This is a genomic window from Kitasatospora sp. NPDC003701 (assembly GCF_053587085.1).
This window is the reverse complement of the sequence record NZ_JBSFNM010000051.1, coordinates 1-57,671: the sequence shown is the minus strand read 5'-3', so window position 1 is coordinate 57,671 and position 57,671 is coordinate 1. Positions and strand designations below refer to the sequence as shown.

Below are 57,671 nucleotides of genomic sequence, written 5' to 3'. Positions count from 1 at the left end.
CCAGGGCCTTCTTGTCGTACCAGAGGACCTCGGGGTTGACGTCGTTCGGGACGCCGAAGGTGACGCCGTCCTTCTTGGCGCCGCCGTAGATGCCCTCGAAGAAGTCCCCGGGCCGGCTCTTGCTGGTCGGCCCGGCGAGCTGCTCGTCGAGCGGGGAGAGCACGCCGTCGGCGACGAGCTTGCCGATGTAGTCGTCGCCGACGTAGAAGACGTCGGGGGCGGTCTTCGAGGTGAGCTGGGTGAGCAGCTTGGGGTGGTAGTCCTCGTACGAGGCGACCGGTTCCAGCTTCAGCGTGATGTTCGGGTGCCTCTTGCCGAAGTCCTCGGTGAAGGCCTTGAAGACCTCCATGTCCTCGGCCGATCCCCAGGTGGACCAGCGCAGGGTGACCTTGCCGCCCTCGGCGCCGCCGGCCGCGCCCGCGCCGTTGGTGCCGCTGCACGCGGACGTGGACAGCGCGATCGCCGCGGCGACCAGGATTGCTCTGCTCTTCACAGCGGACATCGGGTGCCTCCGGGAGAGTTCGTGAGAGTGGGAGTGGGAGAGTGGGTGGGATCGGAGGTGGGGCGGGAGTCAGGCGAGGCCGCCGCCGTCGACGACCAGGGCGGAGCCGGTGACGTAGCTGCTCGCGTCGCCGGCCAGGAACAGCACGGCGTTGGCGATCTCCTCGGGCGAGCCCGCGCGGCCCATCGGCCGGTCGGCCGCGTCCTTCTCGAAGTCCGCCCAGTCGGCCTGGAGTTGGCGGGCCTCGTCGCGGAGCATCGGCGTCATGGTGTCGCCGGGGTTGACCGAGTTGACGCGGATGCCGGCGGCGGCGTGGTCGATCGCCAGCGCGCGGGTCATGTTGACGACCGCGGCCTTGGAGGCGCAGTAGGACAGTGCGTTGCCGCCGCCCTTCAGACCCCAGCCGGAGCCGGTGTTGATGATCGAGCCGCCCTCCGTCATCGCCGGGACGGCGAAGCGGCACATCAGGTAGACCGACCTGACGTTGACGGCCATCACGTGGTCCCAGTCGTCGGCGGAGATCTCCAGGGCGGTCTGGCGGCGGATGATCCCGGCGTTGTTGAACAGGACGTGCAGCCCGCCGAAGGTCTGTACGGCGGTGTTCACGATCCGCTCGCAGTCCGTCTCGGAGGACACGTCGGCGCGCAGGGCGGTGGCCCGGCCGCCGCCGGCCTCGATCTCGCGGACGAGGTCGGTGGCGTCCGCCAGGTCGGCGACGACCACGGCCGCGCCCTCGGCGGCGAACCGCCGCGCGGTGGCCCGGCCGATGCCCGAGGCACCGCCGGTGACGATGGCGACCTTGTTCTGCAGGGTGTTCATGGCAGGTCCTCGCTCGCTGACTGGATGCGGTACATCACGGAGGTGCGGTGCCCGGTGACGACCCGGGCGTGTCCGCTGAACGCGGCGTCGGCCGCGGCGTCCCCGCTGTCCACCAGCAGGGGCCGGCCGCCGAGCGCGGCGAGCTTCTGGGCGGTGGCGAGCACGACGATCCCGGCGAGCCGGTCCAGCACGCGCGGGCTGAACTGCTGGTTGCCCCGGCCGATCACGAAGCCCTGCCCGCCGATGACGGACAGCACGCCGTACGTCACCTGTGACATGGCAAGGGTGAGCAACGTGTGCTCGGTGACGTCGGAGGCGAGCAGGGCGCCGTCCCCGACGACGTCCACCCCCAGCGGCGTCAGCTCCAGGCCGAGCGCCCGCCCCACCGCGAGCGTGGTCGCCCCGGGCCCGAGCGCGTAGGCCGCGCCGGGCCGCATCGAGGCCACCACCGCGCGCGCGATCGACTCCGCCGACCCCGGCGGCTCCACCGCGGAGCCGGTCTTGCGGCCGCTGAGCCGCGTCCGGGCCGCGGGCACCCGCAGTGTCCCGTACAGCCGGACGCCGGCGCGGCCCGACCGGTGGGCCTCCTCGTCCAGGTCGACGACCTCCGCGTCCAGCGTCGTCCCGTCGAAGGCGGCGGCGGTGGCCGCCGAGGCGAAGGGGCTGACGGCGAAGCACCCGGAGTAGACCTTCACCCCGGCCGGGATCCCGAGCACCGGGCCCGTCGGGCCGGCGTCCAGGACGTCGCGCGCCGTCCCGTCGCCGCCCGCGAACAGCAGCAGGTCCACCCCGCCGAGCGCCCGCACGGCCGCCCGGGTGTCCGCCGCGTCGGTGCCGGCCGTCCCGGGGCGGGGGCGGTAGACGATCTCGTGGGGGACGCCGGCCGCGACGGCGCTGTCCTCGCCCATCGTGCCCGCGGCGGTGCGCAGCCGCAGGCCGGGGCGCCGGCCGTGGAGCGCCGTGAGGGCGGCGGCCGCGCGGGCGCCCGCCCGTGGCACCGAGCCCAGGGCGCGCGCCCTGGCCTGGACGTCCGGGCCGTCGCTGCCCTTGAGGCCGGCCGGGCCGCCGAGGCCCGCCACGGGGTTCACGACCAGGCCGACGATCACCGGCGGTGCTTCCGGCAGTAGGCGCGCCAGCTGGGCGACCACTGAGCGGGGTCGTCCAGCGAGGTCGGGTCGATCCGGTGGACGCTCTGGTGGTAGGGGGCGTTCCTGACGAACGCCGGGTCCTCGCGGGCCTCGGAGGCGACCCGGGCGAGGATCGCGGCGTACTCGTCCAGGTCCTCGCGGGAGTAGGACTCGGTCGGTTCCAGGGTGAAGGGCTCCGGGACGACGTAGGGGTGGTGGCTGGTCCAGTAGTGCACCCCGAAGTCGGCGGCGCGCACCCCGATCTCCTCCGAGTGCACGCCGGTCTCCTCGGCGAGCTCCTGCCAGGAGTAGCGGACCTGCTCCACCCGCCGCCGGTCCGCCCAGGGCACCGAGGCGCCCGGGATCTGCAGGACCTTGTGCATCAGGTAGTTGTTGTTGAGCACGGCCGTCTCCGCGACCTCCCGCAGCCCCTCGGCGCCGAGCGCCATCACCCAGGCGTAGGCGCGCACGACATTGGGCGTGACCCCGAGGAACGGCCGGATCTTCCCGACCGAACGGGCCGGCGCGGCCAGGGTGTACGACTCGCCGGCGCGGTCGACGACCGGGCCGGGTAGGAAGGGGACGAGCGCCTCGGAGACGCCGCACGCGCCCGCCGCCGGCCCGCCGCAGGCGTGCGGCGTCGAGAAGGTCTTGTGCAGGTTGAAGTGGCACAGGTCGAACCCGGCGTCCCGGGCCCGGGTGATGCCGAGGATGCCGTTCGCGTTGGCCTGGTCGTAGCAGGCCAACCCGCCGGCCCGGTGGACCAGTTCGACGAACTCGCGGATCCTCGGGTTGAAGATCCCGGTGTCCTCCGGGTTGGTGATCAGCAGCGCGGCGGTGCGCGGGCCGACGGCCGCGCGCAGCGCCTCGATGTCGGGGCAGCCCTCGGCGTCCGGCATCAGCGTGATGACCTCGTACCCGGCGACCTTCGCGCAGGCCGCGTTGGAGGGGTGCGAGAACATCGTGGTGATGACCTGGTCGCGCTGCTCGCCCTCGCCCCGGGAGACGTGGTAGGCGCGGATCATGGCGATGTTGGCGTAGATCGCCGCCGAGCCCGCGCCGGGCTGCAGCGAGACCCGGGCCATGCCGGAGATCTCCTTGAGGATCTGCTCCAGGCGCCAGTAGATCTCCAGCACGCCCTGCACGGAGTCCTCGGGCTGCAGCGGGTGCAGCTCGGCGATCCTCGGGTCGCGCACGAAGGTGTCGTTGACCTTCGGGCTGTACTTCATGGTGCAGGTGCCCTGCCCCACGTCGATGTTGAGGTCGGCGCCGAGGGTCTCCTGCGAGAGCCGCAGGTAGTGCCGGACCACCTGGTTCTGCGACAGCTCGGGCAGTGCGGGCGGGGTGGCGCGGCCGACGCCCTCGGGCAGGTCGACCCGCGGCGCGTCCGGGGCCGGGACGCCCACGCCGCGCCGGCCGGGCCGGGAGAGCTCGAAGACGATCTCCTCGTCCCAGCGTGCCTGGTGGTAGCGGCGCAGCGCGGGCCTGGGGGCGACCGGCAGCTGGGCGAACGATTCCTGCCGAGAACTCACTGGGGGCCTCCGGTGGCCGAGAGGGCGTCCTTGACGGCCGCCGCGAGGGTGTCGATGTCGGCGATCGAGTGCCGCTCGGTGACGCAGACCAGGACCACCCGGGGCCCGAGGCGCACGCCGCCGAAGATGTTCCTGAGCCGCAGGGCCGCGAGCAGGGCGTCCGCGTCCGGCACCTCGACGGCGAACTCGCGGAAGTGCAGGGCGTCCTGCTCCCGGACCAGGGCGCCGGCGGAGGCGAGGGCCCGCATGGCGTACCGGGTGCGGGCGAGGATCGTCTCGCCGATCTCGCGCATGCCGTGCGGGCCCATCAGCGCGAGGTAGACGCCGGCGGTGATGCCCCACAGGGCGGCCGCGGTGCCGACCCACTCCTTGCCCTCCTCGCGCAGCGCGAAGGACGTCCGGTCGTAGAAGACGTCGCCGAAGCCGTACTCGCCCGCGACGGCGGTCGGCGCGATGCCGAACAGCCGGGACGGGAACTCCGCGACCAGCCGCTCGTCGTCGTGGCTCGCGATGAACCCGGCCTGGCCGCCGCCGTACTGCTGGTGCATGCCGAGCGACTGGATGTCCCCGCAGACCAGGTCGGCGCCGTAGGACGCGGGTGGTGCGAGCACGCCGAGCGAGATCGGGTCCGTCGACACGACCAGCAGGGCGCCCGCGCCGTGCGCCAGGTCGGCGAGTTCGCGGCCGCGCGTCTCGATGACGCCGTGCACGTCGGGCGTCTCCAGGTAGAGCGCGGCGAAGGTGTCGTCCAGCGGGAGGTCCGCCGCCCCGCCCGGGGCGAGCACCACCTCGACGTCCGGGGTGAGGTAGTCGCGGATCTTGCCGAGCTTGTCGACGGCGATCGCGCTGCCGATGAGCACCCGGCCGCGGCCGGTGCGGCGCGCGGCCATCCGCAGGGCCGTGCCCGCGGCCTGGAAGCCGTCGTAGGTGGGCACGTTGACGACGTCCATCTCCAGGAGCTCGGCCATCATCGAGACGTACTCGAAGAGCGCCTGGAAACGGCCGTGGTCCTCGTACGGCTCGCCCGCGTAGGCGGTCAGGAACTCGCCGCGGCCGTTGACCTCGTCGCAGACCGCCGGGACGTGGTGCGGGTAGCAGCCGTGGCCGAGGAAGCTCAGCGCCTCGGTCGTGTCGGTGTTGCGGGCCAGCAGGCCGCGCAGGTGCCGGACGAGGCCCTGCTCGTCGGTGAAGGGGGCGGGCAGGTCGAGCGGACGGGCCGGCCGGAGGTCGGCGGGGATGTCCGCGTAGAACTCGGCGACGCTCGACGCACCGATCTCGGCGAGCATCGCCGCCCGGGCGCCGGGCCCCGCGTTGGGGATGTAGGGATGGGTCACGGGCACTCCTCAGAGCTTCAGGACCACGGCGTCGCGGGGTGCGATGACCACCGAGCCGTGCAGGTGGCGACCGGTCAGCAGGTCGGTCCCGGAGGCGGGCAGGGGGACGGTGGCCGCGGCGGCCCCGTGGTTGAGCAGGAACAGGTGGTCGCCGCGCCGGCAGGCCTCGACGCCCGCGGGCGGCTTCGCGCCGGTGACGCCGGTGACGCCGGCCGCGTCGAGCACCTCGTCGAGCACCGGCGACGGGTCGTCGAGCAGGCAGCCGAGGTAGGTGACGGCGCCGCGCCGGGTGACGGCCGGCCGGCCGTCCAGCGGGCCGCCGCGGTAGCGCGCCAGGACGTGCGCGTCGTCGAGCTCCAGCCACTCGCTCCAGGTCCGGGCGGTCAACGTCCTGCCGCCCAGGCCCGGCGCACCCCGGCCCGGCGCACCCGGGGTCGGCGCACCCTCGGCCGGCACGTCCTGGGCCAGGACGTCCTGGGTCAGGCCGTCGGGGATCGGCCAGAACTCCTCGACGCGCAGCCCGAGCAGCTCCCGCAGCGGCCCGGGCGGCCCGCCGGCGTGGACCTGGTCGGCGGCGTCCACGACCCCGCTGAACGGGCCGACGACCAGCCGGCCCGGGAACGCGGCCAGGTCGGCGGCCTGCTCCGCGGTGCACAGGTAGAGGTTCGGGGCGATGACCACCTTGTACCCGGAGAGGTCGCGGCCGGGCGGCGCCAGGTCGACGGCGATGCCGCGGGCGTGCAGCGGGGCGTACCAGGAGAGCAGCAGGGCGTGCAGCCGGAGCCGGTCGGACGGCAGCGACTCCGGCGCTTCGAGCCCCCACCAGCTCTCCCAGTCCAGCAGGAGGGCGACCTCGGCCCGCGTGCCGCTCCCCGCGACCCCGGCCAGCCGCCGCACGTCGGCGCCGAGGGCGAGCGTCTCCCGCCACTGCCGGGTGTCCGTCCCGCCGTGCGGGAGCATCGCCGAGTGGAACTTCTCCGGGCCGTACCTGGCCTGGCGCCACTGGAAGAACATGACGCCGTCCGAGCCGTGGGCCAGGGCCTGGAGGCTGTGCAGGCGCATCACGCCCGGCTCCTTGGGGACGTTGACCGCGCGCCAGCTCACCGCGCCCGGCGCCGACTCCAGCAGCAGCCAGGGCTGCTGCTTCAGGGAGCGCATCAGGTCGTAGCTGAGCGCGGCCTTCACCGCGGCCCGCGGATCGGCGGGGTCGGGGTAGGCGTCGTCGCTGACGACGTCCTCGGCGGCGGCCCACTTCCAGTAGTCCAGGTGGTGCAGGATGCTCATGAAGTTGGTGGTCACCGGGATGTCCGGGGTGACCTCCTTGAGCACCTCCCGCTCGGCCTCGAAGCAGGCGAGCAGCGCGTCGCTGGAGAACCGGCGCCAGTCCAGGACCTGGGCGGGGTTGACCGGGCCGGGGGCCTTGCGGGGCGGCGCGAGCTGCGTCCAGTCGGTGTAGTGCTGGCCCCAGCAGGACGTCCCCCAGGCGGCGTTGAGTCCGTCGAGGGTGCCGTACCGGGCCTGCAGCCAGCGGCGGAAGTCCCGGGCCGACTCCTCGCAGAAGCACTCGACCGTGTGGTCGCCGTACTCGTTGCCGACGTGCCACAGGACCAGTGCGGGGTGGTCCCGGTAGCGCTCGGCCATGGCGCGGGCCAGCCGGCGGGTGCCCTCCCGGAACACGGGGGAGGAGGGGCAGTAGCCCTGGCGCGAACCGAACTCCAGCCGGGTGCCGGCGGCGTCGACGGGCGGTAACCCGGGGTGGCGCCGGACGAGCCAGGGCGGCGGCGTGGCGGTCGCGGTCGCGAGGTCGACGGCGATCCCGTGCGCGTGGAGCAGGTCGAGGATCCGGTCGAGCCAGCCGAAGTCGAAGACGCCGGGCGCGGTCTCCAGCCGGGACCAGGAGAAGACCGCGACGGTCACCACGTTCACGCCCGCCTCGGCCATCAGCCGGACGTCCTGGTCCCACACCTCCTCGGGCCACTGCTCGGGGTTGTAGTCGCCCCCGAACAGCAGCCCCGGCACCCGCGTCAGGCCCATGTCCGCCCCTTCTCCCGGCAGTTGGCATTTTGTATTCAGAATGCATAGTGCAGTACTCTGCATGCGGTCAAGGGTTCTGTCGGAGATTCAGAGATGGGGGAGTGCGATGGCGATCGAGCGCCGTCCGCTGCGCGAGCAGATCCGCGACGAGCTGATGGAGCGGCTCACCCGCGGGGAGTTCGCCGCGGGCACCGACGTCAACGAGGCCGTCCTGGCGGCCGAACTCGGCGTCAGCCGCACCCCGCTGCGCGAGGCACTGATCACGCTGGCGGGCGAGGGCGTCCTGGAGAGCAGCCAGGGCCGCGGCTTCCGCTTCGCGCCGGTCAGCCGCAAGGAGTTCCGCGAACTGGTCGCGATCGTCGCGGCGCTGGAGTCCCTGGCGCTGGAGTCCTCCGACCCGGTGCACCTGCGGCGGATCGCCCCGGAACTGCTGCGGATGGCCCAGGGGTTCCCCGACGCGGTGGCCGAGCACGCGACGGTCGACCGGCGCGACGACGAGTGGCACGGCCTGCTGCTCAGCGGCTGCCCGAACGAGCGCCTGCTCGACCTGCTCGCCGGCGTCAAGGCCGGGATGCGGCGCTACGAGAACCTGGTCGTCGCCGAGGACGAACCGGTGGCCCGCGAGTCCGAGGAGCACTGCGAGATCGCCCGCAGGCTCCTGGAGGACGACCTCGCCGGTGCCATCGAGGCGCTCCGGGCCAACTGGGTGGGCGGCATGGAGCGCATGCTCGCCCACATCCCGGCGGACTGACCCGCCGGGCGCCGTCCGTGAAGCCGCTCCTGCCGCCGGGCGGGCGCCCGGGAGCGGCCCGGACGCCCCGGAGACCGTTTCGACGGCGCCCGCCGGCGAGCGGGTGCCCGGTCCGCGCCGCCGGGCACGGCGCTGAGCCACGGGAATGATCTTCGGCGGAGCGCCGGACAGTCGAAGCGCCGTGACACCGGGTCCTGCGCCGTGCGTGATACGACGGAGCGGAGCCCTGTGACCGACGCGTCCGGGACGGCTCGTGCCGAGGAGACGATGAGCATGCCGGCAACGCCCGGGGGACCGCCTGCCGCCGCACCCCCGGATCCGTTCGCGCTGGTCCGCACCCGCGGGTACGCGGTCCTGCTGGTCATGACGGCACTTCTGGGCATTCCGATCTCCGTCGCCGCGTTCGGCTTCCTCGCACTCGTCTCCGAACTGCAGTCGCTGACCTACACCGACCTCCCCCGGGGCCTCGGTTTCGCCGGGACGCCGTCGTGGTGGCCGATCCCGCTGCTCGCCCTGGCCGGCCTGCTGGTGGCACTGAGCATCCGGTACCTGCCGGGGGGCGGCGGGCACCGACCGGCCGAGGGCCTGGTGACCAAGGGAGCACCCTCGGCGCCGGAGCTGCCCGGTATCGCGCTCGCGGCGATCGCCTCGCTGGGAGCCGGTGTGGTGCTCGGGCCCGAGGCTCCGCTGATCGCGCTCGGCGGCGGCCTGGCGGTGTTCGCCGTCCGGGCGGTGAAGCGGGACATCCAGCCGAACGCGAGCGCCGTGCTGGGGGCCGCGGGGAGCTTCGCGGCCGTCAGCACGCTCCTCGGCTCGCCGCTGCTCGGAGCGTTCCTCCTGATGGAGGCGGCCGGCCTCGGCGGCGCCATGATGGGGATCATTCTGGCGCCGGGGCTGCTCGCCGCCGGCGTCGGTGCACTGATCTTCACCGGCCTGGGGTCGTGGACCGGCCTCGGCACGTACTCGCTGACCGTCCAGCAGGTGCCGCACGCCGACCGCCCCGACGCCGCCGGATTCGGCTGGGCCCTCGCCATCGGCGTCGCCGCCGCGCTCCTCGGTGCGGCGATCCACCGGTCGGCGCTGTTCCTCCAGGCCCGGGTCGAGCGGCGGCGGGTGACGGCCACGGTGCTGACCGGTGCGCTCGTGGGAGTGGCCGCGCTGGTGTACGCCGAGTGGACGGGCAACGAGGCGTCCGAGGTGCTGTACTCGGGCCAGTCCGCGCTCGGCCCGCTGCTCGCCGACGAGGCCGGGTACTCGGCCGGCGCCCTGGTGGTCCTGCTGGTCTGCAAGGCCGTGGCGTACAGCCTCTCCCTCAGCGCCTTCCGCGGCGGCCCGGTCTTTCCGTCGATGTTCGTGGGGGCGGCCGGCGGGATGGCCCTGGCCCACCTCGCCGGACTGGACACGGCGTCCGGCTTCGCGATGGGCGTCGGAGCGATGTGCGTGGCGATGCTCAAGCTGCCGATGACGGCGGTCCTGCTGGCCACCCTGCTGCTGGGAACGGAGGGCCTCACCGTGATGCCGCTCGTGATCGTCGCGGTCGTGGTCTCCTACTTCCTCTCGCTCCGGCTCACCCCCGCGCCCCTACCGGCAGCGGCCCCGGCCGAGGGGTCACCCTGAGCCGCCGCACGGTCGCCGGGCGTGGCGGGCCGTTCGACCCGTGCCCACCGCACCGAGCCGTGCTGGTGCCTAGGGTGGGGAGTGGGACCGCACGCCGGGAGGCCGCCTTCGGCCGGGTACGGCGTCGCAAACCCCCGCGGGCGCGCAGGCCGACAGGACACCGGAGGCTCGATGGACCGGGAGCAACACCCCCAGAAGCCGGACGACCCCGACGATCACCTGGACACCGAGCTGGACCGGGTGACCGGCCGCCTGCGCGACCTGGCCCACGCCCAGAGCCGCTTCCAGGACCTGCTCGACGCGGTCATGGCGGTCGGCAGTGAACTGGACCTGCCCACCGTCCTCGAGCGCCTCATCACCACCGCGATGGCCCTGGTCGACGCCCGCTACGGCGCGCTCGGCGTGCTGAGCGAGGACGGCGGGGAACTGGAGGAGTTCCTTCCCGCCGGGCTGAGCGAGCAGGAGAGGGCGGCCCTGGCCGGTGTCGCCCTCCCGCACGGGCGGGGCCTCCTCGGACACCTGATCCAGCACCCCGAACCGCTGCGCGCCGCCGACATCGGCGCGCACCCCGACTCGGTCGGCTTCCCGGCCGGCCACCCGGCCATGCGCACGCTGCTCGGGGTCGCCGTCACCTCCCGCGGACGGGTCTACGGGAACCTCTACCTCACGGAACGGCGCGACGGCGAGCCGTTCGACGAGCGCGACCAGGACATCGTCGTCGCGCTCGCCGGCGCGGCCGGCCTCGCCATCGAGAACGCCCGCCTCTACCAGCGGGTCCGCGCCAACGCCGAGACCTTCCAGCGGTTGCTGCTGCCCCGCCTGCCCGACCTGGCGCCGTTCTCCGTGGCCGCGGTCTACCGCCCCGCCGCGACCCCGGACCAGGTCGGCGGCGACTGGTACGACGCCCTGATGCTGCCCGACGGCGCCTGCGCCCTGGTCATCGGCGACGTCGTCGGCCACGACCTGAAGGCCGCCGCCACCATGTCCCAGACCCGCAACATGCTGCGCGCCCTGCTCTACGACCGCCGCACCCCGCCCAGCGCCGTCCTGACCCAGCTCGACCGCACCGTCCTGGCGATCACCGACAACCCGATCACCACGGCCTGCCTCGCCCGGGTGGAACCGGTCCGAGGCGGCTGGCTCCTGCGCTGGAGCACCGCCGGGCACCCGCCGCCGCTGCTGCTCGGGCCCGACGGCACCGCCGAGTACCTGGAGGCCGAACCCGGTCTCCCGCTCGGCGTCGACGCCGACGTGCCCCGCCCCGACCACACCCGTCTGCTCCCCGGCGGCGCCACCCTCCTCCTGTTCACCGACGGACTGGTCGAGCACCCCGACCGCTCCCTCGACGCCGGCCTCGCCGACCTCGCCCGGGTCGCCGCCGCCCACCTCCGGCTGCCCCTGGACGAGCTGTGCCGGACCCTGGCCGACGCCCGCCTGGGCGACGGCCGCGACGACCTGGCCGTGCTCGCGCTGCGCACCCCGGCCGGGTCCGCAGGACCGCACCGCCCGTGAACGAGCAGGCGCCTCGGGGTGTTGCAGGGCTGTTGCACGGGAAGTGGTGCAGGTCACGGCTGCCCCGGGGCGGTCTGTGATCGCATCGTTCGATGCATCACTTCGACAAGAACGGCCCACTGCTGACGACCCGGCGGCCCGCCGCCGTGGCGGCCGTGGCGGTCGCCGCCACCCTGCTCGCGGGCTGCGGGTCCCACCCCGCCGGCACCGCGTCGGCCTCCGGCGCCGCCGGGCCGTGCGGGCCCGAGCGGCCGTCGCCGTCCGCGACGGCGCAGCCGCCGTCCGGGCTCGACCGGGACGGGGTGCGGATCACCGCCGTCAACGCGGTCTGTGCGGAGTACGAGGTGACCAACCCGGGTGGCGAACCGTCCGACGTCACCGTGACGCTCGGTCGGCTCGACGCGTCCGGGGGCGCGCTGGACAACGTGACGCGCACCGTCACCGCGCTCGCCCCGGGAGCCACCGAGAAGGGGCGGGTCGAGTTGGGCAAGGACGGGCCGACGCGGCCGGGCGCCCGCCCGCAGGTGAAGATCGTCAAGGTCCGGAGCGTGCCCAGCGCCGAGGCCCCGAAGCCCGGTGGCCCGTGTCCGGCGTCCGGACTGCGCCTCTTCGCGGACGACGGGGACGCCGCGATGGGCCTGCGCGTGGTCGGCCTGCACCTGGCCAACTGCGGGGCGTCCGCGGTGACCGTCAACGGCTACCCGGAGCTGGAACTGCTCGACCTGGACCACCGGGCGATCGACGGGGTGGGCATCCTGCACGGCGGCGCCGCGATCGCCACCGGCACCGGTGCGGACGACCCGCCGCGGGAGCTCGTGCTGCAGCCGGGGGAGGGCGCCCGGTCCACCCTGGTCTGGCGCAACACCACCGAGGCCGGGGAACCGGTCAACGCCCCCTACGTGCGGGTGCGCGCCACCCCGGGCGCGGCTCCCGTGACGGTCACCCCGGAACTCGACCTGGGCACCACCGGACGCCTCGGCGTCGGCGCCTGGACGAGGGACGACCGGCAGCCGCCCGCGACCAGGCCGCCGACGGGGTGACGACGACCCGGGCGCGGACGTCACGCCGTCGCCCGGGGGTGAGCGCTCCTCGGTGGGATTGACGGTTCATCGAATGGCGCACGATCGCGAGGCGGCCGTTCGCGTGCGATGGGGCTGTCGCCGAGGATGGGAGGGCCGAAGGGCGTCCCGGGTGCCGGGGCGTCAGGGCCGGCGGCAGCCGTGACCGGGGAGACGTCCGCGGTGCGCGGCGATCGGACCCCGGCCCGGCACCGCCCACCCGACGAGTGAGGAGAGCTCCCGTGGTCGTTCTCGCCTGCCCGCCGACATGGCGGCGCGGTATCCGCTTCGCCGTCCTGGTCCCGGGGGTCGCGATAGGAGTGCTGGCCCCGCTCGCGGTGCCGGGCAGCGCCGCCGGCAGCGACGGAGCCCCGCCCCCGCCACCGGCGCAGGCGCTCGACGGGGCGACGCCGCTGGCCTCCACCGGGGAGGTCACGAGCCTGTGCGCCAAGGCCTCGGCGTGCAGTTTCCGGATGTACGACCGGGCCCCGCGCGAGTTCGTGAGCGGCGTCCTGTCGGTGGGGAACGCGGCGATCAACTGCACGGACAGCGACCTGGAGATCGACCGCACCGTCACCTTCGTGACCAGCAGCACCGACAACATCGGCGGTGAGATCTCCGGCAAGGCCGCGCTGGAGGGCGGGGTGGACACCACGGTGACCGTCTCGGGCTCGGCGACCGCGACGCCGGGCATGGTGAACAGCGTCACCAACTTCGGGCCGAACAAGGACAAGGGCCCGTACACCGAGGACCAGATCAAGAACACGGCCGAGGCGACCGGGACGGTGTCCGGCTCGAACGCGCTGCACCTGGGTGCCAAGGCCACCTTCGAGTCGGCCTTCCAGGCCTCCTTCTCGCGGCAGTGGCAGGCCGTGACCACCGAGACGACCAGGGTGGTGTTCACCGTCAGCTCCGGTGACGAGATCCAGTTCGGGATGGTGAACGCCATGTCGCGGGCGTCCGGTGAGCTGAAGGTGACCGGCACCGGAAAGCTGATCAAGAACATCACGGTGGACAGCCCGTCGAGCGTCAACGTCAGCTCGGTGGTCGCGCAGACCTTCGCCGTCCCGGACAAGTGCCTGTCGTTGCGGCCTCCGGGCCGTTCGGCGGGCGGCGGGTTGGTGGAGCTCGCCCCCGGGCGGGCCGAGAGCGCCCGGCGGCCGGCGGACGCGGTGTTCGTGCGGACCGCGCAGGGCACCTGGAGGCAGCGGTGAGGCGCGGGAAGGAGAACGACGTGTCCGGGTACCTCACGGCCCTGACGGCCGCGGTGACGGTGCTGGCGCTGGGCGCCGGGCCTGCCACGGCGCAGGGCGGTGCCGCTCCCGCGCCCGGCGCCGAGGCGGTGGAGCCCGTCCCGGGCGGTGCCGCCCCGGACGAGGACGCGCCCGCGCTCGCCCGCAGCTGCGGGCAGGAGCACGACTGCTCGTTCCGCGTCCTGCCGGCGCTCTCGCGCGAGTACACCACGGCCGTGCTCTCGGTGGGCAATGCGGCGATCAACTGCACCAACAAGCCGATCGACGTCTACCGGACGGTGGTGCTGGAGTCGAGTACGACGGACAACATCGGCGGTGAGATCTCCGGCAAGGTGGGCCTGGAGGGCGTGATCGACAACACCACGGACGTCTCCGCGAGCGCCACCGGCAGCAACAAGACCGAGGTCACCCACACCGACCACACCGCGCCCACCGACAAGGGCCCCAACGCGGACATCGCCAACGGCGCCACCCTCGCCGTCGGCGGCACCGTGACGGGTGCGGCGCAGTTGAAGCTGAGTGCGAAGGCCACCTTCGAGCTCGCCTTCAAGGCCACCTACTCGCACGAGTGGAAGCGGACCAGCACCGAGACCACGCAGGTGAAGTTCACCGTGAAGTCGGGCGACGAGCTGCAGTTCGGCGTGCTCAACGCCATGACGCGCACGGTGGGGGAGTTGACGGTGGGCGGCATCGGCAAGCTGATCAAGAACGTCATCGTCGACAGTCCCTCCAGCGTGAACGTCAGCACGGTGGTCGCGCAGACCTTCAGCGCCAGGAACCACTGCCTGTCGCTCCGCCCCGGCTTCACCCCGGCGCCGAACCCCACCCCGACCCCTCAGCCGGCCCCTCCGCCGGGGAACCGCGGGGTGGCCGGGGGCGACCTCGTCGAGGCGGCGCCGCGCACCGACGGAGCCCGGCCCGTCGGGCAGTACCGACTGGCCGCCGACGGGAGCTGGGCACCGCTGGCTTGACCCCGCCGCACACGACTCGGCCGCCTGCCCGGCATTCGGGCAGGCGGCCGAGTCGTGTGCGGCAGTCTCAGGGACTGAGCGGAACGGCCCTGGTGGGCACCCCCGCGGGCGGGGCTTCGACGGTGAGCAGGCGCTTGTCCGGCCCGGCCCCGTTGTCCGGGGTGCCGGCGGTGGGCCGGGCGGATCCGCAGCGCTTGAGCTCGACGTCGGTGAGCGGTCCGGTGCGCTGGTAGTAGCGGTCCGGCAGCGAGCTGGAGGGGACGTCGAAGGTGGCGTCGAGGCGGTACTTGTTGCGGGCGTTGGCGAAGCTGCCGACGACCCGCTCACGGGCGGGCTGGACCTCGATCCAGCTCATCTCGCCCGGCTGGATGGTGGGGTTGAGCTGCTTGGTGGTCGTCCTCGACCAGGTGAGCGGGCTGCTGGTGTTCATGGCCGCGGAGTTGCCGCCCGCCATGCTGAAGCCGGCGGCCACCTGGGAGGCCAGATTGGGGCGGCTCTGGGAGATGTCGGAGCGGCTGGGGACCAGCGGGGTGCCCTTGAGCGCGTAGTACTGGGTCAGGCTGTCGTACGGGGGCTCGGTGTTCTCCATCCTCCGGTCGTCGACCACGGCGTTGCGGGTGCAGTTGATGTACACCTCGCCCACGATCCGGGTCTGGCCGTAGTACGGGTACGAGTACCGGTTGTCCACGGTGAACACGCAGTTGGTCGCGGACCCTTCGCAGTCGTCCACGGCCACGCCCGGCTCCAGCGGGTCGTTGCCGCGGTAGGCCTTGGGGCCGGGCAGCTGCTCCTTGCGGATCTTCTGGTCGGCGGGGGCCGGGGTCTGCTTGGCCGTGACGTTGGTGATCAGCGGGCCGCAGGAGAGCGAGGTGCGCTGTTCGGCGGAGTCGAAGGAGACCATCGGGTTGTCCTCGGTGGCGTCGAACTCGAAGGTCCGGCCGGTGGTCCAGTTGGCGGTGCCGACGGTGTCGGTGCCCTTGGTGGTGACCACCGGGTCGGGCGCCGGCCCGGCGGTGATGAGGGAGACGTTGTAGGTCTGGCCGTCCTTGAGCTGCTCGGGCGTGCACCGGCGGTCCACGCCGGGGCTGTCGTCCCAGCTCAGGGTGAGGTGGGAGCCGGCCTTCACGCCCCAGAGCCGGGTGCGCATGGACAGCGCGGCGCCGTTCCAGTTGAGCGAGGCGGCCTGGTAGCCGAGCGGGTGCTGGGCGAGCGCCTTGCCGAAGACCACGCCGGTGGTGTCCGGGGACCAGTCGGTGTGACCGGCCGCCGTGCCGTTGTCGGGCGCCACGGGGCTGGCGAAGGTCCCGTTGGGGACGTGGGCGTCCACCGTGTCGGCGGCCACGGCCGCCGGTGGAGCGGCGACCAGCGCCAGCCCGGCGGTCGCCAGCGAGCACAGGACGCGGCGGGGGAGCGGGTGCGGGAGACGGCGCGTCATCAGCAGAACCACCAGTCGCTCGGCGGGACGACCGCGTCACCGGGTTGGACGTCGGCGGTCAGGGCGTTCGGCAGCGCGCAGAGGCCGGCGGCCGCCGTGTTGGGGTCCTGGTCGCGGGGGACCTTGCCGAAGTCCTCGACGGCCTGGGTCTCCTTGTCGATTCCGGCGTTCTCCTTCTCGCCCTTGCCCGCGACGCCCGCGAGGCAGTCCCGGTCGGTGGGCGGGCACTTGGAGATCTGGTTCTTGTTGTCGGCGACGTCCTTGCACTGCGGGTTGCTCGCCGCCTCGCCCGCGCAGGGATCGCTGGAGGCCGTGCCCTGGGGCGGCCCGAGGGGCGGGGCGGTCTGTTTGGCGGCGACGTTGGTGATCAGCGCGCCGCACGAGGGCTTGTCGGTGTCGGTGGAGGCGAAGGTGATCTGCGGGCTGTCCTCGGCGGCGGTGAAGGAGTAGGTGCGGCCGAGGAACCAGTTCGCCTTGCCGGTCGGGTTGTTGGTGGTGAATCTGCCCGGCGTGTTGGTGTCGCCGGCCACCGTCATGGTGTAGGCCCGTTTGGCATTGCCCGATGTCACGCAGACGTCGGGGTTGTCGTCCCAGCTGAGGGTGACCGTGGCACCCTTGCGCACGCCGCGCAGTCGGGTGCCGATCGAGATCCCCCCGCCGTTCCAGCCGAGCGTGGCCGCCTGGAAGCCCTGCGGGTGCGCGGCGCGGGTGGCCGAGGCCACGCCGCCGGTGCTGGTCCAGCCCTCGACGCCCGCGGAGAAGGTCTTCTCGGCGGGAACCGTGGGCGCCGAGAAGGTCCCGTTCACCACCACGGCGGGCTCGGTGTCCTCCGCCCCGGCGGGCGCGGGCGCCGCCACGGCGATGGCGCCACCGAGGGTCACGATGAGAAGTCTGGCTCTGGCTGTCCGCAGCACGGTCGCTCCCGCTGAAGTCGGCTTCGAAGTACGGCGCTTGATCTCACATCCGACTGATGATCATTCAGGCCCAGAGGTCATGCTTCGGGCTGCGACCGGGCGTCGCAACAGTGGCGGGCCGATAGGGCGACGACGAACTATCAAGCTTGGGCCATAGGTATGGAAAGTCCTCCGCAGCCGCACGGTCCTTCTGCCCGCAGGGCAGGTATGTGGTTGATCCGGCAATCACTTCCGTCTGTTCCCGTGCGGCCGGGTGCCGTACGGCCCGTCGCCGGTACCGCCCATCCGCGCCCCGTGCCCTCCCGTCGCCCCCGCCCGGCCGCCGGGCCGTCGGTGAGCGGGCCGGCCGGAGCCGGGCAGCACCCGGTGGCCGGGTCGACGGCCGGTCCCGGTGCCCGACGAGCAATCCCCGATGTCCGAGACACCCGCCCCATTGACCCCTGAGGACGACATGCACCCGCTGCACCGCAAGCTCCGCCGCCTGCCCGCGACCGCCGCGCCCGCACTGGTCGCGAGCCTGGCCCTGCTCGGTTCCGTCGCGCTGCCGACTTCCGCCGCCTCCGCCTACGACCTGCGACTGCGCTCCTGGGGGCTGAACACCAGCGGTCAGCTGGGCGACGGCACCAAGACCCAGCGGCTCACTCCGACCTCCGTGGTGGGGCTGTCCGGGGCCGAGCTGAACTCCGTCGCCGCCGGTGGCACCGGCGGCTCCACCGGGTCCGGGTTCGGCCTGGCCCTGATCGCCAACGGCACCGTCGAGGCGTGGGGCAAGAACGACAAGGGCCAGCTCGGCAACGGCGCCGTCAGCACGACCGACGAGTGGGCGGTGCCCGGTCTGGTGGCGGGCCTGGGCGGCGTCGAGGCGATCGCGGCGGGCGGCGCGCACGCGCTCGCCCTGCTGAAGGACGGCACCGTCAGGGCGTGGGGCCTCAATGACAAGGGGCAGCTCGGCAACGGCACCACCGTCAACGCGCCCCTCCCGGTGACGGTGGCCGGCCTGGAGGACGTCAAGGCGATCGCGGCCGGCGACGCCTTCAGCATGGCCCTGCTGAAGGACGGCACGGTGAAGACCTGGGGCAACAACGACAAGGGCCAGCTCGGCATCACCCCGAAGGCGTCCAGTTCGACGGCGCCGATCCCCAAGCCGGCCCCGGCCACCCGGACGACCGCCGTCGTGGTGCCGGAACTGACCACGGTGAAGTCCGTCACCGCGGGGGTCTCCCACGCGCTGGCCCTGCTCGCGGACGGCTCGGTGATGGCCTGGGGCCTCAACGACAAGGGCCAGCTGGGCGACGACACGGTCCTCGACAAGCCCTACCCGGTGCCGGTGGTGGAACTCAAGAACGTCACCGCGCTCTCCGCCGGTGCCGCGCACACCATCGCCCTGCTGCAGGACCGCACCCTGCGCGGCTGGGGTCTGAACGACAAGGGCCAGGTCGGCGACGGCACCCTCACCCAGCGCAACACCAGCGTGCCCCTCCCCGGCGTCTCGGCCGTGGTCGGCATCGCCTCCGGCTCCGCCCACAACCTGGCGGTGCTCTCCGACGGCACCGTCCAGGCCTGGGGCCTCAACGACAAGGGGCAGCTGGGCGACGGCACCACCACCCAGCGCCCGACCCCGGTGCAGGTGCTGGCGAAGTCCGGCAGCGTCTCCATGGTCGCGGCGCCCTCCAACGGCAGTTTCAGCCTGGCGCGCTGACCTCCCGTCCCTCCAACAGGAAGGAATGACATGACCAACTCCCGTACCGCCCGCCGGAATCGACTGCGCACCGCACTCGCCGGCACCGTGGCGGCCGCGGCCGCGCTCAGCCTGGCCGCGCTGCCGGCCGGCAGCGCGCACGCCCAGGAGAAGCGCCTCAAGTCCTGGGGCAACAACCGCGCCGGTCAGCTCGGCGACGGCACCTGGACCGACTTCCGCACCACGGCCACCACCGTGCTCGGGCTGACCAGCGCCGAGGTGGTCAAGATCGCCGCCGGCGGGGCCGGGGTCACCAACGGCCACGGCCTCGCCCTGCTGACCGACCGCACCGTCCAGTCCTGGGGCGCCAACAACTCCGGCCAGCTGGGCGACGGCACGGTGTTCGGCCACAACGCGCCCGGCCAGGTCGTCAACCTCGCCAACGCCACCGACATCGCCGCGGGCGGCGCGCACAGCATGGCCCTGCTGGCCGACCAGACGGTCGTCGCCTGGGGCCACAACAACTACGGCCAGCTCGGGAACGGCACCAACAGCGACAGCAGCGTCCCGGTGCGGGTCGAGGGCCTCAACAAGGTGATCGCGATCGCGGCCGGCCTCAACCACAGCCTGGCGCTGCGCGAGGACGGGACGGTGTGGGCCTGGGGCTACAACATCAACGGTCAGCTCGGCGACGGGACGTCCGCCAGTCGCAACGTGCCGTCCCCGGTCGCCAACCTCACCGGGGTCACCCGGATCGCGGCCGGCTGCAACCACAACATCGCCCTGGTCGGTCCGCCGAGCGGCCCGACCAAGCCCACCAGCGGCAACGCGGTGAAGGCCTGGGGCTACAACGCCACCGGCCAGCTCGGCGACAACAGCACGATCAGCCGCTACACGCCGGTCGACACCCAGGGCATCTGGCTCGGCGGGGTCTCCCAGATCGCGGCCGGCTGCAACCACAGCCTCGCCGTCACCGACAGCGACAACAAGCTGAAGGCCTGGGGGCAGAACACCTCCGGCCAGATCGGCGACGGGACGACGGACTACCGGATCACCCCCGTGCCCGTCCCGGGGGTGACGGGCGTCCAGCTGGTGGTCGGCGGCCGTGAGCACACCGTCGCCCTGCTCGGCAACAACTCCGTGCAGTCCTGGGGCAACAACGGCTCCGGCCAGCTGGGCAACGGCACCACCACGGACAGCAGCACCCCGGTCACCGCGCTCACCGCACTGACCGGCGTGGACAAGATCGCCGCACCGGTCGGCGGCGACTTCAGCCTCGCCAACTGACCCCGGACCGGACGAACCGGGCGGCTGCCCGGCCCCGGCGCGGTACGCCGGGGCCGGGCACCGACGGTCCGGGGCCGGTCGCGCCGGACGGATGTCGGTGGATCTCCGCGGCCAGGACCTCGCGGACCCGGCGAACGGCCCGGTCTCCGGACGGCCGTGGCTCCGGGTGCCGTCGGGCCTCGTCGGGCCTCGTCGGGCCCCGTCGGCGACCAGGGCCTCAGTGGAGCCCGTGGCGGTTCGCCCAGCCGGTGACGGCGGCGGCGATCGCGAGGGGCTGGTCCTCCGGCGTGTGGTGTCCGGCGACCGCGTCGCTGTGTTCGATCTCCAGGCCGGCGATGTTCTCCGCGCACCAGTCGACGATCTCCGGGCCCATCATGGCGCCGGGCCCGGGTGCGAAGGTGAGCAGCAGTTTGGGCACGTCGGCGCTGGTCGCCAACCACCGGTCGTAGTCCCGGATCCTGGCCACGACGTCGGCGGGCTCCTCGCCGAGCGGCATCGACCGCGGCCACTGGAGCAGCGGGCGGCGGCTCTCCCGGGTGGGGTAGGGGCGGCGGTAGGCGTCCAGGTCCTCGGGCGTGAGGGGAGTGGCGACCGATCCGGGCAGGGCCTGCTCGATGAAGAGGTTGTCGTCGAGGATCATGGCCTCGCCCACCTGCGGCGTCCTGATCGCCCGGAACAGGTCGCGGCCGCCCTCGGGGAACTCCTCCCAGGCCATCGGCTTGACGATGGTCTCGGTGAACGCGATGCCGCGCACCCGCCCCGGGTGCCGGGCGGCCCAGTCGAAGGCGAGGGCGCCGCCCCAGTCGTGACCGACCAGCACCACCTCCTCCAGGCCCAGGAGGTCGAACCAGGCGTCCAGGTAGCGGGCGTGGTCGGCGAAGGTGTAGGCGAGGTCGGGCTTGCCGGACTCGCCCATCCCGATCAGGTCCGGGGCCAGCAGCCGGGCCGGCGCGCCGACGGCCGGGAGGACGTCCCGCCAGAGGTGGGAGGAGGTGGGGTTGCCGTGCAGGAAGACCATCGGCGCACCGGCGCCGAGCTCCCGGTGGAACATGGTGGAGTCGAGTACGGGCTGAACGGGCAAGGGGGTCTCTTCCTTCGGGGCGCCGCGACACCGGGGCGTTCGGTGGCGGGTGTTCGGGTGCTTCGGTGGCGGGGTGTTCGGGCGCCCGGGCCGGCGCCGGGTTCACGCGGGCCGGCCCGGGCGGGAGTTCAGCGGAACGCGGGGGCGCTGCGGGCGGCCCAGTCCGCGAAGGTGCGCGGCGCCCGGCCGAGGACGCGCTCGACGTCGGGGCTCACGGCCTGCTCGGCGGGCAGCGGCTCGCCGAGGATGGCGAGAGTCCCCTCCACCACCGGCTCGGGCATGAACGCCAGCATCTGCGCGCGGGCCTCGGCGCGGGTCTGCTCGACGAACCGCACCGGGGAGCCGACCGCCCCACCGAGGGCCTCGGCCCGCTCGCGCGGGGTGACGGGAGCCGGTCCGGTGAGGTCGTACGTCCGGCCCGCGTGGCCGTCCTCGCGCAGGGCGGCCGCCGCCACCTCGGCCACGTCCGCCGGGTCGACGGTGGGCAGTCCGACGTCGCCGAACGGCGCGGCGGCCGTTCGCCGGGCGCGGATCGACTCGGCCCAGGCGTAGGCGTTCGAGTTGAGGCCGCCGGAGCGCAGGACCGTCCAGTCGAGGCCCGAGCGGCGCACGGCCTCCTCGAACGCGGCGGGGTGGCGGTAGACCTCCGGCCGGGTGCCGGCGCCCTGGGAGGAGAGGAGGACGACGCGTCGCACGCCGGCCGCCCGGGCCTGGTCGAGGACGCCGTCTGGGGCGTCGCCGGCGACGAGCAGGAACAGCGCATCGGCCCCGGCGAGGGCGGTGCGCAGGCTCGGCGGGTCGGCGAGGTCCGCCTCCAGGTGCCGGACGCCGTCGGGCAGTCGGGCCGGTCGCCGGGAGACGGCCGTCACCTGCTCGCCGGCTCCGACGAGGATCCGGACGAGCTCCTGGCCGACGTTTCCGGTCGCACCCGTGACAACGATCATGGGAATCCCCCGCTTGTGAGTTAGTTGGCTGACTTAGGAAGACCCTAGCCGACGATGCGTCAGGCGTCTACAGTTAGTCGGGTGACTGACTCAAAGAGCGCCCGGCGATCGCCGGGCAAGCGGGAGCGGCTGGCGGCCGCCGCGGCGCAGGTGCTGCACGAGAAGGGCGTCGAACAGACCACCCTCGCCGACATCGCCCGGGTGGCGGACGTTCCGGTCGGCAACGTCTACTACTACTTCAAGACCAAGAACGAGCTGGTCGGGGCCGCGATCGACGCGCACGCGCAGAGCCTGCGGTCCGTGATCGACGCACTCGACGAGCTCCCCACCCCGCAGGACAGGCTCAAGGCGCTCCTGCACGGCTGGATCGATCAGCGCGAGCTCACCGCCCGGTACGGCTGCCCCACCGGAAGCCTCGCCTCGGAACTCGACAAGCGGGACGACGGCCTGGCCGAGGCCGTCGCCGAGGTCATGCGGCAGCTCCTCGACTGGGCGGCGCAGCAGTTCCGGGCGATGGGGCGCGAGGAGGACTCCCGCGAACTCGCGATCGCCCTGGTCGCCGCCTACCAGGGGATCTCGCTGCTCACCAACACCTTCCGCGCGCCCGAGCTGATGGCCGCCGAAGGGCAGCGCCTGGAGCGGTGGATCGACTCGCTCGCCTGACGCGCGGCGCTCGCCGGCCGGCCGCCGTGCTCGCGGCCGCGGCCGGCGCGGCCCTCACGGCCGCGGCGGAGCACCGCCGCGGTCCCCGGGGGTGAGCGTGATCAGGACCTTGCCGGGGAAGTCCGCCTCCCCGGTGGCGAGCTCCATGACGCGCCGGGGGAATTCGTCGAGGGTGATCCGCCGTGAGGCCAGCCTTTCGAGCGGGAAGTCCCGCGGGTGTCGGGCGTGCAGCCTGAAGCCCTCCTCGTAGTCCTCCCGGAGGCAGCCGTAGGCGCCCGAGACGTCGATCCGCTTCCCCCCGTACGTCACGGACTCGATGCGTTCCTGCCGGCGCAGGGCGTCGATGTCGGCCCCGCCGACCGGGAAGGTGTCGCCCTTGCGGGTGCCGCCGTAGACGAACAGGACGGCGCCGTCGGTCGCCAGGCCGGCGGCGGTCTCCAGGAGTTCCGCCGTGGCGACGGTGGGTGCCACGATCACGATGTCGAACCCGCCCCGGTGGGCCTGCGCCGCCGCGTCGGTCAGGGGGTGGATCTCGCCCTCGGCGAGGATCCCCTGCTGCTGGGCGAAGGCGCGTCGCGGCTCGCCGCGGTTGAACACCGCGACCGACGCGCCCAGGTGCCGGGCGTACATGGCGAACATCAGCCCCGCGCAGCCGGCGCCGATGATGCCCACCCGCCGGCCCCGGAGGGAGGGCAGGCCCGTGAGTTCGAGCAGTTTGCCGAGCGCGTGCACGATGCAGGCGAACGGCTCGGGCATCCAGACGCCGCCCCGGAGGCGCGGCTCCGGGACCCGGACCACGGCCTGGTCCAGCTGCTCCTTCGTGCCGTGGACGAGGACGTACTCGGCGAAGCCGGTCGTGCGGGTCGAGGTGATGTTGGGGTTGAGGGTGACCAGGTCGCCCTCCTCGAAGCCGGTACCGGCCCCGGCGAAGGCGACGGGGCCGACGAGTTCATGGCCGAACAGCGGGCCGCGGTCCTCCATGACATCGCGCGAGCCGAGGATCTCCTTGACGTCGGCGCGGCAGATTCCCAGGTGGTCGGGCCTGATCACGACGGTGTCGGCGCCGAGGGCGTCCTGCGGGAAGGCGTGCGCGCCGAGGCTGACGACGCCGTCCTTCAGGGTGGTCGTGACGTAGGTGGCCGGAAGGTTCGGCAACTCAACTCCTCAACTGGATGCCAGTGCCCGGACGCGTGCGACGTCGAGGGCGAGACGCCGCAGGTCGCCGTCGCGGTAGTCGTTCTCCAGGACGAGCGCCTCGGGCGGGCCCGCCCGTGCGGCAAGGGCGTGGACCGCCGCCCGCACCGGGCCGTCCCCGTCTCCGAGGAGGTCCCGGGCCACGACCCCGTTCGTGCCGTCCTTGAGGTGGATCTGGGGGGCGATCCACGGGTGGGTCGCGTCGATCAGGGCCAGGACGTCGACGCCGGCCACCCGCGGGTTGTAGGTGTCCAGCAGCAGCCGGAAGGCGGGGGCCGCCACCTCCTCGGCCAGGGTCCGCGCGCGCCGCGGGTCCAGGTCGTTCTCGCTGGCCAGCAGCAGTCCGCGCGCCTGCGCCTCGCCCGCCGCCCAGGCCAGCACGGCGGCCGTCCGCCGCAGTTGCTGCGGGTCGCCGATGGCACTGCGGCGAAAGCTCGGGACGAACGCCAGCGGCGCGCCCAGGGCCAGGGCGGTGTCGAGCACCCGGATCAGGACGCGGCGCACCCGCAGCGCGTCCCGGCTGCCCTCGGGCGCGTGCAGCCCGATGTCGTTGAGGGTGTTGCCCGCGACCGCGAGCAGCCGCACCCTGTGGCGGGCGCCGTCCTCCCGCAGCCGGTCCACGGTGCCCGGCGCGTCGAGCCGGGGCCCGCGGCCGGGGCCGCCGAGGTCGAGCTGGAGGCCCTCGACGCCGGTCCGGCGGGTCAGTTCGACCGCGCCGAAGTGGTCCCCCGGCAGGCGCCAGCCGGCGAGCCCGACGAGGGGGGAGGGCGTCACGATCCCGCCCCCGAGGAGATCCTGCGGCTCTGGGAGACCGGTGTCCGCTCGCTCACCGGGAACCAGGCGCCCGCGCCGTCGACCACCAGATGGGCACCGTGCAGACCGGCCCCGGCCGTCGCCGCCAGCTCCCGGGCGAGCGGGGCGAAGCTCCCCGGCGTCATGTAGGCGCTGTAGTCGAACCCCTCCGGGCGCCGGCGCCGGATCCCGGGGGTGTCGACCATGCCGGCCGGGAGGGCCTGGACGATCCGCAGGGCTTCGGCGCCGGGCGCCTCGGCCTCCTCCTGCGCGACGGAGTCGAGCAGGGCCGAGGCGGCCGCCTTCGAGGCGGCGTAGCCGGAGCGCCCCGGCCCCGCGTTGTAGACCACCTCGGACGAGACCCCGAGGAACACCCCCGGGGCGTCGGGGCGGCGCAGGGCCGGGATCGTCCGGGACAGCGTCAGCCAGAGGCCGTGCAGGTTGACGTCGATCTGGCGGCGCCACTCCGCCTCGGTGCAGTCCCGGAAGAGGGCCCGCCGGTCGCCGTAGTGGACGGCCGAGTAGCAGACGGCGTGCAGGGGTTCGGCGGCGGCGAGCGCCAGGTTCTCGGTGACCCGTCCGGCGTCCGTGAGGTCGGTGGCCGCCCAGCGGAGCCGGTCGGCGCCCGCCCCGGCCGGAGCCGACCGGCTGAGCACCGTGACGTCCAGACCCGCCGCGGCCCAGGCGTCCGCGACGCCGCGGCCGATCCCGGTGGACCCGCCGACCACGAGCGCGCGGCGGCGGTTCCGATCATGTGCGGTCACTGGGCCTCCAGGGGCGAGGGCGGCAGCGGGGGGAACCGCACCGCGAGTTTGACGAGCCGGCTCCCGGCAACGGTCCGCTCCCGGCCCACCGACAGGCCGGTCATGATCCGGGCGGCCTCCGGCGGCCCGACGACATGGGTCACCAGGTCGCGGTAGGCGGCCGGGTCCCGGCACAACTCGGCCGCCGCTTCGACGAGATGGCCGTTGCCCACCCCGCGGTGACCGGTCAGCCGGACGGGGCGGCCGTCGGTGGTGCCCACCCGGGTGACGGCGGGGGGTTCGGGGTACCCGGCGCAGTTGGCGGCCCGGACGGCGGCCAGGTCGACCCCGGGGAGCAGGGCGGCGGCGGCGCCGGGTGGCAGACCGCCGAACAGGTCGACGGTCAGCTCGCCGCTGTCCAGGCGCAGGGCGGAGTCGAGCGCGCCGAGCGTGGCGTCGCGCGGCGTCGCGAGCAGGGCCGCGGCCGGCTCCGCGCCGAGCGGGGGCAGCGGGCCCGGCCGGCCCGCCTCGCCCGCCTCGCCCGGCTCGCCGGCGAGCAGCAACTCCACGCCGGGAAGGGCCCGTTCGGTGCTCCAGGCCAGTCCGGCCGGAGTGTGGTGCACGAGCAGGATCCGGTCGACGCTCCCCAGCCAGCGGCGGGCGGCGCGCACCGCGAGCTGCCCGATCGTGCCGTCGCCGTACACAACCAGGGTGCGCGGGCGGCCCGCGGCCAGCAGGGCGAAGGCGTAGCGGACGGCGGCCAGCGGCTCGATCAGGGTGCCGAGTACGGCGTCGGGCGACCGCTCCAGCGGCACGACGAGGCCGCCCCGGACGGCGGTCGCGGCGATCAGGGTGCGTTCCTGCAGCAGGCCGTCGACCGTGTGGCCGAGCAGGAAGGACGGGTCCGCGTGGTGGGTCGGGTTGACCACGACCGGTGTGCCCGGGCCCAGCGTGCGGGGAGTGCCCGACCCGGCGGCGACCACCCGGGCGATGCCCTCGTGGCCGATGACCGGGGCCGGGTCGTCGCGCAGTCCGCGCAGCATCTGGATGTCCGTCCCGCACAGCCCCGCGACCTGCGTGGCCACCAGCAACTCACCCGGCCCGGGTGCCGGGGTGGGGCGCAGCCGCAGCCGGACCCGCCCCGCCTCCCGGACCAGCGCCCGGTGGTCCGGGATGTCCCCGGCCGTCCTCATGCCGGTACTCCGGCACAGGCCGCGATCCCCGCGCCGGCCAGGCTGTCGGCCTCCCCGGGGCCGGTGACGGTGATGCGCCGCTCCAGCCACTCGGGGGTGCGTTCGCTGGTCAGGTAGAGGCCCTGCCGGGTGAGGTCCCCCATCAGGGCGTGCCGGTAGTGGTGGCCGAGGCCGTGGACGACGCCGCCGGTCAGGACCACCTCGTCCACCTCGGGGTCGAGGCAGAGCGCGGTGCGCAGGACGGCGGCGACGGGAGCCGTGACCGCGTCGAGCAGTTCGAGCGCCAGCTCGTCCCGGTCGTCCAGCGCGCCGCGCAGCGCCGCCTCGAAGCCGGTGCCGTCGGCCGTCCGCCGGCCGAGTCGGGACGCCGCCCAGCGTGCCGGCGCCCGCCGGGCGAGGGTGCCCGCCATCCGGGCGATGCCCGGGCCGGAGGCGTACGCCGCCAGGTGTCCCGGCCGCCCGCAGTCGCAGTCCAGGGTGACGGGGCGTCCGGCGAGCTCGGCGGTGGCGGGCAGGTGGCCGATCTCGCCCTGCAGCCCGCAGCCGTCCACCGGGATCCGGCGCTGCCGCTGGTCGATGACCCGGCAGGCGATGCCCGAGCTGATGGTGGCCAGCAGCACCTTGCGGTGTCCGCTGCGGCCGTCGGCCGCGGCGGCGTGCAGGAGCGCGGCCGTGACGTCGTTGACGATGTGCCAGCGGACGTCGGACCGCCGGGCCGTCAGCGCCGCCCGCAGGTCGTACGGCTCGCTGTGGTCGCCCCACAGCGGTGCCGAGGCGTAGACGAGGCCGGAGCGGTGGTCGAGCGCGGCTCCGAAGGAGACGCCGACGACGGTGTCCGGTGTCGCGGGCACCGTGTCGCAGAGGTCCCGGACCATCATGTCCTGGAGCTCGGCGACGGTGGCTCCGGGGAAGCGCCTGAAGGTGGGGGAGGGGCGCGAGGTGCGGGCGAGCAGCTCGCCCCCGGGCAGCCACCGGGCCTGGCGGATGTGCGTTCCGCCGACGTCGAACACGGTGACGGCCGTGGTCATACCGCGGCGCCGACGAGCTCGCTGTTCGCGGGTGCCGTCCAGGAGTCGATGAACTCCAGGGCCCGGCCGAGCTCTTCGGACGTCAGGTCGTTGGCGAAGACGACGGAGCCGATGCCCCGGGTGAGGGGGACGCGCTGGAGCCCGTCGCGGTGCTTGACGGCGTCGGAGAGCGCCTCCTGGAGCAGGTCGTGGGTGAAGGTCGGGTGCGAGACGGGGAGGTGGAAGCCCTGGAGCAATCTCAATGCCCGGTCCGTGTCGCCCGCCGAGAGGTGGCCGCGCAGGTGGGCGAGGGCCAGGCAGATCGCCATGTCGACGGCGACGGCCTCGCCGTGCAGCAGCGGCGGGTCGGCGCGCAGTTCCAGCGAGGGGCTGAAGGTGTGGCCGTAGTCGACGGAGCGCTCCAGCACCTGCTCCCAGAGGTTGGGCTCCAACTCGTCGAGCATGCCGGAGATCGCGCGGGACAGGACCTCGCTCACGGCCGAACCGCAGCCGGCCAGGGTCTCGGGGGTGATGGAGCCGGCCGTCGCCTCCAGGAGGTCGAACAGGACGGCGTCCTTGACCAGCGCCATCTTGATGATCTCGGCGAGGCCGTTGGCCACGTGGCGCGGGTCGATGGTGCGCAGGAACGCGGGGTCGATCAGGGCGAGTTCCGGTGCGAAGTAGGCACCCAGGCGGTTCTTGTGGTGACCGTGGTTGATCCCGGTCTTCACGCCGATCCCGGCGTCGATCTGGCCGACCAGCGTGGTGGGGACGCGGACGTAGGGCACGCCGCGGCGGTACATGCTCGCCGCGAAGCCGACGATGTCCAGGACCACGCCGCCGCCGACGGCGACCACCTTCTCGGCGCGGCGCAGGATGCCCATCCGGGACATGGCCTCGGTGACGTGGACGGCCTGGTCGAGTGACTTCGCGTCCTCGTCGCCCTGGACGACCTGCCAGGTCGCGTCGACCTGCCAGTGGGTGAAGTACTCCGCGAACCGGTCGTGGTAGAGGCCGTCGACGACGGAGTCGATCGCCAGGAGGCAGCGGACGGTGCGCCCCCGGCCGCCGCCGCAGGCGAAGGCGAGGGTGGGGTTGTCGAGATCCAGCAGCCCGCGCACCATGCTGACGCTGTAGGCGACGGGCTGCTTCGCCCGGACGTTCCAGTGCAGCCCGGGCGGCTTGGGCAGATCGGCCACCGGGTTCAGACCGGCGGGGCGTGGCATTGCGGTTCCAGACATGACAAGACCTCCGTGAGGGCCATCGAGCTGGGGCATGCGCGGTGCGGATGGACATCGCAGGGGCGCGGCGCCGATGCCGTCCGGTCCGCCCGTCGGGATCGAACGCTAGTGCGCCGTATGCATACATCGCAACGTGACAGGGGTCACAGTAGATGTATGCAGATTCATATTACTTGGCGATTGCGAACCGGTGAATCGACGCCGGTCCGCCCCGCGGGCCGCCGGTGGGCGACCCGGGCCGGCCCGGAACGGGCGAGGCGGCTCCGGCCGCAGGCGGGAGACCTGCGGCCGGGGCCGCCCCGGGGGTGGTGCGGCGCTCAGTCCATCGGCACCGCGGGCGCGTACCGCAGCCGGGCGACGAGCGAGGCGGTGGAGTCGTTCAGCGCGGCCGTGTCGAGCGCCTCGGTCAGGGACTTGCGCAGGGTCCGCTGCGCCGCGTCGGCCAGCTGCCGGCCGGCCTGGGTGACCTGCACGTCCACCCCGCGCTTGTCGTCGAGGGCGCTGCGGCGGGTGACCCACTCGGCGTCCTCGAGGCGGGCGACCATGCGGCTGACGGCCGGCTGGTTGGCGCCCAGGGCCTTGACGAGGTCGGACATCCGCAGGGTGCCGTCCCGCTGCTCCGTCAAGGAGAGCAGGAGCAGCAGCTCGTTCATCGAGACCCCGTGGCTGCGGGTCAGCCGCCTGCCCGCGGTCGCGTTGACCTGCTCCATCAAGCGCGTGAGCCGTCGCCAGACGGCGATCTCGTCCCGCTCGCTCCCCGGTCCCCAAGTCTCCATCGACGCGGCCCCTCACTGAGTCCTTCGAAACGTTCCACGTGCACGTCCGTAACCGTTGCCCAGCGTAACTCTTTGCGCAGTTGACTGCCCCGGCGCCGTCGTCCATTATCTGCATGCAATCGCATACATCTTCACTGACACTGGCTTCCTACGAAAGGCTTGGGTCGCCATGCCCCTCCCCCTTCTGGCCCTGATGCTCGGGGTCTTCTGCGTGGGCACCGCCGAGGTCGTCATCGCGGGGATCCTGCCCGAGATGTCGGCCAGCCTGGACGTGTCCATCCCGACAGCCGGCCTGCTGGTCACCGGCTACGCGCTCGGGGTGACCATCGGCGGCCCGATCATCACCCTGCTGACCACCAAGTGGTCCCGCAAGGCCCTGCTGCTCAGCCTGATGGGCGTCTTCATCGCCGGCAACATCATCGCCGCGCTGGCCCCCAACTACTCGACGCTGATGGGGGCCCGCGTCTTCACCTCGCTCAGCCACGGCACCTTCGCCGCGGTGGCCTGGCACGTCGCCGCCCTGATGTCCCCGCCGGACAAGCAGGCGACCGCCATGGCCAAGATCGCGCTGGGCTTCAACTTCGCCAATGTGCTCGGCTCCCCGATCGGCACCTTCATCGGGCAGCACTTCGGCTGGCGGGCCACCTTCGGGTACGTCACGGTCTTCGCCGTGCTCTGCCTCCTGCTCATCTCCAGGTTCGTGCCGAGCGCGCTGTCCACGGAGAGCGACCCGTCGGGCGAGGGGGGCACCTCACTGCGCGACCAGATGAAGGTGTTCCGCCGGGGGAGCCTCCAACTCTCCATGCTGATCACCGTGCTGGCCCAGGGAGCGGTCTTCACCACCTCGACCTACCTGGCGCCGCTGCTCCGCGACATCGGCCACTTCGCGCCCGGCATGGTCGGCATCCTGCTGATCGTCTTCGGCATCGGCTCGGTCCTGGGCAACATCCTCGGCGGCCGGGCCGCGGACGCCAACGTGATGCGCGGAGTGCTGCGCGCCCAGACCGCCCTGCTCGCCGCGCTGCTGCTCTTCTGGTTCGCCGCACCCCACCAGGTCCCCGCCGCCGTCGCGCTCTTCCTGTTCGGTGCCGCCGGGTTCTCCATCATCCCGGCGCTCCAGGCGCGGATCCTCGCGGTGGCCGCCGCCGCACCGGCCCTCGCGCTGTCGGCCAACGTGTCCGCGTTCAACCTGGGCAACGGGCTCGGCGCGTGGCTCGGCGGTGCCACCATCGATCTCGGCTACGACAGCAGGGCCGTGACCCTCACCGCCGCCCTCGCCACCGCGATCGCCCTGCTCCTCTCGGTGGTGATGTGGGCCCGCGGCCGCCGCGAGTCGCCGAAGCTCCTCCCCGTGCTCGACGACGCGGGCGCTCCCGACGCCGCGCTCGCCCAGAAGACGGCGTAGCCGGGCCGAGGCGCGAGCCGCGGTGCCCCGCGCGTCCACGCCCTCCCCGGGCGTGGACGCGCGGGGCACCGGTGCGGCCGACGGAGGTGCCCGCCACGATCAACCGTCAGCCTCGGCCGTCCGTCGCACTCCTGATGGAGCGTCGATGATCTCGGCAACAACGGAATAGGCTCGCGCGCGGGACCGTTCACCGTCGGTACGGACACGACCTTCGTGCGGCCTGCGGCGCTCGAAGCGTGGTGCCGGAGCGACGACCGTCCGCCGTCCGGCGGCCTCCCCGGCCGGCTGCGGCCGGCTGACGGCGCCCGCTCCCTGCCGTTGCCGTCACGACGTCGCCATCCTTGGGGGGATTGCCCATGCGCCCCGTCCAGCACGCCCTACCGACCGGGAGGCCGGTCGGGCCGCGACCGCCCGTGCGGACCGGTCCGCGGAGCAGCACCGTCCTGGACGAGCTGTCCGAGGTGCTCTTCGCCCCGCTGCCCCGCAGCGACCAGCGGGTCAAGGGCGCCCTGTACCTGCGCGGGCTGATCGCGGCGGAGGGGCGCAAGTCGATCCGGAACATCGCCGCGCAGGTCGGCGGTCCCGAACTGGCGCAGAGCCTGCACCACTTCATCGCCTCCTCCACTTGGGACTGGGAGCCGGTCAGCAGCGCCCTCCAGCACCACGCCGACAGCGAGTTGCGGTTCACCGCCTGGGTGGTGCACGGCCTGCCGATGCCCAGGCGGGGCCGGCAGGCCGTCGGCGTGTGGGGGGTGGCCAGTGACGTCACCGTGCCCGTGAAGTGGAACCTGCTGCGGTCCGGCGAGGAGGCCGCCGACTGCGTCGTGGCGGCGACCCGGGTGTGCGACCGGAGCACGATCGGGCCCCGGCCGGTCGTCCTGGACGTCCCGGGGGCCGATCTGCGTCCGGTCTTCGACCGGTACGCGCAGGACGGCGCGCCGCTGCTGGCCGCCGTGCCCGGCAACCTGCCGGTGCTGGACCGGGGGCCGGGCCGCGGATCCCGCCCGTTTCCCGCCGCCCGTCTGCTGCAGCTCAACCGGATGGTGCGCCGGCCGGTGGAGTGGACGGACCCGGCGACGGGCACCCTGCGCCGGAGCCTGGTCGGCGGTGTCCGGGTGGAGTGGGCCGGGCACCCGCTGCTGCTGGTGGGGCAGTGGGACGGCGGGCAGGAGCAGCCGGTCCGGTGCTGGTTGACCAATCTCACGACCACGCCCCTGGGGGTCCTGTTGCGGCTCGCCAAGTTCACCCAGCGCGTCGAGCAGGACCGGGCGGGGTCGGCCTCGCACGTGGGGGCACTCGACGACTACGAGGGGCGGGGCTCCGACGGCTGGCACCGGCACATGACCCTGGCGGCGGCCGCGCACGTCGCCCAGGTGCTGGCCGCGGCGAGGGCCAGGGTCCGCCCGTGGACCCACTGCATGGTTTCCATGGAGCGGATGGGCCATCAGCTGTGAACGGCACAAACCGGACACCGCTCTGTTCAAACCTTATTTCTCTGTCTGTGTCACCTCGCCCGGGGGTCCTGACACAAGCGCCGTGACCGCATCGCCCGTGCCACCCCACGGGAGCCATCATCGGTCTTATGCGAATTCTGGTTGCCGGCGGTGGTATCAGCGCTCTGGCCACAGCGGTTGCTCTGGGATCGAGGGGCCATCACGTGCTCGTCCTGGACCGACGGCCGGCCTTCACCGAGAGCGGGGCGGGCGTCCGGTTGGCGCCGGCCGCCTTCCGCCTCCTGGACCGGCTCGGAGTCGGCGCGGCCGTGCGCGAGCGGTCGCTGACGATCGACGAATTCCGCATCATGAACGGCTCGACCGGGGAACCGGTCACCTCGGTGTCGCTGCCCGGCCGGCTCGGTGGGACGCACGGGGTCCATGCCACGGCCCACCGGCTGGACGTCTACGAGCCGCTGCTCGACGCCTGCTGGGAGCTGGACGCCGTCCGGCTGTGCGCGGACACCGGTGTGGTCGGCTACACCGAGCACGGCGAATCCGTGGTGGCCGCACTCGCCGACGGACGCAGCGTCACGGGGGACGCCCTGATCCTCACGGACGGTGCCCGCTCGGCCGTCCGCGAGGACGCGCCCCGGGCCGGTGGCAGGCCGGAGGAACTGGTCGCGGTCTACCGCACCGTCGTCCCGATGGAGCTGGTGGCCGAGCGCTGGCAGGACGGCGCGGCCACCAGCTGGGTGGGGGCGCACTGGCACGTCTCGCACTACCCGCTGCCCGACTCCCGGTACCTGGGCCTCTCCGCCACCCGCCACCGGCACGTCGGCGGTGACCTGGCGGGCGTCCGCGTGGACCTGGAACACGTGCTCGCGGCCTTCCCGGACATCGGCTACGCCGCCCGCAACGTCCTGACGATGGGCCGGCACTGGCGCGCCTGGACGGTGCCCGACCGGCAGGCCGCGTCGGTTCGGGCCTTCGGCAGGGTCGCGCTGGTGGGCGAGAGCGCGGAACCGGCGCGTCCGCTGGAGGTGTCGGGCGTGCAGCACGCCCTGGCGGACGCCGTCGGGCTCGGCCGGTCGTGGGACGCCTCCGGCGGGGACGTGCGGCGCTGGCTCGCCGACTACGGCGCCCGGCGCGGGGAGCGGACCGCCGGGGCCCAGGTGGGATGCGGGGCCGGGTGCCGCTAGCGGCGGCTCGCCGGGCGGTGGACGGGCGGGCGCTGGGCGGGCGGGCTGTGGGCGGGCGGCGGACGGGCGGGCGGTTCACGGGCGGATCAGTTCGCGCGGCAGCGACTACAACCACAGGTGGTCCCGCGACCGCAGCCGGAACGGGAGTTGGAGCGCCTGGTACGTCGACGGGCCGCCGATAGCCGGTGGCGGCGTCGAGGGCTGATCGCGCGGGGAGCCCCGGAGCCCCGGAGCGCCGGTCCACGACCGCTCCGGGCCTCCCCGTCGCCCGCCCGCGGGCCGGCCGCCGGTCCCGGTCCGCGCCGCGCGGTCACGGTGTCAGGCCGGCGTGCCCAGGGCGTCGAGCGCATCGCGCGCGAAGTCCGAGACGAGGCCGGCCAGCCGCTGCCAGTGGTCGACGATGAAGAAGTGGCCGCCGTCGAGCACCTTCAGCCGGAACGGGCCGGTGGTGTGCGCGGCCCAGGCCGCCGTGTCCTCGACGCCGGTCCAGCGGTCGGCGTCGCCGGTCAGCGCCAGCAGCGGGGCGCTCAGCACGGCGTCGGGCGGGCAGGTCCAGCGTTCGACGGCGGTGTAGTCGCTGCGCAGGGCCGGCAGGATCATCCGGACGACCTCCTCGTCGGCCAGCAGGCTGCTGTGGGTGGCGCTCAGCGCGTGCAGCTCGGCGATCAGGCCGGCGTCGTCGCGCAGGTGGACGGTGTCCTCGCGGTGCACGGACGGGGCGCGGCGGCCGGAGACGGCCACGGCGAACGGCGCCCGGCCGTCCGCCTCCAGCCGGCGGGCCACCTCGAAGGCGAGCAGCGCGCCCATGCTGTGGCCGTAGAGGGCGAGCGGGCGGCCGTCGGAGGGGAGGGCCCGGTGGATGCGGTCGGCGAACTCGGTGAGGTCCTCGATCCGCGGCTCGGCACGGCGGTCCTGGCGCCCCGGGTACTGGGCCGTCAGGACGTCGAAGCGGTCGGCCAGGGCGGTCGCGAACGGGCGGAAGAAGCTGGCGGATCCGCCGGCGTGCGGGAGCAGGACCAGCCGCGGGGCGTCGGCCGGCGCCGGGTGGTACCGGCGCATCCAGCGGGCGTCGCCGGTGCCGGGGTCGGTCACGGCCATGGGGCTTTCCTCGGGGGTGAGACGGGGAGTCGGGTGAGTCGTTGGGCGATGAGTGCCGGGCGGCCCCGGTCGGACGGGGCCGCCCGGCGGGGGTCAGGCCGTCGGGCCGGCGGGCGACTGGAGGAGGGCCGCCAGCACCTTGGGCAGTTCGCCGGCGGAGGCGGCCGTCCGGGCGCGCCACGCCACGTGCCCGTCCGGGCGGACCAGGACGCCGCCGTCCGCCTCGACCTCGCGCTGCCGCTCCCACGCCCCGTACGGGTCGCGCAGGCCCTCGGCCGCGCCGATCGTGCGGACGGTGACGGGCACCCCGGTGAGCCGGGCGGCCTCCCGGGCCGCGTCGTGCCAGCCGTCGCCGCCACGACCGGTCAGCAGGACGAAGCGGCCCCGGCCGACCACGTCCAGGGTGGAGCGGCGGCGCCCGCCGTCCTCCAGCCAGGCGTGCGGCAGGCGCGCGCCCGGCCAGGTGGTGGGCCGGTAGTACAGCTCCGCGTCCCGGTCGTCGACCGGCTCGGAGGTGCCGTCGTCCACCCGGGCGCCGCCGCGGTAGCGGTAGCCGATCTCGACGCCGTGCGCGTTGACCTGGTAGTTGATCCGGTCGGTGGCCGCGGCCAGCGCGGCGCGCCGGGCGGCCGCCTCCTCGGTGTCGTCGGCGAGGCCGCGCAGCAGCTCCCACTGCTCCGCCGGGCTCTGCCCGGCGGTGAAGCCCAGCGCCGCCGGGATGCCGAGGAAGTCGAGCATGCTGCGCACCGCGCGGTCGACGATCTGCCCGCCGACCGGCAGCCGCTCGGCCTGGTAGGTGTCCAGCAGGGCGGGGGAGGCCGTGCCGTCGAGGACGAGCTTCAGCTTCCAGGCGAGGTTGAAGGCGTCCGCGACCGCCGAGTTGAGCCCGAGGCCGTTGGTCGGCGGCATCTGGTGCACCGCGTCGCCGACGCAGAACACCCGGCCGTCCGCGTAGCGGGGGGCGACGACCGCGTTGACCTCCCACGGCGAGACCTTCTTGATCCGGACCTCGACGGACGGATCGCCGATGCTCTCCCGGATGTGCGCGAGGATCTCCTCGTGGTCGTCCGGGTCGAACTCCCCGCCGTGGTCGAGGAAGCGCAGGTAGACCCACTCGGTCCAGGGGCGGATGCTGACGAACACCCGGCCGTCCTCCGGCGGGTTGCCCGGCACGGCGCCCATGTAGAGGATCGCCGGGCGGTCGGCGCAGTAGGCCGTGAGGTCCGCCTCGAACCAGACCGAGGCCACCTTGGCCAGCCCGGTGGCGCCCTCCACGGTGAGCCCGGCCTGCTCCATCACCCGGCTCTTGGCACCGTCGGCGCCGATCACGTAGTCGGCCCGCACGGTGTACTCCAGGCCGGACTGCCGGTCGGCGATCACCGCGGTGACGCCGTCCTCGTCCTGCTCCATGCTCAGGAACTCCTGGCCGAAGCGGAGCTCGCCGACCCCGGCCTGCCGGACCTGCTCGACCAGCAGCGGCTCCAGCCGGTGCTGCGCGAGGTTGCACATGGTGCTCGGGCTGGCCGCGAGGTAGTCGCCGATCCGGTCCGGGCCGTTGCCGTACGCGTCGAGCCGGCTCACCTCGGGGCCGGCGAAGGTCGACATGAAGACGTGGTTGGCCAGCAGCCGGCTCGGCGTCGCCTCGGCCAGCACCTCGCGCTCGACGCCGAGGTCGCGCAGGATCTCGCCGGTGCGCTGGTTCAGCAGGTGGGCGCGCGGGGTGTGCGCGGTGCCCGGGTACTTGCCGACCAGCAGGTGCGCCACGCCGTAGCGGGAGAGCGCCAGCGAGGCGGTCAGGCCGGCCGGGCCGGCGCCGACGATCAGCACCGGCACCCGGACGTCGGGGGTGGGGGTCGCCATGGTCAGTTGGCCGCCTTCCGTGCGTAGCCGGCGTAGATCACCGACGTGTCCTTGTGGACGCCGAGCTGGAACTGCCGCCCCAGCTCGCCGTAGCTGATCTCGCCCCGGGCGCGCCGGCGCATCGCCTTCAGCAGCTCCAACTGCGGGCGCGTGGAGGCGAACCCGACGAGGTCCTGGTTGGTCAGGCCGTGCTTGCGGAAGACGGCGTGCAGCTCGGCCGGCTTGATGAAGCTGGCCCAGTCGTGCAGGTCCTTGGGCGCGAAGCTGACGGACTTCCAGTCCTGCGCCATCTTGATCATCGCGAGCTTGGACCGGAAGGTCCGGTTGATCGTGTCGTACAGGTAGTGGCCGCCGGGCTTGAGCACCCGGACCGCCTCGGCGACGGACTTGTCCACCGAGGTGACGTGCTCCAGCGTGTCGCAGCAGTAGACGAAGTCGAACGTCGCGTCGGGGAAGGGGAGTTCCTCGGCGAAGCCCTGGTGGTACTCGATCTCCAGGCCGGACTGGCGGGCGTGCTCGCCGGCGGCCTCCAGCGACGGGCCGGACGGGTCCATCCCGGTCACCCGGCAGCCGGTGCGGGCGAAGTGCTCGGCGAGCAGACCGCCGCCGCACCCCACGTCGAGCACCTTGAGGCCCTTGAGGTCCAGCCGCAGCCGGTTGGTCAGCACGTCGTGGAAGTAGTCGAACCGGGCCGGGGTGAACGCCTCCAGCGTGGCGAACGGCTGGTCGTCGTCCCACCAGGAGTGGGTGTTGTAGACGTCGTTGTCGACGGGCATGGCGGGCTCCTCAGGAGGTCTTGACGGTCGGGCGGTAGAGGTCGAGCCAGACGGCCAGGTCGAGGACGCGCTCGAACGCCTCCCGCTCGTCCCGGTCGACGGCCTCGGGCTGGGCGGCGACGGCGCCGGCGAGCGCGGCACGGTCGAAGAGCGCCACCGCCTCGTGGTCCCCGGACAGCAGATCGCCCACCTGGCGCTGCAACTGTCCGACGTAGGCGAGCTGCTGGGTGTGCGGGTAGAGCGCCTTGCGCCGCTCCACCACCGAGGTCGGCAGGATGTCCCGCACCGCGGCGCGCAGCAGGCTCTTCTCCCGGCCGTCGAAGGTCTTCATCGCCCAGGGCGTGTTGTACACGTACTCGACCAGGCGGTGGTCGCAGAACGGCACCCGCACCTCCAGGCCGACCGCCATGCTCATCCGGTCCTTGCGGTCCAGCAGCAGGCCCAGCAGGCTGGTCAGGTGCACGTGGCAGAACTCGCGCATCCGCCGCTCGTGCGCGTCCTCGCCCGGCACGGCCGGGATCTCGGCCACCGACTCGGTCCAGCGCTGCGCCCAGTAGCCGGGGACGTCGAGCGTCTTCAGCAGCAGCTCGGGGTCGATCAGCTTGGTGGGGTGCTTGCGCGGGCCCAGGCCGGAGGCGGTCACCCACGGGAACATCGGGACCTCCTGCACGGGCGGCAGGTGGAACCACGGGTAGCCGCCGAAGATCTCGTCGGACGACTCGCCGGAGAGCGCGACCGTCGAGTGCTCGCGGATCGCCTTGAACAGCAGGTACAGCGAGTTGTCCGCCTCGCCGAAGCCGAACGGGAGGTCCCGGGCGGTGACCGTCGCCCGGCGCACGGCCGGGTCGGCCAGGGCCTGGTGGTCGAGCCGGATGTCGTGGTGCAGCGTGCCGACGTGCTCGACCACCTCGCGGGCGAACGGCGCGTCCTGCGAGCCGCGCAGGTCGTCCGGCCGGAAGTCGTCCGGCTGCTCGAAGTCGACGGTGAAGGTGCGCACCTGCTCGCCCTGGGCGGCCAGCCGGCGGCCGGCCAGCGCGGTCAGGGCGCTGGAGTCGAGACCGCCGGAGAGCAGCACGCACTGCGGCACGTCGGCCACCAGCTGGCGGGCCACGCTGTCCTCCAGCAGCTCGCGGACGTGCCGGACGGTGGTCTCGGTGTCGTCGCGGTGCTCGGCCGGCTCCAGGCGCCAGTACACGTGCTCGCGCAGCCCGGAGCGGTCGAAGGTCACCATGGTGCCCGGCTTCACCTCGTGCATGCCCGCCCAGACCGCGCGGCCGGGGGCCTTGACGAAGCCGAACATCTCGCGCAGGCCGTCGGCGTCCACCACCGGGGCCACCGACGGGTGGGCGAGCAGGGTCTTCGCCTCCGACCCGAACAGCACGCCGTCCGCGGTGGGGTAGTAGTAGAGCGGCTTGATGCCCAGGCGGTCGCGCAGCAGCACCAGCTTCTCCACGCGGCCGTCCCAGATGCCCAGCGCGTACATGCCGTTGAGCCGGTCGGCGACGCCCTGCCCCCACTCCAGGTAGCCGCGGAGCACCACCTCGGTGTCACTGGAGGTGCGGAACTCGTGCCCCCGGCGCCGGAGTTCGTCCCGCAGCTCGGTGAAGTTGTACGCCTCGCCGCTGTACGTCATCACGACCGGACCGTCCGGCGTCTCGACCACCATCGGCTGCACGCCGCCCGCCAGGTCGATGATGGCGAGCCGGCGGTGGCCCAGCGCGGCGTGGCGGGACAGCCAGGTGCCGCCGGCGTCCGGACCGCGGCAGATCATGGTGTCGGTCATCGCGCTCAGGGCGGGGAGTTCACGTTCGAGGTCGAGCTGGAAGGAGATCCAGCCGGCGATCCCGCACATTCGGGTCTTCTTTCGTTCGGGGGTTCGGCGGTCCGGGGGTTCCGGGCTTTTCGGGGGTTCTGCGGTCCCGTGCCCCCGTGACCCCGCGGTTTCGGGAGCGGTGGGAGCGGCGGGAGCGCGGCGGGAGGAGGGTCAGTCGCGTGCGGCCCGGGGCAGTCCGGCCATGTAGGCGGGCAGGCCGTCGATGTGCGAGCGGCCGGTGGGGCCGAAGAAGAAGCGGTCCAGCGGGCCCTGGAGGAACGACCACGGGCGGTTCAGCTCGGCCGCCCAGCGCCAGCTGAACCGGGCGCCGGTCTCGGTGGGTTCGACGACGTAGTCCTCCACCAGGTGACGGAAGATCGGGCGGGTCGCCCCGGTCGCGGTGAAGGTCTTGCGGGTGCCCTCCTCCCAGCGGTAGAAGCGCTCGCGCAGGACGAGGTCGCTCTCCATCTCGATCTCCCGGGTGGTGCCGACGCCGAACGGCCGCGGCGAGGTCCAGGTGAGCCGTCGCATCCCCTTGGTCCAGCTGGACACGCCGTCGCCGGTCAGGGCCGCCCAGGTCTCCTCCGCGGAGTACGGCACCTCGACGGAACGGGCGTGGTACAGCGGGGCCTTGGCGAACAGCGAGTCGTCGGCCTCCTCGATCGGATACCAGCGTGCGGCCATGGTGTCGGTCCTTTCCGGAACGGTTCTCGGGTGGGGCGGGGGAGTGGGCGGGGTCAGGCCTTGCGGGCCCGGAAGAGGCCGACGGAGCCGCGGGTGACCAGGTCGAAGTCGTCGAAGTTCTGCTTGAGCTGGTCGCGCAGGTCCTCCAGGTCGTCCTGGTCGTTGTGGAAGACGCCCTTCGCGTTGAGGTTGTTCATCAGCCAGCGGCCGGCGCCGGTGACCGGGACGCCCGAGGACAGCACCGTGCTGCCGAACACCGTGCCCCCGGGGCGGACGGCCGCCGCCGCGTGGCGGATGGCCACGCCCTTGTCGCGCAGGCTGCCGGGGATGCAGTGCAGCAGGAAGCTGAGGGCGGCCGAGTCCTGGCTGCCCTCCTCGACCGGCAGCGGCTCCAGGGCGTTGGCGACCACCTTGCTGGTCCGGTAGTGCGCGAGCCGCTCCGCGGTGAAGTCGAGTGTGGCGGGGTTGAGGTCGGCCAGCGTGATGTGCGGGTTCGAGACCGGGAACCTGGTGTGCGAGAGCAGGTAGCCGGTGCCGACGCCGATCTCCAGGTGCTTCGCGCCGACGGAGGTGTTGTACATCTGCAGGAAGTTCTTCGGCGAGCAGCGCCAGAACAGCGGGGCGCTGCCGCGGAACACGATCAGGTCGTAGAAGGTCAGCGCGCGGCGGTGGTAGGGGGCCTGGCCGTCCAGGACGGCCTGGTCCAGGGAGCCGGGCTGGGGGTTGTGGTCGGTGCTCATGGTCTGCTCACCCTCGGTCGGGAACGGATACTCGTGGTGGTGCGGTGCGGTGCGGAACGGGTGGAACGGGTGGGACGGTCAGGCGAGGTGGTCGAGGACGGCCTGCAGGGTGGCGGGCCCGTGCTCGCCGGTCATGGTGAAGTGGTCGCCCGGCACCTCGGCCTCGGTGTGCGGCACCGGCCAGGAGGCCTGCCAGCCGGTGGCCGGGAAGCCGGGCAGTGGCCGGGCCGCGCGGAGCTGGAGCGTCGGGGTGGCGAGCGGCTGCGGCTCCCAGGCCTCGAAGAGCCGGGCGTAGCCGCCCGTCGCGGTGAGGCAGGTGTCGTCCAGCAGCTGGTCCGGCGCGAGGCGGCCGTCCGCCAGCTGACGGGCGATCTCCGCCTGGATGCGGGGGAGGGTCGCGCTGCCCGGCCGGTAGCTGTCCAGCAGGACGAGTGCCGCGGGGAGGACACCGGCCTTCTCCAGGTGCGCCGCCACCGCGTGCGCGATCCAGCCGCCGGCGGAGTGGCCCAGGAGCGCGAACGGCTGCCCGGCGGCCAGCCGTTCGACGTCCTCGGCGTGCAGGCGCACCAGCGCGTCGAGGTCGGCGGGCAGCGGCTCGCCCGCGACGAAACCGGGGGCGGGCAGCGCCCACAGCTCGTGGCGGCCGCGGGCGGTGGCGGCGAGCCGGGCGTACTGGTGGGCGCCGGACCGGGTGGCGAAGGAGGGGAAGCAGAAGAACCGCGGGGCCGCCGGGCCGTGGGCGAGCCGGACGGGAGCCGGGCGGGCGCCGAGGTCCGGCGGGGAGTCGAAGGTCTCCCTGAACCGGGAGGCGGCCGCGAGGAGTTCGCCGAACTCGGCGAACCGGCCGAGCTCGGCGGCGCGCGGTGCCAGCGAGGCCAGCAGGCCGTCGGCCGGCGTGTCCGGCGAGCTCGGGGCGGCGTCCAGCTCGGCCCGCAGCCGGGCGGTGAGCCCGTCCAGCGTGGGGTGCTCGAACACCGCGGTGGGGGGCAGGGCGAGGCCGGTGGCGGCCAGCAGTGCGGCGCTCAGCTCGGTCGCGGCCAGCGAGTCGAAGCCCAGCTCCGGCAGGCTCAGGTCGGCGTCCAGCTCGTCGGCGGAGCTGTGCCCGAGTGCGGCGGCGACCTGGTCGGCCACCAACTCCCGCAGGGCGCGGTCGCGTTCGGCCGGGTCGAGGGCGGCGAGCCGCTCGCGCGACCGGGCGGGGCCGTCCTGGTCGGCCGGGGCGTTGCGCAGCACGTCCGGGGCGCTGCTCACCGTGCCCGCCGCGGCGCCGGGCACCTCCGGGCGGACGGCCGGCGAGGCGTCGGGCCAGAAGCGCCGGTGCTGGAACGCGTAGGTGGGCAGGGCGACCGGGCGCGCCCCGGGATCGGCGAGCACGGCGTCCCAGTCGACCGGGACCCCGCGGACGTGGGCGTGGGCGAGCGCCGTCAGCGCGCTCTCCGACTCCGGCCGGCCGCGCCGCAGCAGCGGCACCGCCGCCGGGGCCGGCGCACGGTCGGCGAGCGCCTCCCGGACCAGGGCGGACAGGACGCCGCCGGGGCCGAGTTCGAGGAAGGTCGTCACGCCGTCCGCCGCCATCCGGCGCACGCCGTCGTGGAACCGCACCGTCTCCCGGATGTGCCGCACCCAGTACTCCGGCCTGCCGACCTGTTCGGCGGTGGCCTGCTCGCCGGTCAGGTTCGACAGCAGCCGGATCCGCGGCGCCCGGTACGTCAGCTCGCCCGCCACCTCGTGGAAGCCCGCCAGCGCCCCGTCCATCAGCGGTGAGTGGAACGCCCGGGTGACCCGCAGCCGCTTGGTCCGGCACCCGCGTGCGGCGAGCACGGCCGCGACCTCGTCGACGGCCTCGGCCAGGCCGGACAGCACGACGGCGCGCGGCCCGTTGACGGCGGCGAGGCCGAGCTGCTCCTCCCGGCCCGCCAGTAGCGGCAGCACCTCGTCCTCGGCCGCCTCCACGGCCACCATCGCGCCCCCGGTCGGGGTGGCCTGCATCAGCCGGCCGCGCGCGGCGACCAGCCGGCAGGCGTCCTGCGGCGTCAGTACGCCGGCCGCGCAGGCCGCCGCCAGCTCGCCGATCGAGTGGCCGCCGACGTGGTCGGGCGTCACGCCCCAGGATTCGAGGAGGCGGAACGCCGCCAGGCCGACGGCGAAGAGCCCGGCCTGGGTGAACACCGTCTCGTCGAGCAGGGCCGCCTCGGGGCTGCCCTCCGGGGCGAACAGGACGTCGCGCAGTGCGGGGCGCCCCGGCTCGGCGAGCTGGTGGTCCAGCAGCTCGCACAGCTCGTCCAGGGCCCGCGCGAAGACCGGGTGGGCGGCGTGCAGACCCCGGCCCATCCCGGGCAACTGGCTGCCCTGGCCGGGGAAGAGGAAACCGACCCGGCCGGCCGCCGCGGTGCCCCGGACCAGCCCCGGCGCGGCGGTGCCCGCCGCCAGTGCGGCCAGGCCGGCCTCCAGCTCGCCGAGGTCGCGGCCGATGAGGACGGCGCGGTGCGCGAGGGCGGACCGGGTGAGCGCCAGTGAGCGGCCGACGGCGGCGGGCGCGAGGCCGGGCACGTCGTCGAGGTGGGCGCGCAGGCGCTCCGCCTGGCCGCGCAGCGCGGCCTCGCCCCGGGCCGAGACCGGCCAGAGGACGAGCGGCCGCTGCTCGGCCGCCGGGGCGTCGGCCGGGGGCTCGGGCTGCGGCGAGGCCGCCGGTGCGGTGTCGTCGGAAGCCCGGCGGGGCGGGATCTCGGGCGCGACCGGGGCCTGTTCGAGGACGACGTGGGCGTTGGTGCCGCTGATGCCGAAGGCGGAGACGCCGGCGCGGCGGGGGCGGCCGTGCTCGGGCCAGGCCACCGACTCCGTGAGCAGGGCGATCGCGCCCGAGTCCCAGTCGACGTGCGGGGTGGGGGCGTCGGTGTGCAGGGTGGGCGGCAGGACGCCGTGCTCCATCGCCATCACCATCTTGATCACGCCGGCCATTCCGGCCGCGGCCGCGGTGTGGCCGATGTTCGACTTCACCGAGCCCAGCCGGAGCGGCCGGTCGGCCGGCCGGTCCCGCCCGTACGTCGCGAGCAGCGCCTCGGCCTCGATCGGGTCCCCGAGCGGCGTTCCCGTCCCGTGCGCCTCGACCGCGTCCACCTCGTTCGCGGTCAGCCGGGCGTTGGCCAGCGCCTGCCGGATGACCCGCTGCTGGGAAGGACCGTTCGGCGCGGACAGGCCGTTGCTGGCGCCGTCCTGGTTGGTGGCCGAGCCGCGGACCACGGCGAGCACCGGGTGTCCGTTGCGTCGGGCGTCGGACAGCCGCTCCAGCAGCAGCACGCCGGCCCCCTCGCCCCAGGCGGTGCCGTCGGCCGCGGCGGCGAAGGGCTTGCAGCGCCCGTCCGGGGCCAGGCCCCGCTGCCGGCTGAAGGCGGTGAACGCCTGCGGTGTGGACAGCACGGTGACGGCGCCCGCGAGGGCGAGCGTGCTCTCGCCCGACCGCAGCGACTGGCAGGCCAGGTGGATGGCGACCAGGGAGGACGAGCACGCGGTGTCCACCGTGACGGCCGGGCCCTCCAGCCCGTACGTGTAGGCGAGCCGGCCGGAGATGACGCTGGCCGCGTTGCCGGTCATCAGGTAGCCCTCCAGACCGTCCGCCGCGCCCTGCGCCAGCAGGTGGTAGTCCTGGCCGCTGCTGCCGGCGAACACGCCGGTGCGGCTGCCGCGCAGACTGTCCGCGGTGATGCCGGCCCGCTCGAAGACCTCCCAGGAGGTTTCCAGCAGCAGCCGCTGCTGCGGGTCCATGGCGAGGGCCTCGCGCGGGCCGATCCCGAAGAACGCGGCGTCGAAGCCGTCGGCGTCGTGCAGGAAGCCGCCCTCGCGGGCGTACGTGCGGCCGGGGCGGTCCGGGTCGGGGTCGTAGAGGTTGTCGAGGTCCCAGCCCCGGTTCACGGGGAACGGCGTGATCGCGTCCCGGCCGTCCGCGACCAGCCCCCAGAGCTGTTCGGGGCTGCGGACCTCGCCCGGGTACCGGCAGGCCATCGCGACGATGGCGATCGGCTCGTCGTCGCCGACCGCGGCCGCCGGCGCGGGTGCCTGGTCGGCGGGCTCGGCCGCGGTGTCGAGGAGCCGGCCGTGCAGGTGGCCGCTCAGCGCCTCGGGCGTCGGGTGGTCGAAGGCGACGGCGGCCGGGAGCCGGAGGCCGGTGGCGGCGTTCAACCGGTTGCGCAGTTCCACGGCGGTGAGCGAGACGAAGCCCAGCTCGTGGAAGGAGCGCCCGGGCGCGATCGGCTCGTCGAGGCCCAGGACGGCGGTCGCGTGGGACCGCACCAGGTCGAGCAGCAGTGGCTCGCGGTCGGGCTCGGGCAGGTCGTCGAGCCGCCGCCGCAGTTCCGCCCCCGCGGTGGCCGTGGCGCGGTCGTCGGGATCGGCGACCGGGGTGCCGGTGCCCGTGATGTCGACCCAGTAGCGGCGCCGCCGGAAGGGGTAGGTGGGGAGGTCGGGGTGGTGGCCGGGGCGCAGCAGCGGGGCCCAGTCGACCCGGGCGCCGTGGGTGTGGAGGTGGGCGGCGGAGGTGAGCAGCCGGGTCCAGTCGCCCTCGTCGCGGCGGAGCGTGCCGGTGACGACCGCCGGGTGCTCGGTGGTGTCGAGGGTGTCCTCGACGGCGGGGGTGAGGACGGGGTGGGGGCTGGTCTCGACGAAGGTGGTGTGGCCGGTGTCGGCGAGGGCGCGGACGGCCTGTTCGAAGAGGACGGGTTGCCGGAGGTTGGTGTACCAGTAGTCGGCGTCCAGCGTGGTGGTGTCGGTGATCTCGCCGGTGACGGCCGACAGGAAGGGGACGGTGGTGGCCGCGGGCTCGATGTCGGCCAGCTCGGTGAGGAGTTGGTCGCGCAGGGCCTCGACCTGGGGGGAGTGGGAGGCGTAGTCGACGGGGATGGTGCGGGCCCGTGCGCCGTCGGCCTTGGCCCGGTCGACGACGGCGTGGACGGCGGCGACGGTGCCGGCGATGACGGTGTGGGTGGGGCCGTTGACGGCGGCGATGCTCACCTCCCCCTGATGCGCGGCGAGGAGCGGTTCCACCTGCGACGCGGGCAGCGCGACGCTGGCCATGGTGCCGGTACCGGCCAGGCTGGTGATCGCCTTGGCGCGGAGGGCGACGATGCGGGCGGCGTCGTCGAGGGTGAGGGCGCCGGCGATGTGGGCGGCGGCTATTTCGCCCTGGGAGTGGCCGAGGACGGCGTCGGGTTGGACGCCGAGGGACTGCCAGAGGCGGGCGAGGGAGACCATGACGGCGAAGAGGGCGGGTTGGACGACGTCGACGCGGGTGAGGTCGTCGTTGCCGCGCAGGACGTCGAGCAGGGACCAGTCGGTGTGCGGGGCGAGGGCTTCGGCGCAGGCTTCGATGTGGGTGCGGAACACTTCGGAGGTGTCGAGGAGTTCGGCGCCCATGCCGATCCACTGGGAGCCCTGGCCGGGGAAGACGAAGACGGTGCGGCCGGTGTGCTCGGCGCTGCCGCTCGTCGTGCTCTCCTCGGTCAACGCGGTGAGCTGGGTGAGGAGTTCGTCGTGGGTGCGGCCGAGGGCGACGGCGCGGTGGTCGAGGGTGGCGCGTCCGGTCAGGAGGGTGTGTCCGACGGCGTGGAGGTCGGTGTCGGGGTGGTCGCGCAGGTGGTCGGCGAGTTGTGCGGCGTGGGCGCGCAGGGCGGTCTCGTCGCGGGCGGAGAGGACCCACGGCACCACGGGGGAGGGCGAGTCGGCGGCGAGGGCCTCGTCCTCGACCGGCGGGGCCTCCTCCAGGATGACGTGCGCGTTCGTCCCACTCGCTCCGAACGCCGACACCCCCGCGCGCCGGGCGCGCTCGCCGGCCGGCCATGCCCGGTTCTCGGTGAGCAGTTCGACCCCGCCGGCGCTCCAGTCCACGTGCGGCGTCGGCTCGGCCGCGTGCAGGGTGGCGGGCAGCACGCCGTGCCGCATCGCCATCACCATCTTGATCACGCCGGCCACGCCCGCGGCCGCCTGGGTGTGGCCGATGTTGGACTTCACCGAGCCGAGCCAGAGCGGCTGGTCGTCGGCCCGCTCCTGGCCGTAGGTGGCGAGCAGGGCCTGCGCCTCGATCGGGTCGCCCAGCGTGGTGCCCGTCCCGTGCGCCTCCACCGCGTCGATGTCCGCGGCCGTGAGCCGGGCGTTGTCGAGCGCCGTGCGGATGACGCGCTGCTGCGACGGCCCGTTGGGAGCCGTGAGCCCGTTGGAGGCGCCGTCCTGGTTGACGGCCGAGCCGCGCACCACGGCCAGCACCCGGTGTCCGGCCCGCCGGGCGTCCGAGAGCCGCTCCAGCAGCAGGACGCCGGCGCCCTCGCCCCAGCCGGTGCCGTCGGCGGCGGCGCCGAAGGCCTTGCACCGCCCGTCCGGCGCCAGCCCGCGCTGGCGGCTGAACTCGACGAACATGCCCGGCGAGGCCATCACGGCGGCCCCGCCCGCGAGCGCCGTCGAGCACTCCCCGCGGCGCAGCGACTGGCAGGCCAGGTGCAGGGCGACCAGTGAGGACGAGCACGCGGTGTCCACCGTGATCGCCGGGCCCTCCAGCCCGAACACGTAGGAGAGCCGGCCCGAGATCACGCTCGCCGCGCCGCCGGAGAGCAGGTACCCCTCCAGACTGTCGGTGGCCCGCTGGGCGAGCGCCGCGTAGTCGACCTGCCCGGCGCCCATGAAGACGCCGGTGCTGCTGCCGCGCAGCGTGGCCGGGTCGATGCCGGCCCGCTCGAAGGCCTCCCAGGAGGTCTCCAGCAGCAGCCGCTGCTGCGGGTCCATCGCCAGCGCCTCGCGCGGCCCGATGCCGAAGAACCCGGCGTCGAACCGGTCCGCGCCCGCCACGAAGCCGCCCTCGCGGGCGTAGGTGTGGCCGGTGCGGTCCGGGTCGGGGTCGTACAGCGCCTCGACGTCCCAGCCTCGGTCGGCGGGGAACGGCGTGATGGCGTCCCGCCCGTCCGCGACCAGCTGCCACAGCCGCTCCGCCGAGTCGGCGCCGCCGGGGAAGCGGCAGGCCATGCCGACGACCGCGATCGGCTCGCCCGTGACGGACTCCATCTCCTGGAGCCGCCGGCGGGTCTCCTGAAGATCGGCGGTCACCCGCTTGAGGAAGTAACGGAGCTTGTCCTCGGTCTCGCTGGCCACAGTGGCGCAACCCCTTCGGATCGGACAGGAACAGGACGGACGGCCGGCCCGGCGGCCGGCGGGCGGGTCAGGAGATGCCGAGCTCGTTGGTGATGAAGTCGAAGACCTCGTCGTCGCCGGCCGAGTCCAACTCCAGCTCGGGCACCGGCGGTTCGCCGCTGGCCGAGCCGTGCTGGTCGCTCCACCGGGCGGTCAGGGCGCGCAGTCGGGCGGCGATCCGCGCCCGGTCCGGGTGGTCGGTGCCGACCCCGTCGAGAACGGCTTCGAGGCGTGCCAGCTCCGCCAGCGCCGGCGCGGCCGACGGCGCTCCCTCGCGCGGGAGTTCCGCGTCGAGGTACCGGGCCAGCTCGGCGGCCGTCGGATAGTCGAAGACCAGCGTCGCCGGCAGGCGCAGGCCGGTCGCGGTGGTCAGCCGGTTGCGCAGCTCGACCGCGGTGAGCGAGTCGAAGCCGAGGTCGTCGAACGCCCGGTCCGCGCCCACCGGGGCCGCGTCCGAGTGGCCGAGCACGACCGCCACCTGACCGCGCACCAGGTCGAGCAGGGTGCGTTCGCGGTCGGCCTCGGACAGCCCGGCGAGCCGCCGCTTCAGGCCCTCGGCCGCCCCGGCGTCCGGCCGGCGGCCGGGCCCGGCCGCCGGGCCGGCCAGCCCGCGCAGCAACGGGGGGAGGTCGGCGCCGGCCCGGCGCAGCGCGGCGACGTCCAGCCGGACCGGCAGCACCGTCGGGTCGGCTCCGGCGAGCGCCCGGTCGAACAGGGCGAGGCCGTCCTGCGGGGTGAGCGACCGGACGCCCGAGCGCCGCATCCGGGCGAGCGTCGCGTCGTCGAGCGCGCCCGCCATGCCGGCCTGCTGCTCCCACAGGCCCCAGGCCAGCGACCGGGCCGGCAGGCCCTGCGCGGCGCGGTGCTGGGCGAGCGCGTCGAGGAAGGCGTTGGCGGCGGTGTAGCCAGCCTGGCCGGCGCCGCCGAGGGTGGCCGTCGCGGAGGAGAACAGCACGAAGGCGGCGAGCCCGGCGTCGCGGGTGAGCTCGTGCAGGTGCCAGGCGGCGTCCGCCTTCGGGCGGAGCGCCGCGTCGAACCGCTCCTGGTCGAGCGAGGCCAGCGCGCCGTCCACCGCCACGCCGGCGGCGTGGACGACGGCGGTGAGCGGGTGTTCGGCCGGGATGTCGGCGAGGGCCTTCGCGAGGTCGTCGCGGTCGGCGGTGTCGCAGGCGGTGACCGTCACCCGGGCTCCGAGCGCGGTGAGTTCGGCGGTCAGTTCGGCGGCGCCCGGGGCCTCGGGCCCGCGCCGGCCGAGCAGCAGCAGGTGCCGCACGCCGTACGCGGTGACCAGGTGCCGGGCCACCAGGGCGCCGAGCGCGCCGGTGCCGCCGGTGACCAGGACCGTGCCGTCGGGCGCCGGGGCGAAGGCCGATGCCGGTGTCGCGGTGCGGGCCCGGACCAGGCGGGGGGCCAGCACGGCGCCGGCGCGCAGGGCGAGCTGGGGCTCGTCGCCCGAGGCCGCCAGCGCGAACGCCGCGGCGGTGTCCGCGCCGTCGTCGTCCAGGTCGAGCAGGACGAAGCGGTCCGGGTGCTCGGCCTGGGCGGCCCGGGCGAGGCCCCAGAGCGGCGCGTGGGCGAGGTGCGGCACGTCCTCGTCGCGTCCGGCGGCCACCGCGCCGCCGGTCACCAGGACCAGCCGGGAGCCGGCGAAGCGGTCGTCGGCGACCCAGGCCGTCAGCGCGGACCACACCCGTTGCACGGTCGTGCGGACCGCCGCGGGGAGGTCGCCCGTGTCGCCCGTGGTGTCCGGGAGCGTCAGGAAGACCGCGTCCGGCACCGGCAGGCCGGCGGTGACGGCCTCGCCGAGCGCCGCGAGGTCCGGGTACCGGTCGAGGCCCGGGTGCCCGGATCCGTCGCCGAGGACGGCCCACCGTCCGCCGGCCGGTTCGGCCGCCGGGACGGGCGACCACTCGACGCGGAACAGGGCGTCGGCGAGGCCGGTGGCGGCGGCCGCGCGCAGCTGCTCGACCGAGACCGGCCGGGCCCGCAGCGAGGCGACCGAGGCGACCGGCGCACCGCTCTCGTCGGCCACCTGCAGGGACATCGCCTCCGGGCCGGCCGGGGCCAGCCGCAGCCGCAGGACGGCCGTGCCGGGGCGGTGCAGGCGCACGCCGTTCCAGGCGAAGGGCAGCAGCACCTCGTCCCCGGTGTTCCCGACCAGGCCCGCGTGCAGCGCGGCGTCGAGCAGGGCCGGGTGCACGCCGTACCCGCCGGCCTGCGCCCGCTCCGGCTCCGGCAGGGCGACCTCGCCGTACACCTCCGTGCCCGCGCGCCACATCGCCCGCAGGCCGCGGAACGACGGGCCGTAGGCGAAGCCGTCGCGGGCGACGGACGGGTAGAAGTCGTCGAGGTCCACCGGCTCGGCGCCCTCGGGCGGCCACACCCCGGCCGGCTCCCAGCCGTCGGAGCCGTCGGCGCTCCCGTCCGCGGTGCTCCCGGTGGCGAGCGTGCCGCCGGCGTGCCTGGTCCAGGCCTCGTCGCCGTCCTGGCGCGAGTGGACGCCGATCGGCCGCCGGCCCGTCGCGTCGGCCTCGCCGACCACCAGCTGGACCTGCACCGCGCCGTCCTCGGGGAGGATCAGCGGCGCCTCCTGGTCCAGCTCCTCGACCGTCGTGCAGCCCGTCAGGTGCGCCGCGTGCAGCGCCAGCTCCAGGTAGGCGGTGCCGGGCACCACCACCGAGCCCAGCACGACGTGGTCGGCGAGCCAGCGGTGCGTGCGGGTCGACAGCCGCCCGGTGAGGATCAGCCCGCCGCCCTCGGCCGGGGCGACGACCGCGCCGAGCAGCGGGTGCCCGGCCGCGCCCACGCCCAGGCCGGTCACCTCGGCGGGCGAGCCGGCGGGCGCGGCGGAGTCCAGCCAGTACCGCTCGCCCTGGAACGCGTACGTCGGCAGGTCCACCCGGTGCGCGGCCGGTCCGGCGAGGGCGGTCAGGCAGGCCGGCCAGTCGACCGGGACGCCCCGCACGTGCGCCTGGGCGACGGCGGCGACCACGGTGTCCGGCTCCGGGCGGCCCCGGCGCAGCAGCGGCACCGCCGCGACGCCCGCCGCGCGGTCGCCCGCGCTCTGCCGGGTCAGGGCGGACAGCACGCCGTCCGGGCCCAGTTCCAGGAAGGCCGTCACGCCCTGCCCGAGCAGGTGCTGGACGCCGTCGTGGAAGCGCACGGCCTCGCGCACGTGCCGCACCCAGTACTCGGCCGTGCCGAGCTGCCCGGCGGCGACCGGCCGGCCGGTCAGGTTGGAGACGACGGGGATCGTGGGCTCGTTCAGCGTCACCCCGTCGAGCACCTCGCGGAACCGGTCGAGCATCCCGTCCATGCGCGGGGAGTGGAAGGCGTGGCTGACGGTGAGCCGCTTGGTGCGGCGGCCGTCGGCGCCCAGCCGCTCGGCGATCCGCGCCACCGCGTCCTCGTCGCCGGAGACCACCACGGACCGCGGGCCGTTGACGGCGGCGACGCCCACCGGGCGGGCGTCGTCCGCGAGCAGCCCGGCGACCTCCTCCTCCGTCGCCTCGACCGCCACCATCGCGCCGCCGGGCGGGAGTTGCTGCATCAGCCGGCCACGGGCGGCGACCACCGTCACCGCGTCCTCCAGCGAGAACACCCCGGCCACGTGGGCCGCCGCCAGCTCGCCGATCGAGTGTCCGAGCAGGAAGTCCGGCCGCAGGCCCCAGGATTCGGCCAGCCGGAACAGTGCCACCTCCAGCGCGAAGAGGGCGGCCTGGGCGAAGGCCGTCCCGTCCAGCCGGGCCGCCTCGGGCGAGCCCTCCTCGGCCAGCAGGACCTCGCGGACCGGCAGCCCGCTCCGCTCCGTCAGCAGGGCGCAGACGCGGTCCAGCTCGGCGGCGAACACCGGGAAGCGGCCGTGCAGTTCGCGTCCGGCGCCGGCCCGCTGCGCACCCTGGCCGGTGAACAGGAAGGCCAGCTTGCCGGTGCGGGCGGAGGCCGGGCTCCGGACGACCTGCGGTGCGTCCTCGGCCCGGCGCAGCGCGTCGAGGCCGGCGAGCAGTGCGGCGCGGTCGGTACCGAGCACCACCGCGCGGTGGTCGAGGCCGGCCCGGGCGGTGGCCAGGGGCCAGGCGACGTCCGCCGGTTCCCACCCGGGGGCGGCGGCGACGGCGTCGGCGAGCCGCCCGGCCTGGGCGCGGAGCGCCTCCGGATCGCGGGCGGAGAGCAGCCACGGGGTGCCGGCGGGCGCCGTGCGGGGCGTCTCGGCGGGCGCGTCGGCGGGTGCGCCGGTGGGCGGCTCCTCGATGGGCTGCTCCTCGATGTGCTGCTCCAGGATCACGTGGGCGTTGGTGCCACTGATCCCGAAGGAGGAGACGGCGGCCCGCCGGGGCCGGCCGGTCGCGGGCCAGGCGCGCTGCTCGGTGAGCAGTTCGACCGCGCCCCGGGACCAGTCGACCTGCGGCGTCGGTTCGTCGACGTGCAGGGTGGCCGGCAGCACGCCGTGGCGCATCGCCTGGACCGTCTTGATGATGCCGGCGACCCCTGCGGCGAGCTGGGTGTGGCCGATGTTGGACTTCACCGAACCGAGCCAGAGCGGCTGTTCGGCGCTCCGCTGCTGCCCGTAGGTGGCGAGCAGGGCCTGTGCCTCGATCGGGTCCCCGAGCCGGGTGCCCGTCCCGTGCGCCTCCACCGCGTCGACCTCCGCCGCCGACAGCCGGGCGTCGGCCAGCGCCGCCCGGATGACCCGCTGCTGGGCCGGCCCGCTCGGTGCGGTCAGGCCGTTGGAGGCGCCGTCCTGGTTGACGGCCGAGCCGCGCACCACGGCGAGCACCGGGTGCCCGAGGCGCCGGGCGTCGGAGAGCCGCTCGACCAGCAGCACGCCGACGCCCTCGCCCCAGGCGGTGCCGTCGGCGGCGCCGGCGAACGCCTTGCAGCGGCCGTCCGGGGCCAGGCCGCGCTGGCGGCTGAACTCGATGAACATGTGCGGCGCCGCCATCACGGCCGCTCCGCCGACCAGTGCCATCGAGCACTCGCCGTCGCGCAGGGCCCGGCTCGCCAGGTGCAGGGCGACCAGCGAGGAGGAGCAGGCGGTGTCGACCGTGACGGCCGGGCCCTCCAGCCCGAAGGTGTAGGAGAGCCGGCCGGAGGCCACGCTGACGGTGGTGCCGGTCAGCAGGTAGCCCTCGGAGCCCTCGGCGCTGCGCGGGTCGGCGGCGTAGCCGAGCGGGGACGCGCCGACGAACACGCCGGTGCTGCTGCCGCGGACCGAGGACGGGTCGATGCCGGCCCGCTCGAAGGCCTCCCAGGAGGTCTCCAGCAGCAGCCGCTGCTGCGGGTCCATGGCGAGCGCCTCGCGCGGGCTGATCCCGAAGAACGCGGCGTCGAAGCGGTCCGCGTCCCGGACGAAGCAGCCCTGCCGGACGTAGCTCCGGCCGGGCCGGTCCGGGTCCGGGTCGTACAACTCCTCGGCGTCCCAGCCGCGTTCGGCCGGGAAGTCGGAGCGGGCGTCGCGCCCCTCGGCGACCAGCCGCCACAGGTCCTCGGGGCTGCGGACGTCGCCGGGGAACCGGCAGGCCATGCCGACGATCGCGACCGGTTCGTGCCGGGCCTCGGTCAGCGCGCGGTTCTGCTGCTGGAGCCGCTTGGTCTCCTTGACCGAGAGCCGGAGGGCCTCCAGCACCTTGTCCTGTGATGCAGCCTGTGATGCAGCCATCGTTGTTCTCCGCAGTCCGATCGCGATCAGAGGTCAGTGGTGCCGAAAACCAGGCCGACCAGGTCGTCGGCATCCATGGCGTCGATCTCGTCCAGCTCTTCCGGCCCGTCCGGCGCGTCGTCCGTCCCGGCCGCGGGCGTCCGGGGGGCGGCGTCGGCCAGGGCGAGCACCGCGTCGAGCAGCCCGGCGGCGCGCAGCCGGGCCGGCGTGACGGTGGCCAGGAGGCGGCCGACCTCGTCGTCGGGGACCGGCGGGCCGGCCGGCTCCGCCGGGGCCAGCTCGGTGTGCAGCCAGGCGGCCAGCTCGTCCGGCGTCGGATGGTCGAAGATCAGCGTCGCCGGCAGCTTGAGCCCGGTCGCGGCGTTCAGCCGGTTGCGCAGCTCGACGGCGGTCAGCGAGTCGAAGCCGAGCTGCTTGAACGCCCGGTCCGGCCGGATCGCCTCGTCCGTGGCATGGCCGAGGACGACCGCCGCGTTGGCGCGCACCAGCTCCACCAGGGCGCGGGCGCGTTCGGCCGCGGGCAGCGCGGCCAGCCGGCGGGCCGGTGCGGAGTCCCCGCCGCCCGGGCCGGCCGCCACCGCGGGCCGGCCCGGCGCACCGACCAGCCGGCGCAGCAGCGGCGGCACCGAGCCGTTCCGGAACGCGGCGCGGGCGGCCGTGACGTCGAGCTTCATCGCCACCAGCACCGCCTGGTCGGCGTGCAGGGCCGCGCTGAACATCGCCAGGCCCTCGGCGTCGGCGAGCGGGCTCACCCCGGAGCGGCGCAGTCGGGTCAGATCGGTGGCGTCCAGGTGGCCGGTCATGCCGCTGGCCCGCTCCCACAGGCCCCAGGCGATCGACTGGCCGGGCAGCCCCTCGGCGCGGCGGCGGTGGGCGAGCGCGTCGAGGAAGGTGTTGGCCGCGGCGTAGTTGCCCTGGCCCGGGCCGCCCAGGACGGCGGCCGAGGAGGAGAACAGGACGAAGGCGCCGAGGTCCGCGCCCAGGGTCAGTTCGTGCAGGTGCCAGGCCGCGTCCACCTTCGGGCGCAGGACGGCCGCGAGCTGCGCCGGGGTCAGTGAGGCGATCACCGCGTCGTCGAGCACGCCGGCGGCGTGGACGACGGCGGTGAGCGGGTGTTCGGCCGGGATGTCGGCGAGGGCCTTCGCGAGGTCGTCGCGGTCGGCGGTGTCGCAGGCGGTGACCGTCACCCGGGCGCCGAGCGCGGTGAGTTCGGCGGTCAGTTCGGCGGCTCCCGGGGCCTCGGGGCCGCGCCGGCCGAGCAGCAGCAGGTGCTTCGCGCCGTGCTCGGTCACCAGGTGCCGGGCGACCAGGGCGCCCAGCACGCCGGTGCCGCCGGTGATCAGCACCGTGCCGTCGGGGTCCGGCCCGGCGGGCATGGTGAGCACCACCTTGCCGACGTGCCGGGCCTGGCTCATGAAGCGGAACGCGTCCGTGGCGCGCCGCACGTCCCAGGTCCGTGCCGGGATCGGCCGGAGCACGCCGCTCTCGAACAGCGGCATCAGTTCGGCCGTCATCCGGCCGATCCGGTCGTAGCCGGCCTCGATCAGGTCGAACCAGAGGTAAGAGGTGCCGGGGTGGGCGGCGGTGACCTCGGCCGTGTCGCGGATGTCGGTCTTGCCCATCTCCACGAACCGGCCGCCGTCCGCGACCAGGCGCAGGGAGGCGTCGACGAACTCGTTGGCGAGGGAGTTCAGGACGACGTCCACGCCCCGGCCGCCGGTGGCCTCCCGGACGTGCTGCTCGAAGTCGAGGCTGCGGGAGGAGGCGATCCGGTCCGCCGGGACGCCCAGCGCGCGCAGGGTCTCCCACTTGGCCGGGCTCGCCGTGGTGAACACCTCGGCGCCCAGGTGCCGGGCCAGGTGGATCGCGGCCATGCCCACGCCGCCGGTCGCCGAGTGGATCAGCACCGACTCGCCGGGGGCGAGCCCGGCGAGGTCCACCAGGCCGTAGTAGGCGGTGAGGAAGGCGATCGGCACCGAGGCGCCCTCGGTGAACGTCCACCCCGCGGGGAGCGGGACGAGCAGCCGGTGGTCGACCACGGCGACCGGCCCGAACGAGCCGGGCACCATGCCCATCACCCGGTCTCCCGGTGCGAACCCGGTGACGTCGGACGCGGTCTCCAGCACGACGCCGGCCGCCTCGCCGCCCATCACGTCCTGGTCGACCATGCCCAGCCCGAGCAGGACGTCGCGGAAGTTCATGCCGGCGGCGCGCACGGCCATCCGGACCTGGCCGGGGCCGAGCGCGGCGGCCGCCGCGGGGTGCGGGAGCAGGGCGAGGTTCTCCAGGGTGCCCTTGGCGGTGGTGTCCAGGCGCCAGTGCGGGGTGTCCGCCGGGGGCTCCAGCAGTCGGCCGGCGGCCGCCCGGACCAGCCGGGGGGCCAGCAGGCCGCCGTCCCGGAGGGCGAGTTGGGACTCGTCGCCGCCGACGGCCCGGGCCAGCGCCCCGGCGAGGACGTCCTGCGGCGCGGGGGTGCGGTCGTCGAGGTCGAGCAGGACGAAGCGGCCCGGGTGCTCGGTCTGGGCGGAGCGCAGCAGGCCCCAGAGCGGGGCGTGGACGAGGTCGCGCGGCTGCTCGCCGGGGGCGGCGGCCACCGCGCCGCGGGTGAGCAGCACCAGCCGCGAGGCCGCGAAGCGGTCGTCGGCGAGCCACTGCCGGAGGAGCGCCAGCAGGTGGTCGGCGGCGGCCCGGACGGCGGCCGGCGTGTCGGGTGACGCGGGGCCGGCGCAGGTGACCAGGACGGCGTCGGGCACGGTCGCGCCGGCCGCGACGGCCTCGGCGAGGGCGGCCAGGTCGGCGTACTCGCCGAGCCGGAGAGCGTCGGACAGCGCGAGGCGGTCGGCGCCGAGCAGGACCCAGCGCCCGGCCGGTGCCTCGGGGGAGGCCGGCAGCTCGGTCCACTCCACCCGCAGCAGCGGGTTCGCGCCGCCGTCGCGGGCGGCCCGCACCTGGTCCCGGTCCACCGGGCGGCTCGCCAGCGAGGCCACCCGGGCCACGGGGGCGCCGGCGGCGTCGGCCACCGAGAGCGCCAGCCCGTCGGAGCCGGTGGGCGCCAGCCTGACCCGCAGCTCGGTCGCACCGGTGGCGTGGAGCGAGACGCCGCTCCACGAGAACGGCAGCCGCACCTCGCCGGGCGAGGCGGCGGCGGCCGCGTGCAGGGCGGCGTCCAGCAGGGCGGGGTGCAGGCCGAACCGGGCCGCGGCGTCGTGCTGTTCCTGCGGCAGCCGCACCTCGGCGAGCAGGTCCTCGCCGTGGCGCCAGAGCGCCCGCAGGCCCCGGAACGCCGGGCCGTAGCCCAGGCCGTCGTCGGCCAGGCGCGGGTAGAGGCCCTCGATGTCCACCGGGACGGCGCCGGCCGGCGGCCAGGCGGCGAGGTCCCAGGCCGGCCGCTCGGCGCCGGTGGCGAGCACGCCGGTCGCGTGCCGGGTCCAGAGGGCGTCGGGGTCGTCGGGGGTGTCGGGGGCGGAGTGGACGGAGAAGCTCCGCCGGGCGTCCTCGTCCGGCGTGCCGATGCGGACCTGGATCCGGACGGCGCCCTCCTCCGGCAGCAGCAGCGGGGCCTGGAGGGTGAGTTCGTCGACGATGTCGCACCCGGTGTGGTCGCCGGCGTGGAGGGCGAGTTCGACGAGGGCGGTGCCGGGGAGGAGCGGGGTGTCCCAGACGGCGTGGTCGGCGAGCCAGGGGTGGTCGGCGAGGCCGATCCGGCCGGTGAGGACGAGTTCGTCGCTGTCGGCGAGGGGGAGGACCGCGCTCAGCAGGGGGTGGTCCGCGGCGGTGAGACCGGTGGAGCGGACGTCCCCGGGGGCGGCGGTGGCGTCGAGCCAGAAGCGTTCGCGCTGGAAGGGGTAGGTGGGGAGGTCGACCTGGGCGTGTCGGCGGGTGGGAAGGAGGGTCGTCCAGTCGACGGTGGTGCCGGTGGTGTGGGCCTCGGCGAGGGAGGTGAGGAGTCGGCGGGTGCCGCCCTCGTCCCGGCGGAGGGTGCCGGTGGTGCGGGCCGGGTGGCCGGTGGCCTCGGTGGTGTCCTGAACGGCCGCGGTGAGGACGGGGTGGGGGCTGGTTTCGATGAAGACGCTGTGGCCGGTGGCCGCGAGCTGGGTGACGGCCTGCTGGAAGAGGACGGGGCTGCGCAGGTTGGTGTACCAGTAGTCGGCGTCCAGCGTGGTGGTATCGGTGAATTCAGCAGTGACTGCCGACATGAAGGGGACGGTGGCGGTTGCGGGCTTGATGTCGGCGAGCTCGGTGAGGAGTTGGTCGCGCAGGGTCTCGACCTGGGCGGAGTGCGAGGCGTAGTCGACGGGGATGGTGCGGGCGCGGACTCCGTCGGCCTGCGCCTGGTCGACGACGGTGTGGACGGCGGCGACGGTGCCGGCGATGAC

37 protein-coding genes and 2 pseudogenes (1 of these 39 running past the window's edge) are annotated in these 57,671 nt (G+C 74.6%); 12 read left to right on the top strand and 27 right to left on the bottom strand.

Annotation, left to right across the window (positions count from 1 at the left end; all coding sequences use genetic code 11):
- From ACWDRR_RS33615 to ACWDRR_RS33590, 6 genes are all read right to left on the bottom strand, one after another.
- A protein-coding gene (locus tag ACWDRR_RS33615; protein WP_449776048.1) for an ABC transporter substrate-binding protein crosses the window boundary here: on the bottom strand, positions 1–493 show its 5' portion. 803 nt of this gene lie to the left of the window's left edge; the window shows 493 of its 1,296 coding nt (coding positions 1–493); it begins with the start codon at positions 491–493; the stop codon falls past the left edge of the window.
- A 78-nt stretch (positions 494–571) separates the two neighbouring features.
- Positions 572–1,321, bottom strand: a complete 750-nt coding sequence (locus ACWDRR_RS33610) for an SDR family NAD(P)-dependent oxidoreductase (RefSeq protein WP_449776047.1) — start codon at positions 1,319–1,321, stop codon at positions 572–574.
- Positions 1,318–2,427, bottom strand: a complete 1,110-nt coding sequence (locus tag ACWDRR_RS33605) for an ATP-NAD kinase family protein (RefSeq protein WP_449776046.1) — start codon at positions 2,425–2,427, stop codon at positions 1,318–1,320. Before ACWDRR_RS33605 ends, ACWDRR_RS33610 begins: the two co-directional genes overlap by 4 nt.
- Positions 2,424–3,980: an aminomethyl-transferring glycine dehydrogenase subunit GcvPB gene (gene gcvPB / locus ACWDRR_RS33600; protein ID WP_449776045.1), complete on the bottom strand. Its 1,557-nt coding sequence runs from the start codon at positions 3,978–3,980 to the stop codon at positions 2,424–2,426. The genes ACWDRR_RS33605 and gcvPB overlap by 4 nt, the downstream gene beginning before the upstream one ends.
- Positions 3,977–5,314 (bottom strand): aminomethyl-transferring glycine dehydrogenase subunit GcvPA, encoded by a 1,338-nt coding sequence (gene gcvPA / locus ACWDRR_RS33595; RefSeq protein ID WP_449776044.1) that lies wholly within the window; start codon positions 5,312–5,314, stop codon positions 3,977–3,979. The genes gcvPB and gcvPA overlap by 4 nt, the downstream gene beginning before the upstream one ends.
- Positions 5,315–5,323: 9 nt before the next feature.
- Positions 5,324–7,348, bottom strand: coding sequence for a beta-galactosidase (locus ACWDRR_RS33590; RefSeq protein WP_449776043.1), 2,025 nt, complete (start codon positions 7,346–7,348; stop codon positions 5,324–5,326).
- A 106-nt stretch (positions 7,349–7,454) separates the two neighbouring features.
- On the opposite strand from ACWDRR_RS33590, the gene ACWDRR_RS33585 reads away from it, so the two are divergent.
- From ACWDRR_RS33585 to ACWDRR_RS33560, 6 genes are all read left to right on the top strand, one after another.
- Positions 7,455–8,099, top strand: coding sequence for a GntR family transcriptional regulator (locus tag ACWDRR_RS33585; RefSeq protein WP_449776042.1), 645 nt, complete (start codon positions 7,455–7,457; stop codon positions 8,097–8,099).
- 273 nt (positions 8,100–8,372) lie between these two features.
- A complete protein-coding gene (locus tag ACWDRR_RS33580) occupies positions 8,373–9,716 on the top strand; it encodes a chloride channel protein (protein ID WP_449776041.1) in 1,344 nt (447 codons plus the stop codon).
- A gap of 171 nt (positions 9,717–9,887) precedes the next feature.
- Positions 9,888–11,228: a PP2C family protein-serine/threonine phosphatase gene (locus tag ACWDRR_RS33575; protein WP_449776040.1), complete on the top strand. Its 1,341-nt coding sequence runs from the start codon at positions 9,888–9,890 to the stop codon at positions 11,226–11,228.
- 92 nt (positions 11,229–11,320) lie between these two features.
- Positions 11,321–12,268 (top strand): DUF4232 domain-containing protein, encoded by a 948-nt coding sequence (locus ACWDRR_RS33570; protein ID WP_449776039.1) that lies wholly within the window; start codon positions 11,321–11,323, stop codon positions 12,266–12,268.
- Positions 12,269–12,528: 260 nt separating this feature from the next.
- Entirely contained in the window at positions 12,529–13,500 is a 972-nt protein-coding gene (locus ACWDRR_RS33565) for a hypothetical protein (RefSeq protein ID WP_449776038.1), read from the top strand.
- A 20-nt stretch (positions 13,501–13,520) separates the two neighbouring features.
- Positions 13,521–14,510: a hypothetical protein gene (locus ACWDRR_RS33560; RefSeq protein WP_449776037.1), complete on the top strand. Its 990-nt coding sequence runs from the start codon at positions 13,521–13,523 to the stop codon at positions 14,508–14,510.
- 67 nt (positions 14,511–14,577) lie between these two features.
- Here ACWDRR_RS33560 and ACWDRR_RS33555 read toward each other — a convergent pair whose 3' ends face one another.
- Together ACWDRR_RS33555 and ACWDRR_RS33550 are read right to left on the bottom strand one after the other, a co-directional pair.
- Positions 14,578–15,945: a hypothetical protein gene (locus ACWDRR_RS33555; protein ID WP_449776036.1), complete on the bottom strand. Its 1,368-nt coding sequence runs from the start codon at positions 15,943–15,945 to the stop codon at positions 14,578–14,580.
- On the bottom strand, positions 15,945–16,826 hold the full coding sequence (locus ACWDRR_RS33550; RefSeq protein ID WP_449776035.1) for a hypothetical protein: 882 nt from the start codon (positions 16,824–16,826) through the stop codon (positions 15,945–15,947). Before ACWDRR_RS33550 ends, ACWDRR_RS33555 begins: the two co-directional genes overlap by 1 nt.
- Positions 16,827–17,292: 466 nt before the next feature.
- On the opposite strand from ACWDRR_RS33550, the gene ACWDRR_RS33545 reads away from it, so the two are divergent.
- Together ACWDRR_RS33545 and ACWDRR_RS33540 are read left to right on the top strand one after the other, a co-directional pair.
- Positions 17,293–18,558 (top strand): RCC1 domain-containing protein, encoded by a 1,266-nt coding sequence (locus tag ACWDRR_RS33545; protein WP_449776034.1) that lies wholly within the window; start codon positions 17,293–17,295, stop codon positions 18,556–18,558.
- Between the two features lie 30 nt (positions 18,559–18,588).
- Positions 18,589–19,824, top strand: a complete 1,236-nt coding sequence (locus tag ACWDRR_RS33540) for an RCC1-like domain-containing protein (RefSeq protein ID WP_449776033.1) — start codon at positions 18,589–18,591, stop codon at positions 19,822–19,824.
- Positions 19,825–20,041: 217 nt separating this feature from the next.
- Here ACWDRR_RS33540 and ACWDRR_RS33535 read toward each other — a convergent pair whose 3' ends face one another.
- Together ACWDRR_RS33535 and ACWDRR_RS33530 are read right to left on the bottom strand one after the other, a co-directional pair.
- The gene (locus ACWDRR_RS33535) at positions 20,042–20,905 is read right to left on the bottom strand and encodes a haloalkane dehalogenase (RefSeq protein WP_449776032.1); all 864 of its coding nucleotides are present in this window, start codon (positions 20,903–20,905) and stop codon (positions 20,042–20,044) included.
- Between the two features lie 128 nt (positions 20,906–21,033).
- Entirely contained in the window at positions 21,034–21,849 is an 816-nt protein-coding gene (locus ACWDRR_RS33530) for an NAD(P)H-binding protein (RefSeq protein ID WP_449776031.1), read from the bottom strand.
- An 81-nt stretch (positions 21,850–21,930) separates the two neighbouring features.
- On the opposite strand from ACWDRR_RS33530, the gene ACWDRR_RS33525 reads away from it, so the two are divergent.
- Positions 21,931–22,512, top strand: a complete 582-nt coding sequence (locus tag ACWDRR_RS33525; RefSeq protein WP_449776030.1) for a TetR/AcrR family transcriptional regulator — start codon at positions 21,931–21,933, stop codon at positions 22,510–22,512.
- Between the two features lie 54 nt (positions 22,513–22,566).
- Here ACWDRR_RS33525 and ACWDRR_RS33520 read toward each other — a convergent pair whose 3' ends face one another.
- The 7 genes from ACWDRR_RS33520 to ACWDRR_RS33490 all read right to left on the bottom strand — a co-directional run bounded on the left by ACWDRR_RS33520 (position 22,567) and on the right by ACWDRR_RS33490 (position 29,458).
- Positions 22,567–23,667 (bottom strand): alcohol dehydrogenase catalytic domain-containing protein, encoded by a 1,101-nt coding sequence (locus ACWDRR_RS33520; protein WP_449776029.1) that lies wholly within the window; start codon positions 23,665–23,667, stop codon positions 22,567–22,569.
- Positions 23,668–23,676: 9 nt separating this feature from the next.
- Entirely contained in the window at positions 23,677–24,480 is an 804-nt protein-coding gene (locus tag ACWDRR_RS33515; protein WP_449776028.1) for a sugar phosphate isomerase/epimerase family protein, read from the bottom strand.
- Positions 24,477–25,262, bottom strand: coding sequence for an SDR family NAD(P)-dependent oxidoreductase (locus ACWDRR_RS33510; RefSeq protein WP_449776027.1), 786 nt, complete (start codon positions 25,260–25,262; stop codon positions 24,477–24,479). The genes ACWDRR_RS33515 and ACWDRR_RS33510 overlap by 4 nt, the downstream gene beginning before the upstream one ends.
- Positions 25,259–26,434, bottom strand: a complete 1,176-nt coding sequence (locus ACWDRR_RS33505) for an alcohol dehydrogenase catalytic domain-containing protein (RefSeq protein ID WP_449776026.1) — start codon at positions 26,432–26,434, stop codon at positions 25,259–25,261. The genes ACWDRR_RS33510 and ACWDRR_RS33505 overlap by 4 nt, the downstream gene beginning before the upstream one ends.
- Complete coding sequence (locus ACWDRR_RS33500; protein WP_449776025.1) at positions 26,431–27,462, bottom strand: ROK family protein; 1,032 nt, start codon at positions 27,460–27,462, stop codon at positions 26,431–26,433. Before ACWDRR_RS33500 ends, ACWDRR_RS33505 begins: the two co-directional genes overlap by 4 nt.
- Complete coding sequence (locus ACWDRR_RS33495) at positions 27,459–28,682, bottom strand: sedoheptulose 7-phosphate cyclase (RefSeq protein ID WP_449776024.1); 1,224 nt, start codon at positions 28,680–28,682, stop codon at positions 27,459–27,461. Before ACWDRR_RS33495 ends, ACWDRR_RS33500 begins: the two co-directional genes overlap by 4 nt.
- 317 nt (positions 28,683–28,999) lie before the next feature.
- Positions 29,000–29,458, bottom strand: coding sequence for a MarR family transcriptional regulator (locus tag ACWDRR_RS33490; protein ID WP_449776023.1), 459 nt, complete (start codon positions 29,456–29,458; stop codon positions 29,000–29,002).
- A gap of 169 nt (positions 29,459–29,627) precedes the next feature.
- On the opposite strand from ACWDRR_RS33490, the gene ACWDRR_RS33485 reads away from it, so the two are divergent.
- The 3 genes from ACWDRR_RS33485 to ACWDRR_RS33475 all read left to right on the top strand — a co-directional run bounded on the left by ACWDRR_RS33485 (position 29,628) and on the right by ACWDRR_RS33475 (position 33,498).
- A complete protein-coding gene (locus ACWDRR_RS33485; protein WP_449776022.1) occupies positions 29,628–30,863 on the top strand; it encodes an MFS transporter in 1,236 nt (411 codons plus the stop codon).
- Positions 30,864–31,276: 413 nt separating this feature from the next.
- Positions 31,277–32,317 (top strand): transposase, encoded by a 1,041-nt coding sequence (locus ACWDRR_RS33480; RefSeq protein ID WP_449776021.1) that lies wholly within the window; start codon positions 31,277–31,279, stop codon positions 32,315–32,317.
- Between the two features lie 128 nt (positions 32,318–32,445).
- The gene (locus ACWDRR_RS33475; protein ID WP_449776020.1) at positions 32,446–33,498 is read left to right on the top strand and encodes an FAD-dependent monooxygenase; all 1,053 of its coding nucleotides are present in this window, start codon (positions 32,446–32,448) and stop codon (positions 33,496–33,498) included.
- Between the two features lie 318 nt (positions 33,499–33,816).
- Here the strand turns inward: ACWDRR_RS33475 and ACWDRR_RS33470 are convergent, their stop codons facing one another.
- From ACWDRR_RS33470 to ACWDRR_RS33425, 10 genes and pseudogenes are all read right to left on the bottom strand, one after another.
- Entirely contained in the window at positions 33,817–34,596 is a 780-nt protein-coding gene (locus tag ACWDRR_RS33470) for a thioesterase II family protein (RefSeq protein WP_449776019.1), read from the bottom strand.
- Positions 34,597–34,689: 93 nt separating this feature from the next.
- Positions 34,690–36,456: an FAD-dependent monooxygenase gene (locus ACWDRR_RS33465; protein WP_449776018.1), complete on the bottom strand. Its 1,767-nt coding sequence runs from the start codon at positions 36,454–36,456 to the stop codon at positions 34,690–34,692.
- Between the two features lie 2 nt (positions 36,457–36,458).
- The gene (gene ubiG / locus ACWDRR_RS33460; RefSeq protein ID WP_449776017.1) at positions 36,459–37,232 is read right to left on the bottom strand and encodes a bifunctional 2-polyprenyl-6-hydroxyphenol methylase/3-demethylubiquinol 3-O-methyltransferase UbiG; all 774 of its coding nucleotides are present in this window, start codon (positions 37,230–37,232) and stop codon (positions 36,459–36,461) included.
- Between the two features lie 10 nt (positions 37,233–37,242).
- Complete coding sequence (asnB, locus tag ACWDRR_RS33455) at positions 37,243–39,084, bottom strand: asparagine synthase (glutamine-hydrolyzing) (RefSeq protein ID WP_449776016.1); 1,842 nt, start codon at positions 39,082–39,084, stop codon at positions 37,243–37,245.
- Positions 39,085–39,216: 132 nt separating this feature from the next.
- Entirely contained in the window at positions 39,217–39,729 is a 513-nt protein-coding gene (locus ACWDRR_RS33450; RefSeq protein ID WP_449776015.1) for an SRPBCC family protein, read from the bottom strand.
- Positions 39,730–39,782: 53 nt separating this feature from the next.
- Positions 39,783–40,469: a class I SAM-dependent methyltransferase gene (locus ACWDRR_RS33445; protein ID WP_449776014.1), complete on the bottom strand. Its 687-nt coding sequence runs from the start codon at positions 40,467–40,469 to the stop codon at positions 39,783–39,785.
- 78 nt (positions 40,470–40,547) lie between these two features.
- Positions 40,548–41,588 (bottom strand): annotated as a pseudogene (locus tag ACWDRR_RS33440) (alpha/beta fold hydrolase); the annotation flags it as partial.
- A 150-nt stretch (positions 41,589–41,738) separates the two neighbouring features.
- A pseudogene (locus tag ACWDRR_RS33435) lies at positions 41,739–47,618 on the bottom strand (type I polyketide synthase); the annotation flags it as partial.
- A 46-nt stretch (positions 47,619–47,664) separates the two neighbouring features.
- On the bottom strand, positions 47,665–53,295 hold the full coding sequence (locus ACWDRR_RS33430; RefSeq protein ID WP_449776013.1) for a type I polyketide synthase: 5,631 nt from the start codon (positions 53,293–53,295) through the stop codon (positions 47,665–47,667).
- Between the two features lie 26 nt (positions 53,296–53,321).
- Positions 53,322–57,671 (bottom strand): SDR family NAD(P)-dependent oxidoreductase (locus tag ACWDRR_RS33425; protein ID WP_449776012.1); only part of this gene is annotated, 4,350 nt, incomplete at its 5' end.

Bases quoted from the DNA above. Each gene is read 5' to 3' on its own strand.
- ACWDRR_RS33430 (WP_449776013.1), bottom strand. From the start codon at position 53,295: ATGGCTGCATCACAGGCTGCATCACAGGACAAGGTGCTGGAGGCCCTC.
- ACWDRR_RS33610 (WP_449776047.1), bottom strand. From the start codon at position 1,321: ATGAACACCCTGCAGAACAAGGTCGCCATCGTCACCGGCGGTGCCTCG.
- ACWDRR_RS33570 (WP_449776039.1), top strand. From the start codon at position 11,321: ATGCATCACTTCGACAAGAACGGCCCACTGCTGACGACCCGGCGGCCC.
- ACWDRR_RS33445 (WP_449776014.1), bottom strand. From the start codon at position 40,469: ATGAGCACCGACCACAACCCCCAGCCCGGCTCCCTGGACCAGGCCGTC.
- ACWDRR_RS33490 (WP_449776023.1), bottom strand. From the start codon at position 29,458: ATGGAGACTTGGGGACCGGGGAGCGAGCGGGACGAGATCGCCGTCTGG.
- ACWDRR_RS33470 (WP_449776019.1), bottom strand. From the start codon at position 34,596: ATGGCCGTGACCGACCCCGGCACCGGCGACGCCCGCTGGATGCGCCGG.
- ACWDRR_RS33590 (WP_449776043.1), bottom strand. From the start codon at position 7,348: ATGGGCCTGACGCGGGTGCCGGGGCTGCTGTTCGGGGGCGACTACAAC.
- ACWDRR_RS33495 (WP_449776024.1), bottom strand. From the start codon at position 28,682: ATGTCTGGAACCGCAATGCCACGCCCCGCCGGTCTGAACCCGGTGGCC.
- ACWDRR_RS33575 (WP_449776040.1), top strand. From the start codon at position 9,888: ATGGACCGGGAGCAACACCCCCAGAAGCCGGACGACCCCGACGATCAC.
- ACWDRR_RS33500 (WP_449776025.1), bottom strand. From the start codon at position 27,462: ATGACCACGGCCGTCACCGTGTTCGACGTCGGCGGAACGCACATCCGC.
- ACWDRR_RS33530 (WP_449776031.1), bottom strand. From the start codon at position 21,849: ATGATCGTTGTCACGGGTGCGACCGGAAACGTCGGCCAGGAGCTCGTC.
- ubiG (WP_449776017.1), bottom strand. From the start codon at position 37,232: ATGCCCGTCGACAACGACGTCTACAACACCCACTCCTGGTGGGACGAC.
- ACWDRR_RS33540 (WP_449776033.1), top strand. From the start codon at position 18,589: ATGACCAACTCCCGTACCGCCCGCCGGAATCGACTGCGCACCGCACTC.
- ACWDRR_RS33485 (WP_449776022.1), top strand. From the start codon at position 29,628: ATGCCCCTCCCCCTTCTGGCCCTGATGCTCGGGGTCTTCTGCGTGGGC.
- ACWDRR_RS33450 (WP_449776015.1), bottom strand. From the start codon at position 39,729: ATGGCCGCACGCTGGTATCCGATCGAGGAGGCCGACGACTCGCTGTTC.
- ACWDRR_RS33475 (WP_449776020.1), top strand. From the start codon at position 32,446: ATGCGAATTCTGGTTGCCGGCGGTGGTATCAGCGCTCTGGCCACAGCG.
- ACWDRR_RS33580 (WP_449776041.1), top strand. From the start codon at position 8,373: ATGCCGGCAACGCCCGGGGGACCGCCTGCCGCCGCACCCCCGGATCCG.
- asnB (WP_449776016.1), bottom strand. From the start codon at position 39,084: ATGTGCGGGATCGCCGGCTGGATCTCCTTCCAGCTCGACCTCGAACGT.
- ACWDRR_RS33465 (WP_449776018.1), bottom strand. From the start codon at position 36,456: ATGGCGACCCCCACCCCCGACGTCCGGGTGCCGGTGCTGATCGTCGGC.
- ACWDRR_RS33505 (WP_449776026.1), bottom strand. From the start codon at position 26,434: ATGAGGACGGCCGGGGACATCCCGGACCACCGGGCGCTGGTCCGGGAG.
- ACWDRR_RS33585 (WP_449776042.1), top strand. From the start codon at position 7,455: ATGGCGATCGAGCGCCGTCCGCTGCGCGAGCAGATCCGCGACGAGCTG.
- ACWDRR_RS33555 (WP_449776036.1), bottom strand. From the start codon at position 15,945: ATGACGCGCCGTCTCCCGCACCCGCTCCCCCGCCGCGTCCTGTGCTCG.